The organism is Maribacter polysiphoniae (genome assembly GCF_003148665.1).
Lineage (GTDB): Bacteria > Bacteroidota > Bacteroidia > Flavobacteriales > Flavobacteriaceae > Maribacter_A > Maribacter_A polysiphoniae.
In genome coordinates, this window is sequence record NZ_QGGQ01000009.1 from 1 (window position 1) to 57,671 (window position 57,671).

36 protein-coding genes and 1 pseudogene (1 of these 37 running past the window's edge) are annotated in these 57,671 nt (G+C 40.1%); 17 read left to right on the top strand and 20 right to left on the bottom strand.

The window, feature by feature from the left end:
- Window positions 1-143 precede the first annotated feature (143 nt).
- Window positions 144-437 (bottom strand): annotated as a pseudogene (locus LX92_RS16145) (transposase); the annotation flags it as partial.
- 146 nt (window positions 438-583) lie between these two features.
- On the opposite strand from LX92_RS16145, the gene LX92_RS16150 reads away from it, so the two are divergent.
- The 3 genes from LX92_RS16150 to LX92_RS16160 are packed head-to-tail and all read left to right on the top strand — an operon-like array spanning window position 584 to window position 3,634.
- Window positions 584-1,759, top strand: coding sequence for a GNAT family N-acetyltransferase (locus LX92_RS16150; RefSeq protein ID WP_109652902.1), 1,176 nt, complete (start codon window positions 584-586; stop codon window positions 1,757-1,759).
- Between the two features lie 5 nt (window positions 1,760-1,764).
- Window positions 1,765-2,922 carry a GNAT family N-acetyltransferase gene (locus LX92_RS16155; protein WP_109652904.1) on the top strand — a complete coding sequence of 386 codons (1,158 nt, stop codon included), beginning with the start codon at window positions 1,765-1,767 and terminating at the stop codon, window positions 2,920-2,922.
- 58 nt (window positions 2,923-2,980) lie between these two features.
- Window positions 2,981-3,634, top strand: coding sequence for a hypothetical protein (locus LX92_RS16160; protein WP_109652906.1), 654 nt, complete (start codon window positions 2,981-2,983; stop codon window positions 3,632-3,634).
- Here LX92_RS16160 and LX92_RS16165 read toward each other — a convergent pair.
- The 10 genes from LX92_RS16165 to LX92_RS16210 form a co-directional block, all read right to left on the bottom strand.
- Window positions 3,597-4,739 carry an ATP-grasp domain-containing protein gene (locus tag LX92_RS16165; protein ID WP_109652908.1) on the bottom strand — a complete coding sequence of 381 codons (1,143 nt, stop codon included), beginning with the start codon at window positions 4,737-4,739 and terminating at the stop codon, window positions 3,597-3,599. The two genes, LX92_RS16160 and LX92_RS16165, sit on opposite strands and share 38 nt — an antisense overlap.
- 180 nt (window positions 4,740-4,919) lie before the next feature.
- The gene (locus LX92_RS16170; RefSeq protein WP_109652910.1) at window positions 4,920-6,089 is read right to left on the bottom strand and encodes an OmpA family protein; all 1,170 of its coding nucleotides are present in this window, start codon (window positions 6,087-6,089) and stop codon (window positions 4,920-4,922) included.
- Window positions 6,090-6,215: 126 nt separating this feature from the next.
- Complete coding sequence (locus LX92_RS16175) at window positions 6,216-6,614, bottom strand: hypothetical protein (RefSeq protein ID WP_146197854.1); 399 nt, start codon at window positions 6,612-6,614, stop codon at window positions 6,216-6,218.
- 67 nt (window positions 6,615-6,681) lie between these two features.
- Entirely contained in the window at window positions 6,682-7,830 is a 1,149-nt protein-coding gene (gene bshA, locus LX92_RS16180; RefSeq protein WP_109652914.1) for an N-acetyl-alpha-D-glucosaminyl L-malate synthase BshA, read from the bottom strand.
- A gap of 162 nt (window positions 7,831-7,992) precedes the next feature.
- The gene (locus tag LX92_RS16185; RefSeq protein ID WP_109652916.1) at window positions 7,993-10,905 is read right to left on the bottom strand and encodes a glycoside hydrolase family 3 N-terminal domain-containing protein; all 2,913 of its coding nucleotides are present in this window, start codon (window positions 10,903-10,905) and stop codon (window positions 7,993-7,995) included.
- A gap of 106 nt (window positions 10,906-11,011) precedes the next feature.
- Window positions 11,012-11,494, bottom strand: coding sequence for an ABC transporter ATPase (locus tag LX92_RS16190; protein WP_109652918.1), 483 nt, complete (start codon window positions 11,492-11,494; stop codon window positions 11,012-11,014).
- Window positions 11,495-11,533: 39 nt separating this feature from the next.
- Window positions 11,534-12,325 (bottom strand): (Fe-S)-binding protein, encoded by a 792-nt coding sequence (locus LX92_RS16195; RefSeq protein WP_109652920.1) that lies wholly within the window; start codon window positions 12,323-12,325, stop codon window positions 11,534-11,536.
- A 19-nt stretch (window positions 12,326-12,344) separates the two neighbouring features.
- The gene (locus LX92_RS16200; RefSeq protein WP_109652922.1) at window positions 12,345-13,670 is read right to left on the bottom strand and encodes a (Fe-S)-binding protein; all 1,326 of its coding nucleotides are present in this window, start codon (window positions 13,668-13,670) and stop codon (window positions 12,345-12,347) included.
- Complete coding sequence (locus LX92_RS16205; protein WP_109652924.1) at window positions 13,671-14,639, bottom strand: MlaD family protein; 969 nt, start codon at window positions 14,637-14,639, stop codon at window positions 13,671-13,673.
- A gap of 147 nt (window positions 14,640-14,786) precedes the next feature.
- Complete coding sequence (locus tag LX92_RS16210; protein WP_109652926.1) at window positions 14,787-16,097, bottom strand: N-acetylmuramoyl-L-alanine amidase family protein; 1,311 nt, start codon at window positions 16,095-16,097, stop codon at window positions 14,787-14,789.
- Window positions 16,098-16,228: 131 nt separating this feature from the next.
- Between LX92_RS16210 and LX92_RS16215 the strand changes: the two genes are divergently transcribed.
- Together LX92_RS16215 and LX92_RS16220 are read left to right on the top strand one after the other, a co-directional pair.
- Window positions 16,229-18,925, top strand: coding sequence for a putative LPS assembly protein LptD (locus LX92_RS16215; protein WP_109652928.1), 2,697 nt, complete (start codon window positions 16,229-16,231; stop codon window positions 18,923-18,925).
- Between the two features lie 111 nt (window positions 18,926-19,036).
- Window positions 19,037-19,417, top strand: a complete 381-nt coding sequence (locus tag LX92_RS16220; RefSeq protein WP_109652930.1) for a RidA family protein — start codon at window positions 19,037-19,039, stop codon at window positions 19,415-19,417.
- Between the two features lie 4 nt (window positions 19,418-19,421).
- Here LX92_RS16220 and LX92_RS16225 read toward each other — a convergent pair whose 3' ends face one another.
- The 4 genes from LX92_RS16225 to LX92_RS16240 form a co-directional block, all read right to left on the bottom strand.
- Complete coding sequence (locus LX92_RS16225; RefSeq protein WP_109652931.1) at window positions 19,422-20,273, bottom strand: N-acetylglucosamine kinase; 852 nt, start codon at window positions 20,271-20,273, stop codon at window positions 19,422-19,424.
- A gap of 80 nt (window positions 20,274-20,353) precedes the next feature.
- Window positions 20,354-21,355: a type I glyceraldehyde-3-phosphate dehydrogenase gene (gene gap / locus LX92_RS16230; RefSeq protein WP_109652933.1), complete on the bottom strand. Its 1,002-nt coding sequence runs from the start codon at window positions 21,353-21,355 to the stop codon at window positions 20,354-20,356.
- A gap of 22 nt (window positions 21,356-21,377) precedes the next feature.
- Window positions 21,378-22,361, bottom strand: coding sequence for a 6-phosphofructokinase (gene pfkA / locus LX92_RS16235; RefSeq protein ID WP_109652935.1), 984 nt, complete (start codon window positions 22,359-22,361; stop codon window positions 21,378-21,380).
- 158 nt (window positions 22,362-22,519) lie between these two features.
- Window positions 22,520-26,905: a translocation/assembly module TamB domain-containing protein gene (locus LX92_RS16240; RefSeq protein ID WP_109652937.1), complete on the bottom strand. Its 4,386-nt coding sequence runs from the start codon at window positions 26,903-26,905 to the stop codon at window positions 22,520-22,522.
- A gap of 90 nt (window positions 26,906-26,995) precedes the next feature.
- Between LX92_RS16240 and tsaD the strand changes: the two genes are divergently transcribed.
- The 9 genes from tsaD to LX92_RS16285 all read left to right on the top strand — a co-directional run bounded on the left by tsaD (window position 26,996) and on the right by LX92_RS16285 (window position 41,060).
- Window positions 26,996-28,060: a tRNA (adenosine(37)-N6)-threonylcarbamoyltransferase complex transferase subunit TsaD gene (tsaD, locus tag LX92_RS16245; protein ID WP_109652939.1), complete on the top strand. Its 1,065-nt coding sequence runs from the start codon at window positions 26,996-26,998 to the stop codon at window positions 28,058-28,060.
- Window positions 28,061-28,067: 7 nt separating this feature from the next.
- Complete coding sequence (locus LX92_RS16250) at window positions 28,068-28,418, top strand: TfoX/Sxy family protein (RefSeq protein ID WP_109652941.1); 351 nt, start codon at window positions 28,068-28,070, stop codon at window positions 28,416-28,418.
- A gap of 15 nt (window positions 28,419-28,433) precedes the next feature.
- A complete protein-coding gene (locus tag LX92_RS16255; RefSeq protein WP_109652944.1) occupies window positions 28,434-29,141 on the top strand; it encodes a 16S rRNA (uracil(1498)-N(3))-methyltransferase in 708 nt (235 codons plus the stop codon).
- Window positions 29,142-29,164: 23 nt separating this feature from the next.
- Window positions 29,165-29,815, top strand: coding sequence for a DUF4159 domain-containing protein (locus LX92_RS16260; RefSeq protein WP_109652946.1), 651 nt, complete (start codon window positions 29,165-29,167; stop codon window positions 29,813-29,815).
- 3 nt (window positions 29,816-29,818) lie between these two features.
- On the top strand, window positions 29,819-30,907 hold the full coding sequence (locus LX92_RS16265) for an AI-2E family transporter (protein ID WP_109652948.1): 1,089 nt from the start codon (window positions 29,819-29,821) through the stop codon (window positions 30,905-30,907).
- Window positions 30,908-30,980: 73 nt separating this feature from the next.
- Entirely contained in the window at window positions 30,981-32,096 is a 1,116-nt protein-coding gene (locus LX92_RS16270) for a THUMP-like domain-containing protein (RefSeq protein WP_317047073.1), read from the top strand.
- A gap of 369 nt (window positions 32,097-32,465) precedes the next feature.
- Window positions 32,466-35,669, top strand: a complete 3,204-nt coding sequence (locus LX92_RS16275; protein ID WP_223308430.1) for a SusC/RagA family TonB-linked outer membrane protein — start codon at window positions 32,466-32,468, stop codon at window positions 35,667-35,669.
- Between the two features lie 4 nt (window positions 35,670-35,673).
- Window positions 35,674-37,446: a RagB/SusD family nutrient uptake outer membrane protein gene (locus LX92_RS16280; protein ID WP_109652952.1), complete on the top strand. Its 1,773-nt coding sequence runs from the start codon at window positions 35,674-35,676 to the stop codon at window positions 37,444-37,446.
- Window positions 37,447-37,730: 284 nt separating this feature from the next.
- Window positions 37,731-41,060, top strand: coding sequence for a VCBS repeat-containing protein (locus LX92_RS16285; RefSeq protein ID WP_109652954.1), 3,330 nt, complete (start codon window positions 37,731-37,733; stop codon window positions 41,058-41,060).
- A gap of 75 nt (window positions 41,061-41,135) precedes the next feature.
- Here the strand turns inward: LX92_RS16285 and LX92_RS16290 are convergent, their stop codons facing one another.
- The 3 genes from LX92_RS16290 to LX92_RS16300 all read right to left on the bottom strand — a co-directional run bounded on the left by LX92_RS16290 (window position 41,136) and on the right by LX92_RS16300 (window position 53,211).
- Window positions 41,136-42,644, bottom strand: coding sequence for a sulfatase family protein (locus LX92_RS16290; RefSeq protein ID WP_109652957.1), 1,509 nt, complete (start codon window positions 42,642-42,644; stop codon window positions 41,136-41,138).
- A 5-nt stretch (window positions 42,645-42,649) separates the two neighbouring features.
- A complete protein-coding gene (locus LX92_RS16295; RefSeq protein ID WP_109652959.1) occupies window positions 42,650-44,377 on the bottom strand; it encodes a glycoside hydrolase family 9 protein in 1,728 nt (575 codons plus the stop codon).
- Window positions 44,378-44,661: 284 nt separating this feature from the next.
- Window positions 44,662-53,211, bottom strand: a complete 8,550-nt coding sequence (locus LX92_RS16300) for a T9SS type B sorting domain-containing protein (RefSeq protein ID WP_109652961.1) — start codon at window positions 53,209-53,211, stop codon at window positions 44,662-44,664.
- A 141-nt stretch (window positions 53,212-53,352) separates the two neighbouring features.
- Here LX92_RS16300 and LX92_RS16305 point away from each other — a divergent pair, with 141 nt between their 5' ends.
- Together LX92_RS16305 and LX92_RS16310 are read left to right on the top strand one after the other, a co-directional pair.
- Window positions 53,353-54,474 carry a PQQ-dependent sugar dehydrogenase gene (locus LX92_RS16305; RefSeq protein ID WP_109652963.1) on the top strand — a complete coding sequence of 374 codons (1,122 nt, stop codon included), beginning with the start codon at window positions 53,353-53,355 and terminating at the stop codon, window positions 54,472-54,474.
- An 8-nt stretch (window positions 54,475-54,482) separates the two neighbouring features.
- Window positions 54,483-54,884: a c-type cytochrome gene (locus tag LX92_RS16310; RefSeq protein WP_109652965.1), complete on the top strand. Its 402-nt coding sequence runs from the start codon at window positions 54,483-54,485 to the stop codon at window positions 54,882-54,884.
- Window positions 54,885-54,889: 5 nt separating this feature from the next.
- Here LX92_RS16310 and murQ read toward each other — a convergent pair whose 3' ends face one another.
- Window positions 54,890-55,702: an N-acetylmuramic acid 6-phosphate etherase gene (gene murQ, locus LX92_RS16315; RefSeq protein ID WP_109652967.1), complete on the bottom strand. Its 813-nt coding sequence runs from the start codon at window positions 55,700-55,702 to the stop codon at window positions 54,890-54,892.
- A 5-nt stretch (window positions 55,703-55,707) separates the two neighbouring features.
- Window positions 55,708-56,457: a DeoR/GlpR family DNA-binding transcription regulator gene (locus LX92_RS16320; protein ID WP_109652969.1), complete on the bottom strand. Its 750-nt coding sequence runs from the start codon at window positions 56,455-56,457 to the stop codon at window positions 55,708-55,710.
- A gap of 181 nt (window positions 56,458-56,638) precedes the next feature.
- Between LX92_RS16320 and nagB the strand changes: the two genes are divergently transcribed.
- Window positions 56,639-57,671: the 5' portion of a glucosamine-6-phosphate deaminase gene (gene nagB, locus LX92_RS16325; protein ID WP_109652971.1), read on the top strand. It continues 896 nt past the right edge of the window; only the first 1,033 of its 1,929 coding nucleotides appear in the window; it begins with the start codon at window positions 56,639-56,641; its stop codon lies off the right edge, out of view.

Here is a 57,671-nt window from a genome sequence, read left to right on the forward strand (position 1 = left end):
CCTTGTGGCGGCTATCTCGTTCATACGCATCCGAAGAAGCTCATCGTTCCTCCCCTGCGTTTTATAATAGAACACACTTTTGTGCAACAGCACCAAGCTGGTACAACGGTTTATGGAGATATTGTACTCCATGCGTATGTTGCAGACCATCTCCCGTTTTCGAGCTGGCCTCAGAACTTTTTTTTCAGTACATCCTGTAGGATCTGTTTGTCAAGGCTAAGGTCGGCAACGAGTTTTTTCAATTGCGAGTTCTCCTCTTCGAGGTTCTTCAAGCGACGTAGTTCCGAGACCCCGAGACCTCCATATTTCTTCTTCCAATTGTAAAAAGTGGCCTCGCTGACCCCCATCTTGCGGCAGACCTCGGAGACCCTAGTCCCCGTCTCGGCCTGTTTGATCGCGAACACAATCTGAGATTCACTGAATTTTGAACGTTTCATAAGCAAATAATCTATTTAAAGTTAAACATTTATTCGCCCTATTTTCTCTAATTTTATTCTGTCCAGTTTATCGGGAGGAGGTCACAAGGATTAATAATATATGGTGATTTGATTTTGGTATATTTAATATAATTAACATTTGATTGATGAAAATAAAAAAATACGTATTTGCTTATGACTTCTATGACACTAGAAGTATTTATCCCTTCTACAAAAATATCATTAATAAGACCAATGGGAAAAGCTATATAAATAATGAAACTTATGAATTTGATGATTTAGCAAGGACATTGCATGTTGTCAATTATATAAATCCATACTATACAATAATAATTAAAAGGAAAACTTCACTACGAGCCCTTAAATTCAAACAAACTAATGGCTTTATGGCCCAATTAAGAGACTTTACTTCTATTGAGCAATATATTTCAGCCAATATGGGCAGCAAAAGCAGGACAAAAATTCGCGGCTATTTAAGAAAATTGGAATCTTGTTTTAACATTAGTTATAAAATGCATTATGGGAAAATATCAAGAAAAGAATATGATTTTCTATTTGTTATCTTTAAGAGGTTCTTAGTTAGAAGGTTTAATCAACGGGGCGATAATCACGAAGCTTTTTCAAGGTGGGATTTCATCCAAAAAACCACATATAAAATGATATTGGATAAAACAGCTTCCCTCTTTGTGATTTACAATGAAGACCAACCTATTGACATATGCTTAAATTACCACCACCAAAATGTCATTGATAATGCAATCAGATCATATGATATTGACTATTCCAAATTTAGATTAGGCTACATCGACATATATAAGCAACTGGAATGGTGCTTTGAAAATGAAGTGGAAATATTTGACTTATCCATAGGGGATTTTGATTATAAACGCAAGTGGTGCAATGTCGTTTATGAATTTGAAAACCATATCTTATATGATGAGACCAATTATCTAAAAATGATATCCGCTCATTTACTTCTTACATTTTACCTCTTAAAAGGTTATCTAAAAGATAGAAATGTACATCTATTCTATCAAAAAATAAGAAACTTACTTAAGGCAAAAGAAAAGCCTGGAGTAAATCCTGATAATGGGTCAACTGATTTGGAACTATTGGAAAACCTCCCCCAAATAGAAAATATAACCCCAATCGATTTTTTGGATGAAAAATATATCAATTTGAGAAAACCCATCCACGATTTTCAATATAGTTACTCTGAACATTCAAAAAACCTAAGCGTATATAAAGTGAACAATCAAGACACCATATTCTACGTTAAGGGTTTAAATAAAGTTATGAAAATCAGTATAAAAAGCACTTAGTATAAATGCAAAAAGAAAATAATTTTCTCTTAAATTTATTTGAAAAAGAACATGGTATTCCTGAATATTATGAATCCATTAGTTTTATAAATAATGGGGGGGTTCTATACAAAACTGACGCAAAAGGTTATCATTACCCAAATAGTAATGCGTTATATCATATCACCTTTTTTCCGGACTATCTTGCCGGTAAATTTAAAAATGAATCCGAATTAAATATTAAAAAGTTCAATCTTGTAAAAGGTTATTGTATTGATTTAACCGACTTTCAAGATGTGGACAGCTATCTAAAGCACCAATTCAAAAAAAACGCAAAAACCATTCGAAGATTTGTAAATAGACTGGAATCCTGTTTTAATATCGAGTACAAGTTTTTTTATGGTCAAATTCCCAAAGAAGAATATAACCATCTGCTTGCAACACTTCGAAAAATGATTCTCCAGCGTTTTGAACAGCGCAATGAGGAAAGTAAAATTATTTCGAAATGGGATAGGACCGTAGCCCTTACTTACCCACTCCTATTGAAAAAAAGAGCTTCTATATTCGTTATATATGATAATGGAAATCCTATTGAAATTGCAATAAATTATCATTTTAACCAAATATTATTCAGCTATATATCTTCCTATGATATCGACTACTCAAAATTTGGGCTAGGACATGTTGAAATTTACAAGCAATTGGAGTGGTGTCTTGAAAACAATTTCAACAAGTTTGAAATGGGATGGGGCGATTTGGATTACAAACGCAGGTGGAGCAATCTTATCTATAATTTTGAACAATATTTGTTTTATCAAAAAATGTCGTTCATTGCTAAATGCAAATTTAAAATCAAAGAATTGACAATTAACATAAAGCTATATTTGATTTCAAAAAATGTGCATATTTATGTTAGGAAACTTAAAAAACAGATTTCCCGAAAAGGTAAATCCAATGATATCGATTATGAGATAGTCCCAATCGAAAATCCAGAATTGGAAGTGCATTTCAATAAAATAGACCATCACCTGGAATCATATACATTTTTAAAAAAAATAATCAATGATTTCTTATATAGTTCCATAGAGCATGTGGCAAACGTAGAAGTTCACTACAACCAAGACAACAATACTTATATCATCAAAGTATTGCAGCATGCCCAAAAGGTGATTTTTAAAAAATAACATAGTTACCATCAAACTATCAATGAACAAAAAATTGAAGTAACTGAGATATTTACTTATGTCTAAAAAAAAATACATTCTACTGATAAGTACGGTATATACCATTTGTCTTGGTCTTATCGTATTAACGTTTATCGCAGGATACGTATATCATATTCCGTTTGAAAAAATAACTGGGGATCCGGCTAATTACTACAATGCACATCCGTTTACTGGAATTGTTTCCAATATCGGTGCATTAATGTGGTGTTCCACATCAAGTATATGCCTATTTGTTGGATTGCTTTTAAATAGAAAGGGTATAAAAAGAGAAGCAAGTTTTTTATTAAGTTCTTCAATATTCACATTTATTCTTTTAATTGATGATTTTTTTATGTTCCACGATTTTATTTTTTATTCATTTCAAGGTTTAACTATGGAGCCTATTATTTTTATAATATATGCGTTTCTTTTGATTCGTTATTGTATAAGTTATTTCAAAATAATAATTGAGAACAATTACTATATTTTTAGTGCAGCCATTATTTTCCTAGGACTTTCAGTGATTTTAGATTTATATTTTCCTAGTGAAGGATTGGAATATTTTGTTGAAGACAGCTTAAAGCTTATGGGTATAGCAAGTTGGATGTTGTATTTTACGACTACCTCTTATCACCTATTATCCGAAAAGACTTTTATTTCTTATAAAAAAAACGTGCCAAATAAGAATTGATATAAAGTAGTATTTTAGCTATAAATGGTATGGGGTCCAGTAATAAAAACTTTAAAGCAGTATTTTTCCAGAGATAACCTCCATTTAGAATTAAAAATGCATTCTGTTTAAGTCGTTTTAATAATCCTTTTATACTTAGAAATTCGATGTAATTATAGGTGGGCCTTTTAAATTTTTTATTAGTTGATATGAGATAATATAAATACGGAAAATTAATTCCAGCGGCTAATGATGCATCCAAAGATCCCCAATACCTTGTATTCACTTCAATTACTTTAAATTTACCATCATTTTGGTCAAATCTTAAATCAATGTGGGCAACTCCAGACCAATTTAGTGTCTTCATTAACTTTTTGACGACCGTATAAAGATTCTCTTCATATAAAAATTGTACTCCTATTGGAGGCGCAAATTTTTTGGCTCCATATAAAACCCCCTTCTGAATGGTAAATGCCCGAATATCCCCTTGATCACATAACACGCTACAGTCAATATCATATCCCCCTATGAACTCTTGAAAAATAAAATTATGTTCTCTTTTAATCTGCTTAAAATAATCCTGAAACTCTTCTTTTTGTTTAAATAACAATATTCCAGAACCACCATCGGTGACATTCAATGGCTTTACCAACAAAGGGAAATCCTTTTCTTTAACGGCCTGATAATTATCTTTATTTATATGGTAAATCATTGGACCAGAAATGTCATTCTCAACCAAATGCTTTGCCAACAATGCTTTATTATTGGCTATTTCAAAATCTTTTAAAACAGGTAGAACCACAAGTTTGTGATTCTCCTTGACATATTTCTTAAATTTTATCAGGGTTCGGATACCATCTTCAAAAATGGGCATTATCAAATCAATATCATGCTTTAACAGCTCAGCATTTATATTGGCAATCCATTCCAGTTCATTTTTGGCTTTTGGATAATAAGAATACTTATAGACATATCTTGAAAAACGAGAAGGACCACTTTTTTTATTAGACATAACATATAGCCTAACATCAGGAACCCTTGCGAAACAATCCTTAACATGATTTGTTAAAAGCTCATTTTCTCCATCGGGTATCAGAATCGATAAACAAGAACTAATATTTTGCATTAATTAATATATTTCTATAAGTTAGAAATAAAACACGAAGGTCAAAACAAATATTCAAACACTAATTATTTGTAATCAATAACGCAAATAAAATAATCTTTTAAAGGTTTACCCCATTTTTAAATACATCTCAGCCAAATTTAAGTAATTTCTTAGATAAACTATAAAACGCATAAACCATTAAAACTTAACCACCTCAAACGCCGACCTCCTATTCTGTCTGTGTTTTTCTTCAGAACAACGGATGGTACCATCACATTCATTGACCAATTGGGTTTCACCAAAGGCCTCCCCTACTAGTCTAGCCCCATCTATCCCTTTCTGTTCAACTAAATACGTTATGGTATGTTGCATTCTTTTTTCGGAGAGCCACATATTGTATTTTCCTGGACCCCTGGAATCGGTATGGGAGCCTATTTTCAAGGTCACGGTTGGATTCTCTTGTAGAATCAGGGCCAACTCATCCAATAACCTCTTATAGGGTTTGTTTAAATTGGAAGAATCAAAATTAAAATATACATTACCCAAGGCAGTGATAGCGTCTTTTATTCCTTGTTTACGTTGATTCTCGGCATCGAGTTCCGCTGCCAACCGAGCATTTTCCTTTTCTTGGGCCAATCTTTCAGCAAGGGCGGCCTCATCTTTGATCCGCTGTTCATTCGCCAAGGAATCAGCTATTCGTTGCCTTTCCTTTTCCGCGGCCTCGATCATCGCCAATTTCTCCTCCCCTTTTTTGGAAAGTCCTTTTTCTATTCCAAATTGGTAAACTATACCGGCGGAATGCTGTATTTGCTTAGTAGAACCTTCCTTAATGCCCCATTTACCCATAGTATTGAAGTTAAGGCCCCATCTGTCACTAAACCAAGTGTTAAAGCCAAAACCTGTGTTTGCCGTCATTCTCCCCACATTACCTATAGAAGTATAACCCGCCCCTACATGAACATAGGGATCAAACCAGCCTGTTTCCCCAATCAATTTATTTACATCATAACTGATTTTTCCATCAATAGCATAATAATCTCTGGATGCCGTATTTATTGCCCCATCAATGACCTTCCCAACCTTATACTTATTATAGGTACCTATTGCTTCCAGTCCAAGACCATTTTTAAAAAACCTACCGATACTGATCCTAGATGGATAAGGCACAGCATTCCAAGTTTCATCAATATCCAAGAATCTTTCCCCAAAAGGGGTAGCTGTATCGTCGACAATATTCAAGCCGAGCCCCAACACCCATGAGCTTTGGACAATACTGTCTTTTGAAGTTAATTGTAAACTATCTTGTGAAAATATCGGGGCACAGGCAAGCATTGAGCATGCCAACGCAAATAGCGTACTATTTTTCATAGGTGTAAATTTAGATTTAGGCTTTAAAACAGTAAAGGAACAATCAATGGAAAGTCTGTACAAATAAGTTGTTTGAACGGCACGGATTTTCGTTAGGTTGCATAAAACATGCGCTAAAATAGGATCTTAACGCTCTTTCTGAAACGTGATTTTCTTGGATGTCAATGGCATTTTATAGACCCTGAACGGACTGACAATTACTGAGGAAGTGGTTCTTCCTTTCTTTTTTTCAATCGACGACCGCACTATTAACTCATACTCATTTTCATCGGCAACCGCCAATGTAATTTGCCTACCAAGCGGTTGTTCCCCACTGCAATGGATCAACACCATTTCCTTGGTAAAGTCAACTTCAGGAACCGGCAACCCAGGTTTCCGCGTCTTATTGACTTGTATGAAGAACTTCTTTAAGGATTTACTGTCTTTAATGATCAAGGTTTCCGGACTACTTGACCCACTGTAGTTGTCATGTAATACCATCGTAAGTTTTCCCGCGCTTTCATTCAAGGCTACTCCTTTTTCCATAGCCGCCTTTTTCTGCCCATTACAAGAGAATATAATTGTAAAAATGAATATGGACAGATATCTCATCTTATTTTAAGGTTGCATCCAATCTCGTTTTATAGGCCTTTAAATATATGGCCTCGTATAAGGGAAGTACATTTAGGATATCAAACTTTTTAGCCACTCTTGCGGCATTGTCCTTGAATTTTTCCAAGGTCTCATCATCCTTTAAAATTTTCAATGCATTGCTGGCCATTTCATCCACATCGCCAACATCACTCAAATAACCTGTGACCCCGTGTATATTAACCTCTGGTATGCCTCCGGCATTACTTGATATCACGGGAACCCTATTGACCATTGCCTCTAAGGCAGCCAAACCAAAACTTTCCGCCTTGGATGGCAGTAGGAATAAATCTGAAAAGCAAAGAATCCGATCGATTTCATTACTATTGCCTAAAAAATGGACCTTATCGGTAATACCCAATTGTTCACATAGGAATTCTGCATTTTCCTTTTCAGGCCCTTCACCTACCATAACCAATTTAGCCGGGATTTCCTTTTGAATCTTATAGAAGATATGTATGACGTCTGGAATATGCTTTACCGGTCTAAAATTACTGATATGGGTAATGATACGTTCATCATCCTTCGCCATTGAAGAGCGCTGACACTCGGTATAGGACGGATTTTCATATTTGCTGATATCGATAAAATTCGGGACAACCTCGATTTCCTTGGTTATATCAAAGAACTCCAAGGTACGTTGCTTTAAATTTTCTGAAACTGATGTGACCACATCGGATTGGTTGATGCTGAAATTTACAGCAGTCTTATAAAAAGGATGTTTGCCCACTAATGTAATATCGGTCCCATGCAACGTGGTTATCATTGGGAGGTATATTCCCTCTTCCTCCAACATCTTCTTGGCCATATAACCGGCATAGGCATGCGGAATGGCATAATGCACATGTAACAGTTCTATCCCGAACAACTTCACCGTATCTACCAATTTACTTGATAAGGCCAATTCATAAGGCTGATAATGGAACAAAGGGTACTCTGGCACATGAACTTCATGAAAGTGTATTCGCTGGCTTAATAAATCCAATCGAACCGGTTGGCGATACGTGACAAAATGGACTTCATGACCCCGGTCGGCCAGGGCAATGCCCAATTCAGTCGCAACAACACCACTCCCACCAAACGTCGGGTAACATACTATAGCTATTTTCACTTGTTGAAAATTTTAATATTATAAGATGAAAAAGAAATCAGGAAAATAGTAAAGTACCTTAGTCGGTATTTCCTCATTATCCTTAATAAAAAACAATCCTTCTGGGATAAATACATATTGATTACCCTTTATATCGCAATTTTATTTTCACAAAACTACCTCTTAATTAATAATGGCATCGTAAATAGCCTGCTGAATCCTTGTTCTTAACGCAGATTTAACTAAAAGGGTATTCGATGATGTTGGGTACGTCCTGTTCGATAAAAACACGTAAACAATCTCCTCTTCAGGGTCTGCCCATGTATAGGTACCCGTGAAACCACTATGGCCAAAACTCTTACGGGAGACACATCCGCATGTAGGCCCACTTTCCTTTAACTGGGGTTTATCAAAACCGACCCCTCTTCTAACATTCTTATCACAAAAGTAACAGGTATTGAATTTCTTAATGGTCCTTGAATCCAGAAAACGTGTTCCTCCATATTCCCCACCTTGAAGGTACATTTGCATGATCTTGGCCACATCGTTTGCATTACTGAACAAACCTGCATGTCCTCCTACCCCACCTTGCATGGCGGCCCCCATGTCGTGTACATATCCTTGAACGGTTTGGTAACGGTAATACTTGTCTTCCTCTGTTGGTACGATTTTGTTTTTAGGGAATTTTTCAAGTGGATTATAACTTGTATGAATAGCCCCTAAAGGTTTATATAGAAAATCATCGGCCAGTTTATCCAATGGGGTTTTATATGTATCCTCAATATACTTTTTCATCACATAATAGGCTACATCACTGTAACGATACCGGTTCGATTTTAAATCTTGTCGACCTATGCGGTTATAGATAGAATCTTTGTAGGCATCGGTTAAATACAGGTTATCGGTTACCTTGATACTGAACCCCTCCGTAGGTTTATGGCGATAAAACTCTGAAGAGGGTTTCCTTTTTTCATCCAATGTACTTACATAAAAGGCTATCCATGCCGGTAATCGTCCATAGTGCGACAACGCCTTTAGAACGGTGACATTCTTAAGCGCTGATTCGGAATACTCGGGTATAAGGTCCTGGAAGGTATCGTTCAAGGCTATTTTACCACTTTCCTCCATCTTCATCAATACAGGTAAGGTCGCAAGGATCTTTGTCAATGAAGCCAAATCATAAATATAATCCGTCGTTATTTTCTTATCCGATGTATAGGTTGGTTTTCCAAACCCTTTATTGTACACGACTTTCCCTTTACGGGCGATTACTACTTGGGCCCCTGGGAACATTAACGAATCGAGTCCGTTTTTCATGAGCTTATCCACCTCGGCCAAACCTTTCGAACTTAGGCCTACCCGTTCGGGAATACTATAACCAAGTCGTTTTAACGAACTTACTTTAACCGTTGTATTCACAGGAAACCTGTCATGCACGGAAACCGGCAAGACCCCCTTACCCTCAATCGCGCCGAAGATAAGCTGTGCGGTTTTTTGTTGGGCAAGAACACTGTTTTGATAAGCGACCACTACCCCATCTATACTATTAAAGGAACTTACATCCATTAAGGCATAAGGTTTGGCAAACACGGCCAACACCAAGTTAGAGGTTCTTTGGTTGGCAATCTCTTGGAGCCAATCCAGTTCCTTTTTTGAAAACTTATAGGATTTCCATGGACTTTCATTGCTCTTATGAAGTCCTATGATCACAAGGTTGAATTCCTTTAATTTTTCTTTTAACGTCGTTATGTCCTTCCCGTTTACCTGGGTTACCTTGGCGTATTTATTCAGTTCATCAATAAATGGTTGGCTATCCGCATCACCGAATTTTACATAGGCTATCTTCTTGTTCTCCAACTTTTTTATTCCCAAGAGATAGAAGTTGTTCTTTACGACCGTTATTGCATTCTCTATGGCCTCTTCATAAATTAGGTCATTTTCCAAATCATTAAGATCTTCGTACAAATGATCAATGGCTATAGGTTTGTAGGAATTTAATCCGACTTTATATTTGGCCATCAATATCTTCTTGACGGAGCTAGACAGTCTTTCTTCCGTAATTCTTCCAGTGTCATAAGCCTCTAGCAACTTTTTCTTTGCCTTGGCCACCTCTGTAGGCATTAATAAAATGTCATTACCGGCCAAAAAAGCGGCCAATTCCACATCCCCATCCTTACCTTGGGTACTAACCCCTTTCATATTCAAGGCATCGGTAAAAACCAAACCATTGAAACCCAATTGTTCCTTTAGAATCCCTGAAATGATCTGTTCTGATAAGGAAGAGGGTAAATCTTCCTTGATCTCCAGGCTAGGTACGTTCAAATGGGCTACCATTACACTGCTAAGTCCAGCTTTGATCAATTTTTTATACGGATAGAGTTCCAAACTATCCAACCGTTCTTTGGAAAAGGGGATTAAAGGCAAGGCTTTATGTGAATCTGTTGCCGTATCCCCATGCCCTGGAAAATGTTTTCCACTGGAAAGAACCCCTGCACTTTCCATTCCTTGCATAAAGGCAATTCCCTTCCTGGCCACATTGTCGCGATCTTCACCAAATGAGCGATTACCGATTATGGGATTCAACGGGTTTGTGTTGATATCGATATCCGGGGCAAAATTGATATGAACCCCCAAACGTTTGGCGTGCATCCCTATTTGTCGACCGACTTTCGCTACGATTGAATTATCCTTAATGGCCCCTAAAGTCATATTCCAAGGAAAGGCGTAGGTGGAATCCAATCGCATGGCCAACCCCCACTCCGCATCCATTCCCACCATTAAAGGGATCTTTGATGCCGCTTGAAATGAATTTGTGAGTTTTGCTTGCCTAACGGGCCCACCGGTTGAAAAGATAACACCGCCTATATGATGTTCCTTTATAAGTGATTTAACCTTGGCAATACTTGCCTTGTCTTGGCTAGATGCCACACTCACCATGAACAATTGCCCAAATTTTTCATCAAGGCTCATGGCCTCGTATTTGCTATCGACCCATTTTTGCTGACCCACACTATCCTTTGCCACCAAAGGATTAAGTTGGGCATTTGCACAAAAAACAGTGAAAAATAAGAATAAGAAAATGCTATACGATCGCATATTGGACAGGTCTAAGGAAATAACTTAAAAGCAAAAATAATATTGCATTTCATCGATATTCTAAAAACAATGGAATATCGGTTACAAATACAATACCAAAAAAATTCTACATGAAACGGCTATGCCAGCTTTCAGAGGCAGGTACCTCCCAATGTTCCAAATATTCCCCTTTATTGGTCACTAAATTATTAAAGACGATAGTGTTTTTTGAAACTGCCTTTTGCTTCGCCATTTTCTTAAATTCATTTAAGGGCTTATAGGCAACGAATTCACCTTGTTTATAGGAAACATTCATTTTATCGAGTAACTCCACATTGTATTTCTTTTCCAATTGTTGGATGAAATGTACCGAAGCGTCAATGGAACAGCCCGAAGCTGATGTATTTGTCTGGTCCAAAGCCAAGATGATAAATCTTTTATACCGTATCTCGTAACCAGCCTTTAAATCACTACCGTGGGTTGTCCATTCCTCTATAAATGCCTCCATCGCTTGCCTGATTTCCTGTAGTTCCTGTTCCGAAAAGCTACGATTGGCCTGGAATATCCAAATTCTTGATGAATCTGGCAAAGCATTGAATTCTACTAACATAGTTTTTTTTTGATTTTGGGTATTGTGATATATATCTGATTAAAGATCTTCCGCGGTAGCGATGAGCTCCGCAATATCCATAACCTTAATATCATTTTCCTTTTCTTTGTTCTTTACACCATCGGTCATCATGGTATTGCAAAATGGACAGGCGGCAGCAATTATTTCCGGTTGGGTGTCCAAGGCTTGTTCTGTTCGTTCAATATTAATGTCCTTATCCCCTTTTTCCGGTTCCTTGAACATTTGCGCTCCACCTGCACCACAACATAATCCCCGTGATTTACAGTTTTTCATTTCGACCAATTCGGCATCCAGCTTCTTGATCAAATCCCTAGGAGCCTCATAAACACCATTTGCCCTTCCTAAATAACAGGGGTCATGAAAAGTGATTCGTTTCCCCTTGAAGGTACCTCCTTCCAAGGTAATCCGCCCATCATCCAACAGTTTCTTTAAAAACTCTGTATGGTGTACCACTTCATAATTGCCTCCCAATCCAGGATATTCGTTCTTTAGGGTGTTGAAACAATGTGGACAAGCGGTGACAACCTTGGTTATCCCATAGGCATTCATCACCTCTATATTCGTAACCGCCTGCATTTGGAACAAAAATTCATTCCCTGCCCTTTTTGCCGGGTCTCCGGTACAACTCTCCTCTGTTCCTAAAACCGCAAACGATACATTGGCCTTGTTCAATATTTTAACAAACGCCTTGGTAATCTTTTTTGCCCGATCGTCAAAACTTCCTGCACAGCCGACCCAAAATAAAACTTCAGGTTGCTTTCCTGCTGCAAAAAGCGCTGCCATTGTCGGTACTTTCAATTCACTTCCCATAGTAAGGATCAATTATTTTTTATGCTTCGTCTTTCCAGTTCAACCTATCCATTTGATTGAAAGGCCAAGGTGCTCCATTATTCTCAATATTCCCCATCATATTATTCAGGTCTGATGGTGCCGCGGATTGCTCCATCACCAAATACTGCCTCATATCCATAATAATCGATAGTGGATCAATGCTCACAGGACATGCTTCCGTACAGGCATTGCAAGAAGTACAGGCCCACAGTTCTTCCCGCGTGATATAATCATCCAACAACTGCTTACCATCATCAACAAAATTGCCCTTATTGGTATCAATATTCTTACCGACTTCCTCGAGCCTATCCCGGGTATCCATCATGATTTTTCTTGGTGAGAGTTTCTTCCCGGTAAGATTCGCAGGACATTCACTGGTACAACGGCCACATTCCGTACAGGTATAAGCGTTGAGTAACTGAATCCTGCTAAGGTCGGTAACATCCGAAGCCCCAAATTTACCCGGTTCCCCAGCATCCTCTGCGGGAGCGGCATAGGGATCCGCATCGGGATCCATCATCAATTTGACTTCCTGGGTAACAGCATCCAAATTGTTGAATTTTCCTTTTGGGCCAATCTTTCCAAAATACGTATTCGGGAATGCCAACAGAATATGTAAATGTTTCGAATAATAGAGGTAATTCAAGAAGAACAGGATGCCTACAATATGCAACCACCAAGCACTTCTTTCTATAATGATCAGTGTTTGTGCGGACATTCCATCGAATAAAGGAATTAAAAATTGACTTATAGGAAAGGAACCTGCCTGCACATAATGTGCCGCACCCATTTGTTGTAACTGAAAATCCGATGCATTCATGGTCAAAAAGAGACACATTAAGACCAGTTCTATATACAAGATCATATTACCATCGTTCTTGGGCCACCCTTTCATTTCCGGACTCATGAACCGCTTAATCCTTATAATATTCCTACGTATCCAGAAAATTATCACGGCTACGATAACCAAAAAGGCCAAAATCTCGAACGAGGCGATCAATACATTGTAAAAGACCCCAAGACCTGCAAATAACCTATGGGTGCCTAGGAGTCCATCCAAAACAATCTCGAGGACCTCAAGGTTGATCACAATAAAACCTACGTAAACGAGAATATGCAATATCCCAGGAATAGGCCTAACGACCATTTTGGTCTGTCCTAGGGCAATCTTGAACATATTCTTCCAACGTTGTGGTTTATTATCATTGACCACAACATCTTTTCCCAACTTAATATTCCTAATAAGTTTCTTTACATTCCGGGCAAAAAAAACAATCCCCACTAGAAGGATCAGGGCGAAAGCGATGTTAGTGATATATTCCATTTATGGCTGTTCTATTTTATCGGCAGGATCATTATCGGGCAATGTGTAATCTTTTTGTTTTTTCCCAAAAACAGAAACATTCACATATCGTTTAGGATTCAAACGGAAATCCTGCAATAATAAATCCAATTCCTTTGATGCATTATTCAGATTATTATACAGTGCCTCGTCTTTCATGAATTTCCCCATGGAACCATCCCCGTTTTCTATCTTGGCTAGAATCTTATCCAAATTGGAAACCGTGGATTCCAAACTGGCCATTGTTCGTCCCAAACCTGCATTGTTCAATGAATCGGAAAGTTTTGCGAAGTTGGAAGACAATTCCGTGAAATTGGTTAGGGAACTGTCCAATTTACCTTGGTTTTTTTCCAATAGATCATTTAAAATCTTGGCGCTTCCCTGCAAACTTCCCATAAGCTGGTTGAGACCCGCGATGGACTCCCTCAATTCATTCTTGGTCTTTGCATCCAAGATCTGGTTCACATTCATCAATAGCGTATCCGCATTGGTAAATGCCCCTTCAATCTTTTGTTGTAACGGAGTAAGTTTCTGCTGCACCAGTTCGGTCAAGCCTGGGCGCGTAGCGGTAACCAACGTATCGCCTGACTTTGCATCGCGAGCGCCGTCAAAAACGGGTCGTATCTGTATACCCTTACCCCCAATTATGCCCGTATCGTACAATTCAGCCTTACTGTTCTTGGAAAAGGTGAAATCATTGCTCACTGAGAATGTAACGAGTAAATCTCCCGAAGTATCCTTGAATTTAATATCATTTACAATGCCCACGTTATAACCGTTAATCGAGACCTGGGTGCCAGGTTGAAGACCTCCAACATGTTTATAAACAGCATAAAATGTCTTGCTATTATCAAACAAGGGTGTTGATTTTAAATAGCTGAAACCTAAAATAAAAAGTAGGATACCCCCCACTACGATTATTCCTGTTTTAATTTCCCTGGATAGTTTCAAATGGATTTATTTATTGTTGTTAAACGCCTATTTAAAATTATATGGATTTGATTCTTATACCTTTTCAGATGAAAAACACATAATAACCCAATTTCATTTTAAAAACAAGCTCTAACAAAATTAGAAATAAAATTGAGACTGCTGTTATTATTCCGAAACGTATTTAAGCGCTTCGGTAACCGGAATTCGTACACCATCCTTATATGCAACAATATAGGAACCGGAAAAACCCTTAATATCAGCATTTGATTTTAGCATTTTTGCCTCCGTAAAGGAATTGGCATTCCCATACATATAGCGAAAGAGATTCTTATAGGGTTCTCGGGTTACCCTTGCCAGCCCTTTAAAATTCTGGGGGACCAATTCGATATCCTTGGCACTGGCCATTATTTGCACCTTAAAGGATATCTGGGGTGTTTCCTGCTTCTTCACGGCAGTCACTACCTCCGTTACAGTCGACTCCTTTTCTCCCGAGACCTCTTGGGCCATGGTTCCCTTATCCGCTACAGGCGTTGATTTTTCGGCGGCTTCCAACACGGGTTGTGTTTTTGGCTGCTCTTCCTTCTTAGGAGCCGCCGCCAATTCATTTACGGGCTTTTCCTTTTTCACCGGTATCGACGCTTCCTCTTTGGGTGCCAATTCCTTTTCAATCTCTTTGTTTGGAACATACCCGATACCAGTATGCACATTTTTCTTGTAAATGAGAATCGCATCCGCTATAGCCTTTCCAACTTCGGCTTGACCTTTTTTCGAATTCAGGTAGGCCCCTTCCGATTTATTGGTAAGAAAACCTGTTTCTACCAAAACACTGGGCATAAACGTCTGATGCAATACAATGAAACCTGCTTGTTTTACTTTTCTATTCACACGTTTCAACTTCCCTGTGAAATTATCCTGGATCATTTTGGCCAAGGCAATACTCTGATCCAAAAACTCTTCCTGCATTATGGTCAACCCTATAATGGATTCCGGCGAGTTGATATCATAATCCGCATACCTATCGGCATAATTATCCTCAAGATAGATTACCGAGTTTTCTTTCTTTGCTATTTCAAAATTTTGCTTGTTGGCATGTAAGCCCAAAACAAATGTTCCCGCACCATGGGCGTCGGAAGAATGTGAATCACAATGCACTGAAACGAAAAGATCGGCATTGGCCTTATTGGCAATTTCCCCACGCACGAACAAATCGACAAATGTATCGTCCTTTCTTGTATAAATAACCCTGATATCGGGGTTGCTCTCCAAAATCCTACCCACATTCAAAACAATTTTCAACGCAATGTCCTTTTCCAGATACCCATTTCCCAAATTACCTGGATCATGCCCGCCATGACCCGCATCCAAAACCACTACAAACTTACCATCGTTCCTTTGTGGTCCATTATCATTGGCATATGCAGAATATAAAAAGGGCAATAGTAATAAAACGGCAAGAAAAAAACGGTTGAAATTCATATATGCAAGATGATTTGAGAATCTTAAATTGGTTAAATTTATTGTAATACCCTATAAGAGGAACAAAAAATATATGTAAGTTTGACTTCCAAAAATCAAGCCATACTGTTACAAAAATAGGATATAAAGCCTTGCAATCAAATAAACACTATTCACTTTTCCTATTCCTACTTATAATCGGTGGTGTTTTTGGTCATGCCCAAGAAGGAAAAATAGTGCCATTACCCATTAAAGCTGAGCAGGATACGATTATCGCCCCCTTACTTACCGAGGCCGAACTCTTAAAGAATTCCAAGAATGATTCCACGGCTGTTGATACCGTAAAAACAAAACCTCCGCTTTTATTGGACGTCATTAAGTACAAGGCAACGGATTATGTGAGACTAAATCAAAAGGAACAGAAGGTCTATCTCTATAATGAGGCTGAAATCCAATATCAGGACACAGAACTACGGGCCGGTATCATTGTCATGGATTATGTAAAGAATGAAGTATATGCCGGTCGTATAAAGGATTCGCTTGGCAATTATTCACAACTCCCTTATTTTAAACAGGGACAGAATGAGGTGATTCCAGACTCCATACGCTTTAATTTCGATACCCAAAAAGCCATTATTTGGAATTCGAGGACAGAACAACAGGCTGGTCTAGGACAATTGGGTAGTGACGCCATGAAGGTTTATGCCGATGTTACCAAGAAAGAAAATGACTCGGTCTATTTTTTGAGTGAAGCGAAGATCACCACATCGACAGACACCATAAACCCTGATTATTACATTAGGATCCGTAAGGCGAAGTTTGTACCTAAGAAGAAGGTTATCGCGGGATACAGCAACCTCTATATTGCCGATGTACCAACGCCAATTGCCATGCCCTTTGCCTATTTTCCCTTGACCGTTGGAAGGGCCGCAGGGGTTATGATGCCCACCTTTGGAAATCAAGCCGACAGGGGGTATTTCCTTCAGGACTTGGGTTACTATGTGCCTATTGGTGAATATGCCGATATATTGGTTACTGGGGATTTTTACACCAACGGTAGTTGGGGTTTCAAAACCCAATCCATCTATTCCAAACGCTATAAATACAGTGGAAACATAAACTTCAGGTTTGAAAATTTGGTTACCAGCCAAAAAGGCTTTAGCGATTATAGCCTCACCAAAAACTGGAACATCCAAATTTCGCACTCCCAGGACACAAAAGCGAGTCCGAACTCCAGGTTTTCCGCTTCCGTGAATATGGGTAGTAGTGAATATTACAGAAATTCATTGCAACAACGTAATTTACCAAGTACCCAGAACAATACGCTATCTTCCTCGATTTCATATTCCAAGACCTTCCCGGCCTACCCCTCAGTGAATATGAGTTTAACGGCTACCCATAGTCAAAACACCAATACCAAGGCCATTGAATTGACCTTACCTACCTTACAGGCCAGTATGGAACGGATCTATCCATTTGCCAAAAGGGATGGTATCAAGAAAGGTATAATTCAAAACATCAACTTTCAGTACGATTTGAGTGCCGCGAACAAGATTTCGACCACTGATGACGATTTTCTGAAAAGCGAAATGTTCGATGGGGCAAAAATGGGGGCAAAACATACTATTCCCATCACCACGAACTTTAAGGTGGCCAAATTTTTCAGTGTTAGTGTCGGAGGTAGTTATGAGGATGTTTGGACCATGCAGACCTACGATAAAAGCTATGACAATGACCTTGAAGAGATTGTCACAGATACCGTCAGTGGATTTGACCGATTCAACAAATACAATTTCAGCGCCAGTGTTGGAACCACTTTATACGGGACCTTCAATTTTGGGGAGGATAAAAAAATTCAGGCCATACGACATGTCATGCGTCCTTCATTAAGTTATGGGTACGCCCCTTCCTTTGAGAAGTTTTATGATGAGTATATAGATGGGGATGGGGATGTGGTTCAATTTACACGATTCCAGAACACACTTTATGGATCACCCAGCTTAAGCAAATCGAACAGTCTAAGTTTCTCATTGGCCAACACCCTCGAGGCAAAAGTAAGGGACAAGGATTCGACCGCCACAGAACCAAAGAAGGTTCCGATCCTAAGTAATTTCAATATTTCAACGGGCTATAATTTTGAATCGGATTCCCTTAAATTGAGTCCATTAAGTGTAAATGGCGGTACCTCCATCCTCGACAGCAAAATGTCGATAAACTTTTCGGCAGGATTGGATCCTTATGCCATTGACAACAATGGAACACGGATAAACACCCTTAATGTAAAAAATGGTGGAAGTCTTTTTCGCTTAACACGGGCCAATTTCAACGTTGGATACTCCTTGGACAGCGAGATTTTCAACAAAGACAAGAAAAAGGAAAAGAAAGATGAGAACCCTTACGACTACGTTGCCCAAAGTGGAGGTCGTACGGATGATCTCTTTGGCCGTGCCGATAATTTTCAGGATAACCCAATGAACGAATCGAAAGAAGGCGAAGACGTGGAAAACCCCATATACGGCACTAAAATTCCATGGAATCTTAGACTTGCCTATTCCGCATCGTACTCCAATTCTGCACGACAAAATGAATTCAGTAGCCATTCATTGATGTTTTCCGGCGACATAGAACTCTCGCCCCGATGGAAGGTCGGTGGTTCCTCTGGTTATGACTTTAAAGGGAAAGGATTCACCCTGACGCAATTACGTTTTGAACGCGATTTAAAAAGTTTTGTGATGCGCTTTAACTGGACCCCTTTTGGCACCTATAAAAGATGGTACTTCTTTATTGGGATAAAAAGCTCGATACTCAAGGACCTTAAATGGGAGAACAGAAGCCAACGGTCTAGATAACAACGAAAGTTTAGCTATATAAAACCTTAATATTCCGTTATTTTAGTATCCCTAACACTAGAGACATAAAGCATCGTTATAAAATGCATTAATCCATAAACATTCCATCCAATGAAGAAAATAATAAACACCACAAACGCCCCCGCACCAATAGGCCCTTATAACCAAGCGGTTCTTTCTGGCAATACATTATATATATCCGGGCAGATACCCATAGATCCAAAGACCGGCAACCTCATTGAAGGCGATATAGCCAAAGAGACCAAACAGTGCATGGAAAACCTCAAAGCGATACTTCTTGAAGCCGGAATGACCTTTGAAAATGTGGTCAAGTCATCTATTTTTATCAGTGACATGAACCAATTCTCGGAAATAAACAATGTTTACGCCAATTATTTTGATGCAGCCACAGCCCCTGCAAGGGAAACTGTAGAAGTGGCCAATCTACCAAAATTCGTAAATGTGGAAATCTCTATGATCGCCGTTGTTTAAAACGCTATATATTCTGCTGATGGAAGTGCATTAAACCTTCAATCGGTTTTTGGCGGATTTCCCCAACTATCAAATCATTACGTTCCAATACCGTGGTAAGCTCTTCCATTAGATAAAATGCTACGCTTCCCACAAAATTGATTGGCACTTTTGTGGCCAATTCGAACTGCATGATATAGTTATTGACGAATTGCTGAAAGCCTTTATCGATTACGCCTTTGCAATATGGGTGCTCTTTATTTTCAATCAAGAATCTAGCGAACGTGGCCAAATAGGTATTTGGATTCGGCTGCTTGTAAAGGTTCTCTTTGATCACATCGGCCTCTAAATCGAATTCCTTGGAAAACTTCATCCCTAAGGACTGTGGCATTTTATGGAAATAATAGTCCCTGATCAATTTTCTGCCAAAGAAGTTACCACTACCATCATCCATCGGAATATACCCCAAAGAAGTCACTTTCTGAATGGCTTGGTTACCATCGTAATAACAGCAATTGGAACCCGTACCTAGAATACAGACAATTGCTTGATGACCTATTTTGGTAGTAGCATAAATGGCTGCATAAGTATCTTCCTTTATGCTGGCCTTGGCGTTCGGGAAAAAATCCGCAAAAATCTCCTTAAGGAAATTTTTCATTCTATCCGTACCACAACCGGCACCATAAAAATAAAGCCTAGTTACCTTTTCGCTATTCTTGGAAAGTTCAAAATTATTTGCTAGACGATCTTCAATGACTGGGCGTGTAAGAACTTCTGGGCTCAAACCTAGGGTTTGGGTCATAAACAATTGATTCCCTTTTTCGTCCAGTGCAATCCAATCGGATTTCGTAGCACCACTATCAACAATTAATATCATAGATCACCATTTAAAAAGAATCCTGAAAACTATTAAAAATCAATAATTTTCAGGATTACATATACTAATTAATTTAAAAATTATAGGCTGTGTACATATTGTACCATATCAACCATTTTATTGGAGAAACCTGCTTCGTTATCATACCAAGAGATAAGTTTAAAGAAACCAGGGTTCAATTCAATACAGGCCTCTGCATCAAAAATACTAGTCCTCGAATCCCCAACAAAATCCTGGGATACTACTGCCTCTTCAGTATATCCTAAAACACCTTTCAATTCTCCTTCCGAAGCAGCTTTGAATGCTTTTTTGATCTCGTCTAAAGATGTTTTCTTAGAAACCTTTACTGTTAAATCCACAACAGAAACATCTGCAGTAGGCACCCTAAAGGCCATACCTGTCAATTTACCTTCCAAAGCTGGAATTACCTTTGTTACCGCTTTAGCCGCACCGGTTGAAGCAGGGATAATGTTCAACATAGCACTTCTACCACCTCTCCAGTCTTTTCTAGAAGGACCATCAACGGTCATTTGCGTAGCAGTGGTAGCGTGTACTGTAGTCATTAAGGCTTCTTCAATACCGAAGTTATCATTCAATACTTTAGCCAAAGGAGCCAAACAGTTGGTAGTACAAGATGCATTTGAAACAATGGTATCAGATGCTTTCATCTCTTTATGGTTAACACCATAGACGAACATTGGCGCGTCTTTTGAAGGAGCTGAAATAACAACTTTTTTGGCACCACCATCAATGTGGTATTGGGCAGTTTCCAAAGTGGTGAAGATACCTGTACATTCGGCAACGATTTCCGCTCCAACAGCATCCCATTTAATAGATTTAGGATCTCTTTCCGCAGTAATACGAACCGTTTTACCGTTAACCTCCAAATGACCGTCTTTTACTTCGACTGTACCATCGAATTTACCATGAACAGAATCATACTTTAACAAATATGCTAAATGATCAACATCCAACAAATCATTGATGGCAACGACCTCTACATTATCGTTTTTCGCAGCGATGCGAAATACCAATCTTCCAATTCTACCGAATCCGTTTATACCTATTTTCAATTTTGACATCTTTTACTTATTTAAATTAAAATTATATTGACATTATATCTGAAACCCTTATGAGTTCTTTATCGATTTTAGTATGACCCTTTATGGCCTTGTGTATCGGGGTTAGTATAAGTTCATTGTCCTGAACACCTACCATAAGGTTGGTTTTGCCCTGTAACAGCGCCTCTACGGCCTTAACTCCCATTCTACTGGCCAATACACGATCATAACATGATGGGGAACCACCACGCTGCATATGTCCAAGAACAGATACCCTTACATCATAATCAGGGAAATTCTCCTCTACATATTCCTTTAGCTCAAAAATATTCTTCCCGGTTTTATCACCTTCGGCAACGATGACGATACTCGATGATTTTCCTGATTCCTTACTTCTTTTTAAGGATTCCAACAATCGCTCCCTTCCCAAATTCTCTTCTGGGATCAATATCTCCTCTGCACCAGCGCCTACACCGGCATTCAAAGCGATATGGCCCACATCACGGCCCATAACCTCTACAAAGAACAATCTATTGTGGGAACTTGCCGTATCACGAATTTTATCTATGGCCTCAACCACCGTGTTCAAGGCAGTATCAAAACCTAACGTGAATGTCGTTCCGAAGATATCGTTATCAATAGTGCCCGGAATTCCGATTATAGGGAAATGAAATTCCTGGTTGAAAATCATAGCTCCGGTAAAACTACCGTCACCGCCGATAACCACAAAAGCGTCGATACCTTCCTTGCGTAAATTATCGTATGCTTTTTGACGACCTTCCTTGGTCCTGAATTCCTTACAACGGGCAGATTTCAAGATGGTACCCCCCTTATTGATAATATTGTTGACGCTCCTTGCATCCATGGGTTTGAAATCACCCTCGATCATTCCTTGATATCCTCTGTAGATACCAACACATTCGACCTTTAAATAAGCACAGGTCCTAACAACGGAACGTATCGCTGCATTCATTCCTGGGGAATCTCCCCCTGAAGTAAAAACACCTATTTTTCCAATATTCGCCATATAGAAAATTAAGCCAACAAAATTAACAAACTTATTCCATAAAAAGAACTGATTTAACCCTTAATATCAACCGAAAAACACCCTCAATCGTTTTCGCTTAATAAATAACACCCCGGTGTTCCAAATAACACATTTCAGGTCTAAATTGTTACATTACATCAAGGCTTTCTGGTTTTCTCCTGAAACAGCAATAAACTATCCCTACCCATCACCTCAATCGGCATAGGTTGCTTTTCCCCTTCCCCCTCTTTGTTCTTCTTATTGTTGAACATTTTCCGCATAAGCTCTTTAAAACTATTGAAATCGACTTCATAGGATAAGCCTGCTCCTTGGGTGTACCCTTGACGTTCCCCCAACAATGCCTGTATTTCATTTTCCCTATTGAAGAACTTCGCACTCAAGGTGCCTTCCTCATTCAAGAGTAATTGCAATTCAAAATCCCCCGCCACAACTGTTTCGGTAGCCCCACCGACAGGAACACCGACCTTACCGTTCAAAAGGATCCGATCACTGATTTTTGTTGACACCGTAACCCCTATCCTATTCTCCGTTTCGATATCGGCACTTGTATCCTGGATCCCTTGCTCGTAGGAAAGTCCTAAATTGAACTTATCATTACCCCCACTAAGGACCTGGTTCAACAAGCCCGATGCCGACTGGATCAAGTTTCCCGTAACGGCTTGCGAATTAATTCCACTTTGATCATTCACGAAAGTACCTTGGGCCAATAAAAAAATAGCATTCTTTTCTTCCACTTGGGGATCTTGCAATCGATACTCCAATTCTGATTTCACGATTGAACTTGTGCCCGGGAACTCGATACTGAAGTCTATTTCCGGACTCTGGAGCTCATCGGTTAACTGTATGACCACATCTGTGGGTATTCTTCGGGTATAACCAGCATTATCCAACAAAGGTGCTGGATTCGCATTTAAGGAATATACAGCCTCCATATTCAAAGTTGCGGAGAGCGGATCTCGATCCCAAACGATGGTGCCCCCCGGTTTTACTTTAAACGTCTTGTTGACCACACCCCCAAACTTATAATTGAACTCCCCGGTCACCACAACGAAATCTCCGTACATTTCAAATTTATCCTTGGTATTGATCCGGATCAGCAGCAAACCTTCCCCAGTACCTTTTAAGGAACTTCCTGTTTTTTGATCGGTAACGATCTCAACCTCGGCATCTGGCGTTACATCCAGGTTGAATTCCATTTCCAACCCTTCTATTTCCTGCAGCACCCGCTCTTCCCGGTCGATTTCACGTTCGTTCTTTTCAATAAATTTTATAAAGGAATAATCCCCGACCGTAGCCACATCACTTAACGGGATCTTCAGGGAGGTGCCTTCTGCGGTTTTTCCATCCACATTAATGGTCAATGCCTTTGTTGATCCAAAAATACGCCCTGAACCATTTAAAAAGCCTGTACCATAATACAACACCTCTTCCTCAAACGGAGTATCCAAAATCAGGAAAGGGCCATTATTGGTATCCACATTCAAATCCAACGCCCAATCCTTAAAGAAACTATGTGTTATGGAACCGTCCAAGGTAGCCCTGGTATTGCGCGCCACGTCGGTAATCTTGATTTCCTCAAAATTAAAGGACTGATTGGACAGTCTAACACGGGAGTTTTGGGCAAAACCGTAATCAACGTTTAAATAAGGAATCGCGATACCGGCATTATCAAGCGTCAACAAACCACTAAAAACAGGATTGTCAATGTCGCCCGTCAATTTAGCACTGCCAAATAATTCCCCTCTGATATTTGTTATCACCCCTTCTCCCAACGGACTAAACGGTTCTAGATTGAACCCATTGAAATTGGCCATTAGGTTCGCTTGGGGCAATTCGGTTTTATTCAGGATATTCCCAATAACGCTTAACTTCTCAACCCCATTATCCGTTATTTGGGTATTGACCACAAAATCGGTAAGATCACGATTACCAACAATACCCATGGTCAAATCCCCCAAACGGAATCCGTTGACCGAAAAATCGGTTATGCCCAAATTCGAAGAAGGTAGGTACACGTCATCCTTTTGCAATACGTTCAAAGTACCATTGACCTCACCTTCCAATCTTAAACTGTCGATTGCTGGTGTAATCTTGTCCAAGGAAACAATCTTGAATTGCAACTCAAGATCCTTATAGGTAGAATCGGCCAATTGCCCCTTTAACCTGATTTGCTCATATTTACTATTGTTCATCACAATTTCCTCGATCACGATACTATCAAGGGTCTTATTGAAAATGACCTTGTTCTTGTTGTTCCCTTCCCTATTCAAGATCCAGGTATTATTCTTAAAACTGATATCGGATTTCTTTAAGCCTATCACCGATTTGTTCGCCTTGTTGAAAGTATGGTAAAAGTTCAGGTTATAACTATCATTATATTCACTACCCCCTTTAAATTCCGCCCTAAAGAAAAGCGTGTCCTTCAACGTGGTATTGATCAGATTGAAATCCTTTACATCGTAATAATTGGTCGATAAATCCCCTACGGAAATGAAGGTATTGAACAATGGGTTCTTGTTATCTATCTTAATATCTATATTGTCCGCTTCATTGCCAAAAGCCAAGATACTGGGCGATTTGAATGTTAATTTAAAATCCCCCTCGTCCGCAATTATGTTCCCCTTGATAAAGGTATTGGGGTCAAATTTGACATCAGGAAAAAAGACATCAACGATTTTATTGTATATCTTAAAATTAAAGGCCAGGGTCTGCCCCCCGGATATATCGAAAGGCTTATAGTTGGTATAGATACTCCCCAAGGAATTCTGCAGCAATTGCCCCAATTCCTTGACCCGGAAATTACCCCTTAAATAACCTGTTATGATATCCGGCGAGTTAATATCGATGGTACGGATAGAATCATTTTCAAAGGATGATGTAACCTTAAAATCGTCGAAATAATAGGTATCGTTCTTATTTTGGAAAATCGTTTTGGTAAAATTGACATCGCCCACGATATTGTCCAAGGAATTCCCTGTAATGTCAATATTTACTTTTCCCTTGAAAATAGAGACACTATCATTGATGAAATTCAGTTTTTTTAAATCGGCGTGTTCAACATTGGCGATGAAATTGAAATTGTTGCGATCTTCCCCAAAATCGGCCAATCCCTTAAAATTGAATTTGATATTGGGGTCATTGCTATAGATTGAACCATCAAAAAGTTGCTCTTTCAGAATACCGGAAACCTTCAGGTTCTTATAGTCATAGTTATTGAATTGTATGCTGTACACCTCCCCTATGACTTCGGTATTCAGCTTTTCCTGCACAAAACCTTTCCCCTCAACATTAAAATCGAGGGTGGTTTTCCCCAATTTATCATTATCCACAAAACTACCCAGGTCAAAATCGATCAAAGAGACAAACCCCTTATAGGCGGCATTATCGATATTATTGAAGTCGGTCAATTCCAAATCGGCATAACTACTACCTACGGCCGTATTCAAATTGACCTTGGTTTTTACCGAACTCTCTGTTACTGTGGCTTCACCCCTTACGGTAAACTGTCCGAGTTTACTAAACGTTGAGGACATCGACTTACTACTCATGAAGTTGGGCATCAAAGACCGCAATTCATAGTAGGTACTGGTTACGTTTTTCATTTGGGCCTTCATTACAAAAGGCTCTTTTTTGGTAAAGAGGTTCTTAAAGTTGAAATCACCCCGCACCCCAGTGTTTTCAGACAAAAGGAAGAGGTTATCGGCATTAAGGTCATTTAAGACCCCGTTGAAATCCCCTGAAAACGAAACTACTTTCCCTGCTCCAAATTGTTTATAAAGTAGGTTTATATCATCTAGGGACAGGTTAGAATCCTTAAAATCAGCTGTTAATCTTACCTTATTCAAAAAATCCTTGAAATCCTTCCGATCATAATCAAAAACAAGATTTCCGGTCAATTGGGATTTGGGCGTTTCAATACCCAAGGTATCAAAACGCATTTGCTGCTTGGTATATTTAAACTTGGTAGCGAGTTTTTTTACTTCAATGTTGCGTTTATCCTTAAAGGACATAGCCTTTATGTCCGTGGAGACCTCGGGCCCTAAGATCAAGAAATCCCCTGCCGAAATGTTCAACTGCCTAAAGTCCAACGTTTCCTCGTTCTCAAGGTTTTCATCTATCAACCTAAAATTACTATGGGCTATCTCAACACTGGATGATGAGAAAAAAAAGGGAGGTGTACCCGGTTTCCTGGGTTGTTTATCGTCGAGCTTGTCTATAAACACTTCCAGATTGGTCAGCGTACTGTCCTTGTAGGTTTTCAGTTTAAAATTGAGCTTATCAATGTCGATATGCCCAAACTCCAGCTTTCCCTTTGTTAAATTACGGGCACTTAAAACCGATGTCCCCAACTCATTGATGTAAAACAAAGTGTCTTTTTGATAATCCTCAATATAAATACCTTTGATGGCCACGTCCCACGAGATCAATGAAAGGCGAATCCCGTCGATATTGATATTTGTACCGTAGGTGTCATTTATTGAATTCGTGGCATATTTTGCAAAACGGGTTTGGACAAAAGGCATAGAAAGCACTATCGTGCCCAATACACTAATGAGCAACAATACCAGGAGTATTCTAACAAGTATTTTTCTCAGTTTTCTAATAGGGCTATAATGTTTTACCTTTGTACCTCAATTTTTATTCCAAACCTAGTGGAAAAAGAAACCATTTATATTCTTGCCATAGAATCATCATGTGACGACACCTCTGCGGCGGTTTTGTGCAATGACAAAGTCATTAGCAATGTTGTTTCAACTCAAAAAATCCATGAGGAATATGGGGGTGTTGTACCCGAACTTGCCTCCAGGGCGCACCAACAAAATATTGTACCTGTGGTGCACCAAGCTTTATTAAGGGCAAATATCGACAAAAAACAATTATCAGCCATAGCTTTTACACGCGGACCGGGACTTATGGGTTCTTTATTGGTGGGCACCTCTTTTGCCAAGTCTTTGGCACTTGGTCTAGACGTCCCCCTTATTGAGGTAAACCACATGCAAGCACACATTCTGGCCCACTTCATTGTAACGGAAAAAAACACAAAACCCGAGTTCCCTTTTTTAGCCATGACCATCAGCGGTGGCCATACACAAATTGTAAGGGTGAATGATTTCTTCGATATGGAAATCCTGGGGCAAACCTTGGATGATGCGGTTGGTGAGGCATTTGACAAAAGTGCCAAAATACTGGGGCTACCCTATCCCGGTGGACCACTGGTAGATAAATTCGCGCAGCTTGGCAATCCTAAAAAATTCCCATTCCCGAAACCTAAGGTAGATGGCCTGAACTTTAGTTTTAGCGGACTAAAAACAAGTATCCTTTATTTTATACAAAGGGAAACCAAGACCAACCCTAATTTTAAGGAGGAGAACCTTAATGATATATGTGCCTCCATACAATACACCATTATCAACATTTTAATGGACAAGCTTAAAAAAGCAGTAAAAGAAACCGGAATAAGGCACGTGGCCATTGGTGGGGGTGTATCTGCCAATTCAGGCATACGTTCCGCACTGAAAAATACAGAAAAGAAATACGGTTGGTCCACTTATATTCCTAAATTTGAGTATTGTACTGACAATGCTGCCATGATCGGCATCGTGGGCTATCATAAATACAAACAGAAGGCATTCGCCTCCCAGGATATAACGGCCAAGGCACGATATATCATTCAATGACAAGCCTATGGCCTATAATGAAGATTTGGAAAAAAGACTTGATTATGCATTTAAGTTGTTTCCTAAAGACATCGCCAAAGAAATCCTTAAAAAGAAAATGTTCGGAGGGTTGGCCTATCTGTTCAAGGGCAAAATGACTGTAGGCATCATTAAAGAAAATCTTATGGTGCGTATTGTTGCGGATAAAATTGATGAAATCATGAAGATGGAAGTGGTTCGCCCCATGGATTTTGCCAAAAGACCCATGAAAGAATTCGTTTATGTGTCTTCCAAGGGATACACCACCGAGGAGGAACTCCAAAATTGGATTGAATTGGGACTGGAACATGCTAGAAAAAAATTAAAGAACACTAAATAGAAACGACCGATAACTATGCAATTATTCTATAACCCAAAGCTGGATAGTAGCGTCTCCCAATTTGTTTTTACCCCGGAAGAGAGTCGACACATCGTAAAAGTACTACGCAAAAAAGAAAGCGATAATCTACTTATTACAAATGGGAAAGGATACATCTTCGAGGCCAAGATCATGGTAGCCGACACCAAAAAGTGTAAGGCACAGATCATTTCATCCACAAAAAAGCATCGAAAGATGTATTGGTTTCACTTAGTTGTCGCTCCTACAAAAAGCAATGATCGATTTGAATGGTTTTTAGAAAAAGCCACAGAGATAGGCGTAGACGAAATCACACCGGTTATCTGTGACAGGTCTGAGCGTAAGATCGTAAAACAGGAACGTATGGAAAAGGTCTTACAATCGGCCATGAAACAATCCATGCAAGCATATTTGCCCAAGCTGAACCCTATTACGACCTACTCGGAATTCGTGGAAAAGGAAAGGGAAGGACTCTTATTTATCGCCCACTGTGAAGAGGACGAAAAAATGGAGTTGAAAAGAAGGGTTGCCCCGGACAAGGATGTGACCATACTTATTGGCCCTGAGGGCGATTTCTCTGAAAAAGAGATAAACAAGGCCTACGAAAAGGGCTTCTTACCCGTTTCTTTGGGCCAGAACAGACTGCGTACTGAAACTGCCGCCATCGTGGCCTGCACTACAGTAAATTTGATAAACAACGGTTAAATCCATCTTCGTATATTTAGGGAATGGGATATTGGAAACTCATCTGCACACTATTTTTATTAGCCTACGCCTCCATGGTCAACGGTCAGGAAATCGCTATCTTAAAATACAATGGCGGGGGTGACTGGTACGCCAACCCCACGGCCTTGCCCAATTTAATACAATTTTGCAATGCCAATATCAACACTAAAATCAAGGAACAACCCGAAACGGTAGACGTTGGGAATATCAATATTTTCCAATATCCATTTTTGCATATGACAGGGCATGGCAACGTATTGTTTTCGCAAGAAGAAGCGGATAACCTAAGGACGTACTTGCTTTCTGGTGGATTCTTGCATATCGATGACAATTACGGCATGGAACCTTATTTACGTAAGGAAATCGCCAAGGTATTCCCAAATGAAACCTTGGAAGAACTAGGTGCTGACCACCCTATTTTTTCGCAACATTATAATTTTCCTGATGGCTTACCCAAAATACATGAACACGACGGTAAAAGACCCCAAGCCTTCGGAATAACATTTGAAGGGCGATTGGTCCTTCTGTTTACCTATGAATCCGATCTGGGTGATGGTTGGGAAGACCCATCGGTTCACAACGATCCGGAAGCGATACGAACAAAGGCCTTGCAAATGGGAGCCAATATTATATCTTATGCCTTTAAAAGTTAACCAATGACATCCAAAACAATTGCAGACGGCATTTTGAGAGCGATAGCCATTCTTGTCGGTATCTTCTTGGTCTTACTATTTTTGTACAAAATACAATCGGTATTGGCCTACATGGCCATAGCCTTGGTTGCGTCGCTTTTGGGAAGACCTATAGTATTGTTCCTGCGCAAAAGACTTAAGTTCAACAACACCTTGGCGGTCATTGTTACTATGTTGCTCCTTATTGGGATCATCGCTGGTATCATCGCCTTATTCATCCCCCTTCTAATCGCACAAGGACAAAACCTATCATTATTGGATATGGATGCCCTTCAGGCCAATGTAGAACATATATATCGCCAAGTAACCGAATATTTCGGATTGAGTTCGAACGAAATTGAACAGGGCCTAAAAGAATCTAAAATATTCACCAACTTGGATTTTGGCTTTATACCAAATTTCCTGAATTCATTTGTTGGTATTCTTGGTAGTTTTGGCATAGGTTTGTTCAGTGTACTTTTTATAGCTTTTTTCTTTTTAAAGGACAGTAAATTGTTTGAGGAAGGCCTTCTGATCTTTATACCGGAGAACAAGGAAAGCCGTCTAAAAAAATCTTTGGACACCATCAAGGATTTACTTTCAAGATACTTCGTTGGACTGGTTTTTCAAATCCTCATTTTGTTTGTAATCTACTCCATTGTCCTGTTTATTTTCGGCATTGAAAACGCCATCGTTATCGCCTTTCTTTGTGCCCTGTTGAACTTGATTCCTTACGTAGGTCCGATCATCGGTGGGGCCCTCATGTTGACCCTAACGATGACCAGTAATTTAGGGGCTGATTTCAGCACCGTAATCCTACCCAAAACCATCTACGTAATGATTGGTTTTATCATTGGTCAACTGGTGGATAATTTCTTCTCGCAACCCTATATTTTTTCCAATAGTGTGAAATCACACCCCTTAGAGATTTTCTTGGTCATCATCATAGGAGGCTTGCTATTTGGAATCACGGGAATGATCATTGCAGTACCGGGTTACACGGCAATCAAAGTGATTTTAAAGGAATTTTTAGCCGAAAACAAGATTGTGAAGTCATTGACCAAAAACTTATAGTATCACTTTGAATAAAAATATATTAAATACTGGTGTTCAATATTTTATAAACAACAATTTAGATGCTGACATCATGTCAGTTATCCTTAAAAAGAGTCCTTTCCGGAATATTTCATCCCAAGAATTGGCCGAACAGATACAAGCCAAGAAAAAGTGCGAAAAGAAACTTCCCCACTGGTTCAATACACCTCTTATTTATTACCCAAACAAGTTGAACATTGAACAATGTTCCTCTGAGACCACAGCCAAATATAAGGCAAGTATCCTTAGCGGAAAAACGCTTGTTGACCTAACCGGTGGTTTGGGTGTGGACACCTATTTTTTCAGCAAAGGAATAGACAAGATATTTCATTGCGAAATCAATCAAAATCTATCCGAGATTGCCGCACATAATCTTGAGATTTTAGGGGTTGAAAATACCGTTTTCATACCCAAGGATGGTTTGGGATTTTTAAACGAATCCAATCAAAATTTCGATTGGCTATATGTTGACCCTTCACGAAGATCGGAAAGCAAGGGAAAGGTTTTTATGCTATCGGATTGCTCCCCTAATATCGTTGAACACCTACCGTTACTCTTTCAAAAATCAAAGCATATTTTAATCAAGACCTCCCCTCTTTTGGATATTACGATTGGCTTAAACGAATTAGCACATGTGAAGGAGATTCATGTCGCGGCCCTAAAGAACGAGGTCAAGGAATTACTCTGGGTGTTGGAAAGGGAATACGAAGGCAAAATACATATAAAGACATTAAATATAACCCCAACTAAACCACAACGGTTTAGCTTTAATCTTCTTGAGGAAAAAGACACCCTACCCACCTATGAACTTCCCTTGGACTATTTATATGAGCCAAATGCCGCTTTGCTAAAAGCAGGTGCTTTCAAAATCACCTCAAAAGCATTTCGAGTCCACAAACTTCATGAACATTCCCATTTATTCACATCAAAGGATTTGTTGGAATTCCCTGGTAGGGTGTTCCGCATTGAGGAAGTCATTGGCTATTCCAAAAAGGAACTTAAACCTTTAATAGGCACCAAGGCGAACATCACGGTAAGAAACTTCCCGGAAAGTGTTGCCACTATCAGAAAAAAACACAAAATCAAAGACGGTGGTAAGGTCTATTTATTCTTTACGAGATTAAAAAACAACCAACTGGCTGTTATCAAAACCTCAAAGGTCTTTTGATAATTATGCTCCTAAATTGGAAACCAAGTCCGATTATCACATTAGCTTATCACAAATTGAACAAAAAATAGAAAAATCAATTTTTCGTTCCAATAGGGTGTTTTCAATAATTCAACCCACCCAAGTATCTCCAAACCCCTGCAAACACTACGAAAACGTTTGAGTAGGACAGCCTCAAAGATTGTTTATGTTAATTTTAACAAAATAAATAATATCACTATTTGACAAAATAAGACATGATATATTACTTACCTTCCTATAAATTTGTTAATATTAGCATAAATTTTTGCGTACTACGTAAAACTAGTGCTAAAAAATTGTGCTTTTTTCTACTTGAAATTTTATTTAAACTAACAAACAACAATGATTATGAATCAAAAACGAGATTACAAAACGTTAAAGCCCAAAGGAAGGTTTACTTCTTTCGGAATTGGGCTTTTATCGTTCATGATTTGTTTAAGTGCCCAAATGGCCTCGGCAAATTCTGAAACATCATTTTTAAAGGTTGATCTGGAAAGTTCTTTTCAATCAATTATTACTGGAACAGTCTCTGATGCGTCAGGCCCCTTACCTGGAGCCAGTGTTGTCGTCCAAGGCACTACCCAAGGTACCCAAACCGATTTTGATGGTAACTTTACCCTTGAAACGGATAGCGATGCCGTATTGGTCATCAGTTACATTGGTTATCATACACAGGAAATTGCTTTAGATGGCAATACCACTGTTAGTGTGGTTTTAACTGAAGACGCAAGTTTATTGGATGAGGTGGTTGTTGTAGGATATGGTACCCAAACCAGGGGTGACCTTACAGGTTCTGTCGCATCGGTAGATGTGTCTGAAGCTACAAAAACCCCTATGGTGAGTGCCGCAGAAGCATTACAAGGAAGAGTCTCCGGGGTTACGATTACCAATAATGGCAATCCAGGATCAAGTCCCGTGGTACGTATTAGAGGGTATGGTACTGGGAACAGTAATGACCCACTATATATCATTGATGGGGTTCAGACAGACGATGCTAATATTTTAAACTCGATAAACCCTGCCGATATCGACCAGATGAACGTACTTAAGGATGGTGCTGCTGCCATTTATGGAGCAAGGGCATCCAACGGGGTTGTAATCATCACCACAAAAAGTGGAGGTTATAATATGGATACTGCAAGGGTTTCCCTTGATATGTACACTGGTTTTTCATCTGCTACCAACTTACCCGAATTATTGGATACAGAACAGCATGGTGAAATGATTTGGCAAAGTATCAGGAATGATGGTGGTACACCATCCCACCCACAATATGGTGATGGGCCTAACCCTGTAACACCAGCGACGTTGCAAAGGGTTCCTGTGACCGCAACGGTTAAACCTAATGGTGGAACCGATTGGTTGGACGAAATCTATAGAACGGCAGTTACACAAAATGCTTCCATAACTTTGGAAAATGGTAATGAGCAATCCAAGTTTTTGTTTTCAGCTAGTTATTTAAATCGCGAAGGTATTCAAATTGCTACCGGATATAAAAGAGGTTCTACCAGAATAAACTCAGAATTTAAAATTGGGGATAGAATTAAAATAGGACAACATACCAACATTTCTTTCTCTAGAAAGAGTGGCGGTCAGTCTTGGTTAAATTTTGCCACAAGAATGTCTCCACTAGTTCCTGTTTATGATGACGATGGAGCTTACGCGGGTAACTATAGTAATGATACGGGACTTTCAAATCCCAACAACCCGGTTGCGGAAGCGAATAGGCAAGCTGATAATTTTGAAAAAACGTTTAGGGTATTTGGTGATATTTATGCAACGCTTGATATCATCGATGGACTGCAGTTCAAAACTTCCATAGGTGGATCAATCAAAGCATATAATGACAGACGTTTTAGGGCCTTGATTCCAGAATCTTCCGAACCAATTTCCACCAATACCCTTTATGAGCAAGATTACGACAATTACGAATGGGTATGGAACAATACGTTAAGTTATAATAAGTCTTTTGGTGAACACAATATTAATGCTTTAGTAGGTATTGAAGCATTGAATGTAAAGGGAAAAGGTAAAGAAATCTCAAGAACGGATTACTTCTTTGAAACCCCTGATTATTATTTATTGGAAAATGGTGGTGGTGCCGCGAATGTGGTATACGCCTATGACAATGCTTCGGCTTTGTTTTCCCTTTTTGGTACAGTGAACTACAACTATGCCGGTAAATATTTTTTAACCGCTACAGTTCGTCAAGATGAATCCTCTAGGTTTATAGGGGATAACAAAAGTGATGTATTTCCTTCGTTCAGTGGAGGTTGGGTCGTAAGTGAAGAAGACTTTTTCCCAGAAGGCGTTGTCAGCAGATTGAAACTGAAAGGATCTTGGGGACAATTGGGTAACCAAACACTACCGGTAGATAACCCTACGTATAATATCTCCGTATTGAGTGAGCAATATGCCAATTATGGGTTCCAAGGTAGTGGTGGTGTATCACAAGGGGCTATTCTTGAATCCGCAGGGAATGAAAATTTAAAATGGGAGACCAGTGAAACTACCAATTTTGGTATAGAACTTGGTTTCTTTGAAAACAAATTAAACCTTGAGGCCGAATATTTTGTGATGAATACAAAAGATTTGATCAACCCTGATAATAGTTTGTTCAGTACAACTTCCATAGCCTCCAATGCTCCTTACGTGAACCTCGGATCTATAGAGAACAAGGGTATTGATGCCACGCTAAGCTATGCGGATGAATTAGCTTCCGGTTTTAGATATGGTATTGACCTTAACTTCTCTAGTTATAAAAATGAAGTAACTGAATTGATCAGTACATTTCAAGTGGGCTATGAAGGATTTAGAAACACAGGTGCCGTTACAAGGACCCAGGAAGGACATCCTATTTCATCTTTTTACGGTAGAAAGGTTATAGGGATTTTTTCTTCAGAAGCTGAAGTTAATGCTAGTCCCGATCAAGGGTTTGAAAATGCTGCAGATGGTGTTGGTCGACTTATATATAGTGACATTAACGGTGATGGTACTATAGATGATGATGATAGGACCTTTATAGGTTCCCCTCACCCGGATTTCACCTACGGTGTAAATTTGACTGCTGGGTATAAGAACTTTGACTTATCCGCATTTTTCCAAGGTTCCCAAGGAAATGAAATCTTTAACAATGATAGGGTCTATACCGATTATCCTAGTTTTTTCAATGCCAACAGAAGTGTAAGGGTCTTGGATTCATGGACACCCGATAATCAAAACACCTCTATGCCGGCTCTTAGCCAAAGTATTACCAACAATGAAACTACAGCAACTTCATTTTTTGTAGAAGATGGTTCCTATATGCGATTGAAAAACCTACAGATCGGTTATTCATTTGATGACAAGGTTGCTAAGATGATGGGCATGGATAGTGTTCGGTTCTACCTACAAGGAACCAACTTATTTACGATAACCGATTATACGGGAGTCGATCCAGAATTACAGCCAAGATATGAAGATGGTCGTATCGACAACCTAACCATAGGGGTGTCTGATAATAATTATCCGTTAGCCTCAATCTATTCATTAGGTGTTAACTTAAAATTTTAAAAAAATGAAAAAGAAATTAATTTATACAATAACACTGACATGCATGTTGCTAGTTGCATGTAGTGACGATTTTACAGAGATTGCCCCAACAGGAGCACTTTCAGATGAAGCCCTACAAAATGCTGTGGGTATTGACCTTAAGTTGACTGCAGCCTACTCCGCTATGGACGGGGAACGTGTCAACGCATTGGGAGAGGGAGTTTCTAGAGGCGGCGACAACTGGTGGACCGATGTCGTATCTGATGATGCACATAGAGGAAGTACTGATGGTGACAATACCGAATTATTCCAACTTGAAACATTGGATTGGCAAACCGGTAATAGCTGGTTTTTGGGAAGATGGAGTGCACTCTTTGGAGGAGTAAACCAAGCCAATGCTGTATTGGCCTTAATAGACCAAGTACCAGATGGGGATTTTAGCCAACAAACAGGAGAGGCTTTATTCCTTAGGGGTTACTTCAATTTTGAACTACAGAAATTTTATGGTAACGTTCCGTTTATTTCACTCGAAAATGCAGTTAATTTAGAGTTTAACCAACCCAACCCAGGACCCATTTGGGCAGAAATTGAAGCTGATTTTCAAGCCGCGATTGACAATTTGGGATCTGAAAGAGTTACTGGAAGGGCCAATTCTTGGGTTGCCAAAGCATTTTTAGGAAAAGCTTATTTGTATCAAGAAAAATGGGATGAAGCTTTTGCCTTATTGAATGAAGTTGTAACCGAAGGTCCATATGCCTTAAACGATGAATATGTCAACAACTTTAACTTAGTTGGTGAAAATAGTTCAGAAGCTGTTTTTTCCATTGAATTTGTTGCTGATGACGGTCGTTCCTATAATGGTAACGGAGCGGGAACATTGAACTTTCCAGGTGGGGGACCATTAGGAACATGCTGTGGTTTTTACCAACCAACACAGGATTTGGTCAACGCGTATCAAACCGATGGTAGTGGACTTCCTTTATTGGATACGTTTGCCGATACCGATGTAACCAGTGATTATGGCATAGAGTCTTATGAACTTGATGCAGAAGGAACTATAATAGAGGATGCCGATGGTAACCCTGTAGCCACTCCTTTTGATCTTCATACGGGACCTTTAGACCCAAGATTGGATTATACGGTATCTAGAAGAGGTGTCGATTACAATGGTTTTGGAAACAATCCAGGGAAAGCTTGGATAAGGGCTACTTTTGCCGATGTCTCCGGGCCTTACTTACCTAAAAAGAACGTATACCAAGCTGATGAAGTTGATGCCAACCGAGGTACTGGTGGTTGGGGATCTGATTGGTCCGGTATCAATTACAACATTATGCGTTTTGCTGATGTATTATTGTTGGCTGCTGAAGCTGCCGTTGAAAAATCAAGCCCGGATTTACCTTTGGCTCTTGAATATGTCAACCGTGTAAGGAACAGAGCCAAAAACATGACGTATGTCCAAGCGCTGGATAATAACAATGTTGCCATTCCTGATACAGATGCGGCCAATTATCAAATTGAGCCTTACGCATCATTCCCTGATCAAGCTTTTGCTAGAAAAGCAGTTCGTTTTGAACGACGTTTGGAGCTTGGTATGGAAGGTCATCGTTTATTCGATTTAAGAAGATGGGGTGTGGCTGAAGAGGTAATCAACACCTATATTGCCAATGAAGCCGAAGACATCAATCAATCTGATTATGGAAGATTTGGAACCTATACCGATAAATATAATCTGTTTCCAATACCTTTAACTGCTATTGACCAAAGTGGAAACATTTTGGATCAAAATCCATTGTATTGATCTTATATAGATTATTCATTTAATTTTTAAAAGAAAAAGGCATTTCACGGAATGCCTTTTTTTTATTCCAATTTTTAATACATAAAGTATAAATCCATAGTAAAGTACCCTAATACAACATCAATAAACATTTAGTTCTTAATCGATCTCTTATCATCTTTTTTTGACAATCTATTTCATTTATTTTGACAATTGCCATATTTTTAATGATTACGACATCTTGATGTAGTAATTTACAATTCGATTCTTTTACGAATAAGGCAGCAACAACTATTCAACAAACAATGAAAAAAATTCACATTCTTACCCTTATCATATTCACGGTGATTTCTTGCCAAAAAAAAGAAAACACCCTGTTCTCAAAAGTTTCATCGGATCATTCCGGAATAACCTTCAACAATAAAATCGTCGAGACCGATAGCTTTAACATCCTGACCACTGAATACATATTCAATGGAGGTGGTGTAGCTGTTGGTGATTTCAATAATGACAATAAGCAAGACCTATTTTTCACAGGAAACCAAGTTGCGAACAAACTTTATCTGAACCAAGGGGATTTTAAATTCAAGGATGTTTCCAAGGAAAGTGGCATTGAAGCAACAAACCAGTGGAAAACCGGAGTGGCCCTCATTGATATCAACAGTGATGGTTTCTTGGACATCTATGTCTGTGCGGCCATGTTCCAAAGCTCTTCGGAAATGGCCAATTTACTTTTCGTAAACCAAGGCCTCGATGAAGACGGGATCCCTTCCTTTAAGGAAATGGCCAAAGCGTATGGGATAGCCGATACCGGTAACAGCATGAACGCAACATTTTTCGATTATGACAAGGATGGATTTTTAGATCTATATGTGCTCAACAACACTGATATCCATAAACTACCATCCAACTATAGGGTCAAAATTACAGATGGTTCCGCATTGAGCAACGATAGATTATATCATAATAATGGCAACAACACCTTTACCGATGTGACCCTTGAAGCAGGCATAACGATTGAAGGTTATGGCCTTGGACTCGCAATTGCCGATTTGAATTATGACAGCTGGCCCGATATTTATGTTAGTAATGACTACCTCACCAATGATGTTCTTTATCTCAATAACGGGGATGGTACCTTTTCAAACAAAATTGACGAACTTCTAAAACACCAAGGCAGATTCTCTATGGGTAATGATATTTCGGACTACAATAATGATGGTTTTTTGGACATTATGACCTTGGATATGTTGGGTGAAAATAATTATAGGCAAAAAACAACAATACGTAATACGAAATATAACGACTATGTTTTAAACGAGAAGTTCGGTTATGAGTACCAATACATGAGAAATATGCTGCAAACAGGTCAAGGTGTAGGGATTCCTTTCCAAGAAATAGGACTTATGGCGGGGATTTCGAAAACCGATTGGAGCTGGTCTCCCCTTTTTGTGGATATGGACAATGATGGCTATAGGGACTTATTGATTACCAATGGCTTTCCACGCGATATTACCGATCTTGACTTTGGTGAATTCGAATTCAATGTGCGTCGGTATCTAAAACCAATGCAAATCCTGGATTCTATCCCAAAAGTGAAAATTCCCAACTATGCCTATAAAAACAATCAAAACGGACTTTTTAAAGACGTAGGGGAAGAATGGGGCTTGAACATTCCTTCTTTTTCCAATGGAGCGGTATTCGCTGATTTGGATAATGATGGGGATATGGACTATGTTGTGAACAATATAAACGACGAAGCCTTTCTTTTTGAAAACACCCTGGATAAAAAGCTTGAGCAAGCCCATAACTTTTTAAAAGTAGACCTAAAAGGCCCTAAAACCAATACATCGGGTATTGGAGCAAAAATTGCCATTCGATTCCAAGACAATACCCTTCAATATTACGAGCACCATTTAAACAGGGGCTACATGTCCTCGGTCCAGGATATTGCACACTATGGTCTGGGATCCGCCGATAGTGTGAAATCCCTTGAAATCATTTGGCCCGATGGTAAATTTCAAAAATTAACCGATGTTAAGGGCAATCAAACCCTCACATTGGATTATATCGATGCGACAAAGGTGGATCCCAATGAAATTGCCTTTCCGTTCGTTCCTAAAAAAACAGATCCCATCTATAAAGATGTTACCGATAGCATTGGTATTGATTATATCCATCAAGAGAAAGACATGATCGATTTTAATGTGCAGCGCATCTTACCACATAAATTAACACAAAATGGGCCTTGTTTGGCAGCTGGTGATTTAAACGGGGATGGTACAGAGGATTTCATTGTCGGTAGTGCCTCAGGGTATTCCCCTGAAATCTTTTTACAGCAAAAAGACGGTTCCTTTACCAAGACCCAACTGTTTACCGAGACAAAGGATAAAAAATATGAGGAAGAGGGACTGGCCTTATTCGATTTAGAGAATGACGGGGATCTTGATCTTTACCTGGTTTCGGGAAGTAATGAATTCGAAAAGGGAAGTTACTTTTATACTGATCGGTTAATGGTCAATGATGGAAAAGGGAATTTTTCTTTCGCCATGGATAAAATGCCCGACATCAAGGCTAGTGGCTCCGTGGTAAAAGCCCATGATTATGACGGGGATGGTTACGTGGACCTTTTTGTAGGTGGTAGAACGCCATTTGCCGAGTTTCCAACCGCCGAAAAGAGCTTTCTTCTAAAGAATGTCAATGGCACCCTTAAGGATGTTACCGAAACCGTCTGCCCAACCTTAAATAATATTGGTATGATAACCGATGCGAGCTGGGCCGATATTGATCAAGACGGACTCAGTGATCTGATCTTGACCGGTGAGTTTATGCCCATCACTATCTTAAAGAATGGTACATCTTCCTTCCACAAATTAACAGCAACTGGTTTAGACAGCCTCAATGGTTGGTGGGAAAGCCTATTGGTCCATGATTTTGATGGGGATGGAGACCTTGATTTAGTCGCAGGTAATCTAGGTGCCAACAATTTCTATCAACCTACCAAAGAAAGGCCGGTTACATTGCTCGCTAAGGATTTTGATAATAATGGCACGGTAGACCCCGTAATGTTTGCCTATTTCAAGGACAACTTCAATGATGAAACCTATAGATCGTTCCCTACGAATTTTTGGGGTGACCTCTATGGTCAAAGTCCATTATTCAGGGCAAAATTCAATTCATATAAGGAATATGCCAGAACAACACAGGATGAATTATTAACTCCTGAAGAGTTGAACGATGCTATGAAGTTAACGGTCAACTATGACAAAAGCAGTTATTTCGAAAATATGGGTAATGGTACGTTTAAATGCCATCAATTGCCCCAAGCTGCCCAAATAGCCCCAATCAATAGAATGTTGGTAAATGATTTCAATAATGATTCTAAAAGCGATCTTTTACTTATAGGGAATAATTTCGGGAATGAGGTTTTTGTCGGTCGATTGGATGCCTTCAATGGAGGATTACTCAAAGGTGACGGTAAGGGTGGATTTGAAATGATCAATACCCAAGAATCAGGATTCTTGGTATCTGGTGATGCCAAAGACATGATTTCTATACAGAATGCGAATGGAACAAATCCATATATCGTTATATCGCAAAACCGGGGTAGGCTAAAAGTCTTTCAAAAAAATTGAGCATTGAAAAAATACTAAAAGAATCATCCATCGAGTTCATGAACTTATGCCCTATGGATGATTCTTTATTTTATATCAATATTCATTCTTGTGCTTATAATCCCCAAAACGATATTTTATCGTACGTTTAAGGGGTATATGCATCCCATTGGTCCTTCCCAACCAGTCGTAAATCGCCGTCGACATTTCCTTGGCTATTTCTTGTTTATCCGGGTCTGCAATCAGGTTGTACATCTCATCGGGATCATTTTGTAAGTCATACAACTCATTACGGTCCCAAATACCTTGGTATTTAATATACTTGTACCGATCAGTTCGCATTCCAAAAACCGTTGGGGTCATTGGGAAATCGTACTCCCAATAATATTCATAAAAAACCTCTTTGCGTGTAGGAGCATTGGTATCCCCCGTAAGAATGGGGATAAAAGAAACCCCTGGCATGTTCCCTGGTTTATTTATACCAGCTTCGGCCAATACTGTGGGTCCTATATCTATATTCTGAACCATCTGCTTTGGAGTAATTCCCCCTTCAAATAACTCGGGACATCGAACCAACAAAGGAACCTTTACCGATTCCTCATAAAAATGCCTTTTATCTATTAATCCGTGTTCCCCCCAGCTAAAACCATTGTCCCCCATGTAAATAACAAGGGTTGATTCATCCAGGCCTTCTTTTTTTAGGTAGTCCATAATAGTACCTATGCTTTCATCGACTCCCAATAAAGTCTCACAATAATCAACCACCATATCATAGATACCATCGTTTTCATGATACATATAATCAACCCCATGCCAGCTTACCCGTTGGTTAGCCACCCATTGGGGCCATTTTAGATCTCGGTACTTCCCGGTTTTGGTTTGATCATAGGTTGATGGCAATTCGATTCTTTTCCCCTTATACCGACCCTTATGTCTCCTAGCGGGTTTAAAAGCCGCATGTACGGCCTTATGCGACAAATACATAAAGAATGGTTTATTTCTATCGCGTTTATCCAACCAATCCACAGCATGTTCGGTTAGTAAGTCGGTGATATAGGTCGAATCTTTATAAGAGACCCGTGTGCCATTGATATTCAAAGTAGGATTGTAATACACCCCTTGCCCCCGAAAACTCTCCCAATGGGTAAAACCCGGTTGCGGTTCATCACCATGGTCTCCCATATGCCATTTTCCAAAAAAGGAGGTCTGGTAGCCGGCCTTTTCCAAATATTGTGGAAAATAGGTCAGATTGCCCGGATCGGGTGCCTGGTTATCCACTATGGTATGGGAATGTGAAAATTGTCCGGTCAAAATGGAAGCCCTACTCGGTGAACATAACGAAGTAGTAACAAAGGTGTTGGGCAAGTAAGCCCCTTCGGAGGCCAATTTATCCATATTTGGGGTTTCCAACCATGGAACTTTCCCCGTAAAACCCATATAGTCGTACCGATGATCATCGGTTAGGATGAATATGACATTCCTGGGCTTTTTTTTCACCTTTTTCACAGGGGAAACTATAGTATCCGACTCGTAATTGGCATTGACTCTATTCCCAACTATAACCAAACAGCATAAAACAAAAAGTAATGTTTTAAAAGATTTCATATCATTTATTTTGATTCCTGTTCCAAAAAGCCAAGGATGTACGTTAAAGGGGCATTCCAATTTAAGCATATTTCATTGCTTGCATAACTAGGTTCTTGATCGGCCCAACTTTTCATTGGCGGTGCATTATCTGGATAAACAACGCCATCATTTACATCCTGCTTTCCAAAATTAGCCCCCCCCGATAGTAACCCCGGTACCGGTTCTTCCACGCCATCGGCTGCACTTTGGCGATGATGTATATGCATTGGGTACTTATCCCCAAAACCAGTAACGAAACTATATCCTGTAGCATTATTTCCGAAAATATAATCAACGCATTGTTGTACCCCACTTAGATATTCCGTTTTTGGATCTAAACGATAGGCCTGGGCCATAATCATGGCCGCATTCAGAACATCGCTATTGGAACCCCATTGAAAATCATCGATGGGTTGAAAATAATCCAATTTCCCTGCCTTAGCGGTTAATTCATCTGCACTAGCGATAATACCATTTTTAAGGGTCTCAAATAAGGCTTCAGAAATCACATCCTTATTTTTCAACAAACTGAACATCCCTGTGAATCTCATGAACTTTCTCCAATTATCCCCTTTGGTAAACTTAAAATCCAAAGAGCCTTCATTTAATTTATCCAAGTATGGAGGCTCATTAGTGGATATATATAGTTCCGCATTGGCCCAAAACCATTCATCCTTAAAATCCTTGTCCCCATACTGTCCTGTTGCTATATCCTCGGGGTTTAAAAATTCTATTTCTGGATTTTCAACAGCCCAACTATAGGCCTTTTTTGCCGCTTCAAGACATTGGTCCGCATAACTTGGGTCAACCGCTTTGAACATCCTATACGCTTGTGCTGCGCAAGCTGCAAAGTCCAACGTAGCGGCAGTGCCTTTCCCTACAATATAACGTTGGCTAGTAGCCTCATTGGGCATTACCATCCCTTCAAAATTCTTAGTGGTCAACTTATGATACAATCCTCCATCATCATCCTGCATGGTAAGAAACCAATCCATTTCATATTTTAATTCATCCAATAAATCACTGGTGCCATTTCCACTTTCCGGTATATTGAGTCCTCCATCGGCCACACTATTGGGATATTGATCGAACAAGGTATAAAACAGTCCCAGTGAAAAACTACCGTTTACAATATATTTGTTATAGTCGCCTGCATCGTACCAGCCCTTTGTTGAAGAAATGTACCCCTGCGTTTTTCCGCTTGAAGGATGAAAAACCACACTATCATCGGGATGGCCCATGTCCCGTTTCCATTTTCCTGCGTATTTCTCTTCCAACGCCATTCCCGCCCTTTGGTAATACATGCCTTTTATTGAACCTAGGAAGGCATCCTGAAATACATTTTCCCCAATTGTAAACGGATAGGAATAACCTAGTCCTTCAATATATACTGAATAATCCCCAGGTGTATTGACACTGCTAAAATCAGCGATTTGGACTTCTTCCCCCGCCAATTCCCATTCTTTTACATTTGAGAGGTTGTTTGAAAAAACAATTTGTTTTGTTTCATTATTGACCAAGGAGAATTCCTTTAGGTCCGTGCCGTTTACAATTACGGCCTTCTTTGTGGCGAATGGATAATACCCTACTTGATTCAAACGTATCTGATCGGAATAATCCCCTGTATTCACCGGTAAATTTTCTTTACAACCAAATAATATAACAACTAGGAGCAACGGAATCCATGCAAATTGGAAAATATGATATCTCATTTCAAAACTATTTTAATATAGCTATGAAGTTACCACAAAACCTACAAGTGGTTTTCCAAAATATTATCACTTTAATATTGAAAAATTACACATTTCCCAAAATGGACCGTATTAACCGTTTTATCATGGATTATATTTAAAATAAGGTCTTCTGGCAACACATAAGTTCCCACTGGAATCCAACCGGATAGTGCCATAAGTCCTTCAACCCATTTCTCAATACAAAACAAAAATGCCGATTGTTTTAAATCGGCATTTTTAATTCAATAGTATGTTATTTGATTTTATCTATAAAGTGTGAAGTGACCTACATAGCGAATCTTGCTCTTGTCATTGGCATTGACGACATACCAATAATCACCTGTTGGTACCGGGCTGCCATCATAATTACCATCCCAATTGCTCACGGCATCCAGCTCGGCCACTACCCTACCATAGCGATCATAGATCTTAACCTCTATATTCGGGAAGAACTCACGGTTCTTGGGTGCCCAAACATCATTCTTATTGTCCCCATCGGGCGTAAAGAAATTAGGTATTTCCAATATACCGGTAAACTCGAATGGAACCGTTACCTCTGCAACACAACCATTTTGATCCACCACCCTTACGGTTACCGTCATACTCTCATTGGTCGTAAAGATATTATCGCTACCATAGGATTCCCCTTGGAAGAAATACTCATACCCTCCAAAGCCCCCTGTGGCCGTTGCTATCAATTCATTCGGACCTGTTTTAACAGCACTCAAGGTTAATGGTTCATAATTTTCAATGGTGAACTCCTCAAAACTGGTACAACCATTTTCATGATAAACAAATACCGTATGGTCGCCAGCAGGAAGATCCCCCCAAGTAGTCTGGGTATCTGCTTGGTTTATGTCATCGACATCCAACGAGAACAATAGATTAGGCAGCAGATTTCTTTCTTGCATTTCAATAGATACCGTACTATTGGGGAATATACCCTCACAACCATATTGTACAATAGCTTCAGCGGTTAAATCAACCCCAATCTCTATTGGAATAAGTGCATCGGTACCACACATGTTCGCATCTTGGACAAATACGATATACGTTTCGCCTCCTTCCAGACCATTGAAAGTTAAATCATCGTTGCGAACGAATACTTCACTTCCGTCCGAATCTGGACCTACCAACATGGTCTCGTAATAAGACACCATTGTTATGGGGTCTACAAAAGGTGTACCTCCGGATACCGTCAACTGGGCGGTACCATCGGCAAATCCGATACATGTTTCAGGGGTAGTGGCAACGTCATCAATACTTACAACTGCCGGTTCCGTTACGGTAAGGGTCTGCTTTTCGAAACATCCATTTTCATCCTGAATCAAGATTTCATAATCCCCTGCAGCCAATTCATCAAACGTATACATTCCAGGATTTGTTGGGTCACTAAAGAATTCATTGAAATTAGGTTCTATGGCAAACTGTATAAGACCAACGCCCCCACTAGTAACTTCAATCGTTATGCCACCATCCTCTTCTCCAAAACAACTAACCGGAATCGGGGTCGCATTGAACAATATGGGCTGTGGTCGTACAATTTCAAATGGCCCTGCAATATCACTACATGTGGCCCCACTGGTAACGGCAATATAATAATCGGTACCCGCATCCAAACCTTCGAAAGTCCCATGGTCTTGTGGTCCTCTAACAAGGGTTGCGGTCGCTGACGGACTAAAGGCGTCAACAGGGTCCCCTGCGTAAAGATAGAATTGGTTATCCCCTACACCACCGTTAATAAACGATTCGATCCTACCATCGAGCTCAGAAGCACAGGAAATGTCATCGGGCAGGTTAGGCAATAGTGTAATACCTGTAGCATCGGTCATTGTGATACCATTCGAGGTAACAGCCGGACACACATTCAAGGCATTTTTCTTTCTTACATCAAATTGATACGTAATCCCGGCAACACCAGGGAACAATTCCGAGGTCCCCGTCATATCGACAAATGTACCAATAGCCACACCATTTTCAATGGCCATGTACTCATAGGTAAATAATGGATCGGGATTCTCGATGGTCAAACGTATTTCACCCATACCTCCACATCCAGGTACCCTGGTTTGAACCAATCTCGGTTGCACCGCTGGAGGTGGATCCACGTAATAAGGATCAGTGACGAATAAACAATCAAAACTAGAAGACACTTCTATCGCATACCATCCTTCGCTGATAAAACCACCTGTGGCACCAATAAAGGTTGGGGTATTCTGCAAACCGCTGGCTGCGGAAATATCAGTATTGTCATTACTGTTTAAATATAATAAACGATAGTTGTAACCGGCTCCTGGATATCCTCCAGTGGCCCCTGCAATTGCACTTGTCGCATCCCCTGTAGATGGATCATATGCTTCAAGAACAGCATTGTTACCTCCAGGACATTGTAACGAAAGAGGTTCACGAATACCAGCATCAATCTGTGGCACAGGTGCCAAATTCAATTCAAATGTATCGGTACAACCTTCAACATCCCTGATTTCCACTTGGTAATCGCCATTCGGCAAGTTCTCAAATGTACTGTTGGTAGAGAATGGAGCAACTTCGGTGGCATACGTAGCACCGCCATCAGAACTGACCAATAGTCGATATTCGTAAGCAGAACCGTCCCATCCCCCTTGTCCATTCGCTTCTATCTTTCCGGTGTTATCATTACATCCTGTATTTCCAACTTCAATGGCATCTACCTGCAAAGCCCCATTTGGTGTTCTTATGGTAGCTGAATTACTATCGCTAGTACAGAACGGGATTTCATCCGAAATTACCTCAACAAAGAAATTACCCCCTGTTAAACCGGTAATAGTTTCAGGATTATTGGCCGTATTAAAACTACCAGTTGCCAACACCGTGGTTTTTCCAGGATCATTATTACTATATACATTATAGGTATAGGCACCTACATAATCAGTAACCTCTATGGATAATTCCCCATCATTACCTGGATTAAAACAACTTACCGCTTTAGCCTCACTGATTACGACTGTTGGACTAATTGGCTCAACAACAGTATGTACCGGCATGGGATACGTACATCCACCGATATTGTCAGTGACTTCAAAAATATAGTCTCCAGCAGCTGGTAGATACATGTCCACATAATCATTACCCACTGTATTGGTAACCGGGGTAACAGGTGCTACGGAAACCGCAGACACAGTGAAATCGGTCGTACCGGATACTTGGATACGTACCCGTTCATCATCCCTACAGTTTAAAACATCCACATCAATAATGGTTGAAGTGATATCATCAGGTGTATCCAATTGGGGCAGGTCAAAATAGGTTTGACAACCATTACCATCGACAGCATAAACTGTGATATTTTGGGGTGAACCATTATCAACGATTTCAAAAGTATTTGATGATTGATAATCCGAATATCCCGTAATACTATATTGATAACCACTACCTACCGTTCCCGGGTTAGAGGGGTCTACCGTTACTGTAATCGTTGTTGAACTATATCGGTTGGCTCCATTTTCACAAGCAAAGGGTGGAGCACTTGCCGTAATGGCAAATGCGGGTGGTTCGGTAATTACCAATTCCCCTGAATAAGCAACACAATTTCTTGCGGAAGTTACCTCAACCTCATAATTACCTGGCCCCAAATTCGGGAATGACCCTGAGTTATTACTTGTTATAGGGGTCCTGGTTACAAAATCGACCAATTGATATGTTATCGGACCATCGATGTCGGTACCAGCTTGCAACACAATATCGATACTACCATCATCATCCCCAAAACAAGTGACATCATGTGGTGTAGTAGGTAATATCACAGGAGTAACAGCTGCATCCAAATGTATATTTGAAATAGTGAAATCACAGAATTTTGTACCATCGTACATAATGTTATCCACTACATGAACAGAATAATCCCCTGGGAACAATCCCGTAAACACATTGGAAGTTTGTGTTGTTGTAACGGCATTGGAGTTATAGTCGGTACCGGTAAGCTCAAAGGTAAAATCACCACTACCGCCCGTAGTTTGTATGGTTATCTCCCCATCGGCATCGTTACAGGTAGTTGCGGTCGTAAAACTTCCTGAAGCCGACAAAAATTCGTAGACATGTGCCGTGGCCTGTGAGGTACATCCGTTGGCATCGACCACGCCTACAACATAATCACCAGGTGTGGAGACGATATAGGTCCATTCATAAACACTTCCATTCAATACACCATAATGTTCCTCTCCTCCTAAACTAAATAATGGCGTATCTATCGTATCCGGTACACTTACCGTTATATCGAAAGCCGTGGATGTAAAATCACATTGATTAACAACTGTTGTGGTGATAACCGGAGGAATATCAGTGGGAATAATACTCGCTATTGCAAAAGAGCTACATCCGCTACTGTCCATTACATAAACATCATAATCCCCTGCTGGCCCAAAGTAAGTCGTTTCCGTACCATAATCACCACCACTTGGAGCATTTCCAATAGGCATATAAGCAAAGGTATAAGGACCTCCGTCACCTCCCCTACCTTGAACGGTAATCGATCCGTCGGCATTACAGTTCGCCGGGGTAAGGTTTAGAATATCTATGGCCGGTAGGTTTTGCTCAATTGTTGCTACTGCTGCATCGGTACATTGATCTGTTAAGTTCGTAACTATAATCTGATAATCACCTTCAGGGGCGTAAACATTTCCTGTATGTGGGATTGCAGTAGTAGTAGCAGTCTCCAATGGAGTTAGTGAGCCATCTTGGTCGTTTAACAAATCGATTTGTAATACATCACCAATCGTAAATCCGATAATTGAATATAGAATTTCACCATCTGTACTTGGGTAACACCCTGCTGGATTAAAACTAGTGCTAACATCCAAAGGAGAAGGCCCCTCGACCGGAGGTATTTCTTCTAAATAAACACACCAGTTTGCAGGATCCGGATCCCCTTGGGTATCGGTCACCTCAACTGTATAGGTCACGCCATATTGTAAACCAGAAAATGTATGTCTTCTCAGCCCAGCGTTTGGAGAAACAGGAGGATTTGGATCATCAACCAAACGGATTAAGAAAGGACCTGTACCTCCAAAAATTTCAACAGTATTACTAAAACCAGTTATTGAACATACAGGTAGCACAACAGGATCAGGAACAACAGTTATATTTGGCTCCGTAATAGTTATTTGATCCTCATCCATACAACCATTGGCATCCAAAGTAATTACCCTGTATTCCCCAGGTATCAAAGCCGAATCGGTTATCGAGTAAGGTAAGGAGGATCGAGCAACATCATCTTCTCTCGTGATGAAATTACCAAAGCTATCCTCTATGATAAAACTGAAATTCTCTGTACCGTCAGTAACACTGTTTATGAGAATACCACCACTGACTGCACTTAGCGAGCAGGTAGCAGGTATTTCAGAAATATTGGCATTGGGTGTTGGCGTAGTACTGGTGTTAATTATAAAGGGTCCGGTATACAAACAACCTCTTTCATCCTCTATTTCAACGGTATATGTACCTGCAGAAAGATTGGAAAACGAAGTTTGATAACCATAATCCGTTCCGTTTATTTTAATTTTATAAGGTGGGACCCCACTGGTCGCATCCGGAGTAATTATCACCCTACCATTGTCGGTAGCACCACAACTTACATCAAAAACTTCAATTGTTGGTGGATCTAAAGAGGCCGGTGGTGCTAAATAAATAGGTGCTGATTCAGCAGAACAAGCACTATTGGTCACGTTTTCATCGAAAATGCGGAAAATATAATTTCCGTCTAAAGTAGTATCATGTAAAAAATTATTCGATGTAAATGTGGTCAACCCACTCCAAGTAGCCCCATTATCCGAACTTACCTGATATTGTTTGGTTCCCGGTCCCGAGAAATAACCACCATTAACCCGGACACGAATTTGTCCCGGCGAACCACCACATGGAATTTCAGTTTCAATACTTGTAGAAACCCGTAATTGTGGCTCAATGGTTATGGAAAGATCATCACTACAATTATTACCATCCACAACCTCTATCGTATAATTACCTGGAGTTAGCCCAGTAAATGTCGGACTACCTTGAAGCGTTCCTCCATTGATACGATATTGATGGCTTGCCAAAGGTGCCGTACCGGCCGTAGATGTTACCGTCACAGTAGCACCAACCCCAGGAACATAACAAAAGTCAGATGCAGCGGCATCAAGACTTACTGTTGGGGCATCCAAGGGAGTTAGGTCAAAATTAAAAGTCGTTGAACAACCTTCTGCATCCTCAACAGATAACGTATATGTTCCCGCTACGGAGAGGTTACCAAAGGTCCTACCCGATTTTGGTCCGACTTGTGGGCCCGATGGAGGTGTAAGTGTATATCGATAGTTACCCCAACCCCCTGTGGCGTTGGCTACAACCCGACCTAAATTACCATTGGCACAGGTCATATCGGTAACCACGCTTGTACTTAGATCAATCGGCGCAGCTTCCTGTATATCGAATGAAGCCGTATCGGTACATCCCGTATCCGCATCGGTTACCGTAATTGTATAGGTGCCAGCACCAGAAGGAGGTAATACTACTTCCAAATCGCTTTGTGGGCCTCCTGTAAATAAGCCTCCATTAATATCATAGGTATAATTATTGGCGAAACCATCGATTAAGAACGTACCAGAACCATCGGAGGCCCCATTACATACATTCAGATCTCCGCCCGATTTAACCCTTGCTCGTATAGAACTGATTTGGGCCGGTGTAAAGCCTTCCGTATACGTACAGCCATTAACATCGGTAATTTGAAATATATAGGAAGTATTGGTACTTAATCCTGTAATTACATCATTGGTGGCATCCCCATCAGTATCAAAACCGGGGGTAGGACTAAGAACAACATATTGCGCTATTCCGGCATTGGCAGTAGCCGTCAATTGCACATCCGAAGTTCCCAATGAACAATTGATATTACTCTGGACAAAATCGATATCCGTAGGTGGATCTACGTCCAATATGGTAATCGGTGTCAACTCCAATCGGCATCCGCCTCCATCCTTGATTATAGGGGTATACGTACCTGGGGCCAAATCGGAATACGATGTCGTCCCTGAAAAGTTCAATCCGTCGATACTAAAGACATAACCACTTCCTGAACCTCCGGTAAAGGGTCCCACAAAATCAATCTGTCCGCCATTGGTTCCTCCACTACCATCACAGGTGCGGTCCGAAATTTTGGTCGCTGAACCTGAAATAACACCAACACTTGACACTGTAACATTGGCCAAAGGCAAGGTACATTCGAATCCACCTTGTTGATAACGTACTTCTATTTGATCATATAATGTACCAGAAGTAGTGGCCGGAACTGAAATTTCCGGGGTTGTCTCCCAAGGATCTCCACTATTGACCCTATAACTAAGGTTATAACCACGGGCATCGGCAACATTAAAGATTATTTTTGCCCCTCCATTGGAGCATGTTCCGTCAATTCCTGTTGCCGTAACTACTGGAGGCAAAAGGTTTTCAACATTCGCCGAGGCGGAAATGGTACAACCATTACTATCGGTTATCAAAAAATCATAGGAACCAGGACTAGTAGCCGTATAGGTGGTAGTACCCGTATATGAAGGTTGTGGTGATCCACCATTGACCGTAAAGGTATAAGGGGCTGATCCCCCTGAAGTGTTTACTGTAACATCAACATCGGTAATTGTTGAGCATCCAAAACTACTATGCACCTCCGTTGAGGCATCCAATGGTGATAAGCCGTTACCGATTACTATAGGATCTCCACTGGTATCAAAGCTTTCCCTTGGTGGATCTATACCATTCAATGGGTCTCCTGTACATTGTTGTGTTTCGACCTGTACGGTATATGTACCAAATCCCACAGCTGAAAAAGTATAGGGATTATCAGATATAAAGGCCGTAAATTCCTGTGCAACACCACTGCTATCCAACAAAGTATATTTGTATGGACCGGGAACATTGTTGGCCGTAACTGTAATTGTACCTGTATCCCCACTACAAAGGGCATCGGTAAAAGTAACATCAATAGCAATATCCAACTGCTCTATGGTTATTGGCTCATAAGGGTACTCACAGGTATTGGGTGTGTTCTGTAATCTTGCCTTTACAATATACGTACCTGGCGCCAAATCATTGAAAATCGGACCTTGCCATGGGCCAAAACCACTACCGTTATCGATACTGAACTCATACGCACTTGAAAGATTCGTGATTTGGATTCTTCCGGGTACCCCACAGATATTATCTTGTTTTACATACGTCTGTGTAATCGTACTTTTCTTTACCTTGAAATAATAGTATGGCCCCGAACCATTGACCCGAACCCTAAATTCACCACCAGTAGTCGAAGATATTGTACTTGCATCAATAGTAAAATTCTGTGCGATACTGACTTGGGTATAACACGAATTACTCGTTTCTGGACAATTTTCATTGATATCTGCGCTACAAGATCCCCCCAACTTCTCCCAAGACACAGAACTGTATGGGGCTCCTGACAAGGAAACTACCCTATCATCGGAATCCCCACAAAGATTGAATCGTGCTATGGTACTACCGTCATTCGTACAGTTCACTTCAAGATCGGCACCTTGAATGATGGTCATGAACATGGGTAAGGGAGCCGAGGTACTTGCCTTATTTTGATGCTCCAATGGAGCTGGAGCATTATAAATTTCCGTGATTCTGGTCTTGGAACTGGAATCTTCAGTAGAGACCGCTTCTTCAAAGGCTTCAGAAATCCCGGCCAACACTTTGTAATCATAGTTGGCGATAGCCGATGTACAAACTGCAGATAACAGCAACAACAATAGCGCATATAGAATATGCCTTGGGCTTTTTGGGAACATAGGTTAAGTCAGTTTTGGCAAGAATATCCTTGAATTGGGGATTAAAGTATATTCTTTAGCGTATTTATTTAAACTTATATATTTCTATTTATCTTTAGGCCACAGTGGCTTTCATATAATATTTAATTTTAACGTCAAATTATGAAAAATAGTATAGTATATCTCTATTTATTCGTTGTAACGCTAAATTACTCATGCGCCCAGGATGCTGAAAATAAAGCGAATACACCCAGCGACATTCCTTTTTCCGAAGAACTTCTTATTGATGGACTCCAAATTCCATGGGCTATGGCATTTCTACCGGATAACAGTATGTTGATTACCGAAAAATCGGGAAGCCTAATCCATTTTAAGGATGGAATAAAAACAACTGTGGCCAATGTACCCCAAGTATATGCCAGAGGGCAGGGAGGATTAATGGATATTGTTCTACATCCCGATTACCAAAACAATGGTTGGATATATATGACTTATGCCTCTGAAGAAGGGGAAGAAAAAGGGGGACACACTGCCTTGATGCGCGCCAGATTGAAAGACAACTCGCTGTATGACAATGAATTACTATACAAAGCCAGCCCAAATACTACGAAAGGGCAACATTTTGGTTCCCGTATCGTATTTGATAATGATGGATACCTTTATTTCTCTATCGGGGAACGTGGTGCCCGGGATGAGAATCCGCAGGACATCACCCGGGACGGAGGAAAAATATACAGGTTAAAAGATGATGGAAGTATTCCTGAAGACAACCCATTTATTGGGAATGAAAATGCAAAAACAGCAATTTATAGTTACGGACATCGAAATCCCCAAGGATTAGTGAAACATCCAGAAACAGGAGCTATATGGGATCACGAACATGGTCCTCGGGGTGGTGATGAAATCAATATTATCAGGAAAGGGGCAAATTACGGTTGGCCTCTAATTACCTACGGTATAAATTATAGTGGGACCCCGATTACCGACAAAACCGAAATGGAAGGCATGGAACAGCCCATCCACTATTGGGTCCCTTCAATCGCACCTAGCGGAATGGCCTTTGTGACCTCTGACAAATACAAGGATTGGAAGGGTAGTCTATTGGTGGGTTCGTTATCTTTTCAATATTTGGAACGTTTGACCTTGGACGGTACAAAAGTCACGAATCGCGAAAAACTCTTGGAAAACATGGGTAGGGTCCGCGATGTGCGCCAAGGCCCTGACGGCTTGATATACGTTGCCATCGAAGGCAAAGGTATCTTTAAGCTAATCCCTAAGTCGTAACTGAAAAAATGAGAAAACCAATCCTAACCTTCTTAACCCTACTATTGGGTATGGCCCATATTGTAGGTCAGAATCCCGATTTACCGTCTAGCATTCAAAGGGGAAGTGAACTATATGCAGATTTCTGTGTCACCTGTCATTTGCCCAACGGGGAAGGGGTGCCTTTTGCTTTCCCTCCATTGGCCAAATCTGATTATTTAATAAAAAACAGGGCAGCAAGCATCAAAGGGATAAAATACGGCAATGAAGGTGAAATGATCGTAAACGGTATTACATATAACAGTGCAATGGCCCCAATGGGTTTGGACGACGAGGAGATTGCCGATGTCATGAATTTTATTTTGAACTCATGGGGCAACTCTTCAAACGATCCAGTAACCATTGAGGAAGTGCGTGCTATAACCGAATAATGACGTTATAATTTTTCTGCGTCAAGGGCTTTTTTCACGGAACCATGTTTTTTAAGTAACATCTCCGCTGCGTCATAATCAATACCCAAGCCTTCTACCAAATACCTCGTACCACGATCCACCAGTTTGGTATTGGTCAATTGCATATTTACCATTTTATTACCCTTGACACGCCCAATTTTAATCATCAGCGCCGTGGTAATCATATTCAAGACCAATTTTTGGGAGGTACCACTTTTCATTCGCGTACTGCCGGTAACGAACTCAGGTCCAACATTTATTTCGATAGGGATATCCGCAACAACAGCCAAAGGTGAGCCCGGGTTATTCGTAATCCCCGCGGTAAGCAAGCCATGTTTTTTTGCTGCATTTAAACCACCGATTACATAAGGTGTGGTCCCGGATGCCGCAATACCGACAATTACATCCTGTTTTGTAACATCATATTGTTTTAGGTCCAACCAAGCCTGATCTATGTCATCCTCTGCATTTTCAACAGCCTTTCTTATGGCAATATCCCCTCCGGCTATCAGTCCAATAACCCGATCATAGGGCATACCAAAAGTCGGGGGTATTTCCGAGGCATCCAAGATTCCCAGTCTTCCACTGGTTCCTGCCCCTATGTAAAACAAACGCCCCCCTTTGTCAAATCGTTCCGCCAATCCGTCGACCAGCTTTGTGACCTGCGGAATAACAGCTTCAACTGCGTATGCCACTTTTTTGTCCTCGTTGTTCATGTTTTCAAGTATCGAGGAGGTATCCATATCCTCTAAATGATCATAATTAGAGGGTGTTTCGGTAATTTTTTTGTATTCCATCAGTATCAAATAAGGTGTACTTGGTTATTTCTAAAAAGTTTTAATTGGTCATCATCCGGCGATAACTCGGTAATCATTGTATCGATTGCATTCATATCACAAGTTTTATATCGATGCCTCGAATTCAACTTTTGGGATATGCTCAAAAGTATTGTTTTTTTAGAGGCCTTAATCACTGCCTTTTTCAATTGCACCACATCCCAATCAAAATCGGTCAAACCCTCAATGGCATCAACATAACCCGTTCCTATAAAACCGTAATCAACCCTGATTTCCGATAAAGCATGGGTAGCGTTTGCCCCTATGGCAATCTGCGCATCTTTGGAAATCTTTCCCCCGATGAAGATGACATCGACATTGGGCTTGGTATTCAATTCCATGGCTACGGGTAAACTTAAGGTAAAACAGGTCAACTTCAATTTGGGTGGAATTATACGAGCCAACTCCATACAGGTAGTACCTCCATCAATAAAAATAACCCCTTCATCCTTAAGCAAGGATGCTGCTTTTTCCGCAATGGTTATTTTTTGGGAAAGTGCATAGATATTGCTATTTCTGGCACTATTGGTTGTGAATCCAAGGGAAATGGCCCCACCATGGACTTTCCGCAATTTATTCTCCTGATCTAATTCTTTGACATCCCTTCGTGCCGTATCTATAGAAACATCCAGCTTTTCGGCAATATCTGTAAGCAAGACCCGGTTATGCAATTCAACCTGGGACAATATTGCCTGATGACGCTCTTCTTTCAACATATTTTTGTACTTAATTCCGCAAAGATAAGAAAACTATTCGTTGCCGTTTTATACCGTTTTAACAAAGACTAATTGTATAAATAAATTTTTACAGCACAAAGTTGCAATAAAAACAGCAAAAAACGGCAATATAAAAAACAGATTCCCTATCTTTGTACTACAATCAATTTAAGAACAGCCCATGAGTACATTAATTGCAAAAACAGCACAAGACATCAGCCACAAACCTGTAGGTCAATTTGAAGAAACCCGTTTTGAGAAAATACACAATGTAATTTTCGAGGATTCAAATGTGGCATCCATACAAGTGGCGCAGGAAATAGCCGATTTAATTCGAAAAAAACAAGCTTTGGGGCAAAATTGCGTCCTAGGGCTTGCAACGGGATCTTCTCCGATTAAGGTTTACGAGGAACTTGTTCGCATGCACAAGGAAGAAGGGTTGAGCTTTTCCAATGTTATCACCTTTAACCTTGATGAATATCTACCTATGGAAAAGGGCAATATGCAGAGTTATTATTACTTTATGCATGAGCATTTGTTCAATCATGTTGATATTCCCGAAGAAAACATTAATATCCCCGATGGTAGTATTCCCCAAGAAGATGTAGTGGAATACTGTTTATCCTATGAAAAGAAGATAAAGGATAATGGCGGAATCGATTTTCAGTTATTGGGAATAGGCCGAACCGGACATATCGGATTCAATGAGCCGGGATCCCATTATAATTCAGGAACCCGAATCATTACATTGGACCATATAACCAGGGTTGATGCCGCACCGGCCTTTTTGGGTATCGACAATGTTCCACGAAAGGCCATAACAATGGGTATAGCCACTGTCAGGAGTGCAAAAAGAATCGTACTGCTTGGATGGGGTAACAACAAGGCCAAGATCATTAAAAAAACCATTGAGGGTGAAATTTCATCGCATGTACCAGCGACCTATCTTCAAAAGCACAACAATGTAACCTTTGTCCTTGATAAAGGTGCCGGTAGTGAACTAACAAGAAACAAAACACCATGGCTGGTCGGGTCGTGCGAGTGGACCGAAGAACTGACTTCCAAGGCCATCGTATGGTTATGTGCCAAAACAGGCAAATCCATTTTAAGGTTAACCGATAAGGATTATAATGACAATGGAATGTCGGATCTTTTATCCTTGGAAGACTCCTATGACCTGAACATTAAAATGTTCAATAAACTTCAACATACCA

What these genes read in the sequence shown, in the direction of transcription:
- LX92_RS16150 (WP_109652902.1), top strand. Translation starts at nt 584, where the DNA reads ATGAAAATAAAAAAATACGTATTTGCTTATGACTTCTATGACACTAGA.
- LX92_RS16155 (WP_109652904.1), top strand. Translation starts at nt 1,765, where the DNA reads ATGCAAAAAGAAAATAATTTTCTCTTAAATTTATTTGAAAAAGAACAT.
- LX92_RS16160 (WP_109652906.1), top strand. Translation starts at nt 2,981, where the DNA reads ATGTCTAAAAAAAAATACATTCTACTGATAAGTACGGTATATACCATT.
- LX92_RS16165 (WP_109652908.1), bottom strand. Translation starts at nt 4,739, where the DNA reads ATGCAAAATATTAGTTCTTGTTTATCGATTCTGATACCCGATGGAGAA.
- LX92_RS16170 (WP_109652910.1), bottom strand. Translation starts at nt 6,089, where the DNA reads ATGAAAAATAGTACGCTATTTGCGTTGGCATGCTCAATGCTTGCCTGT.
- LX92_RS16175 (WP_146197854.1), bottom strand. Translation starts at nt 6,614, where the DNA reads ATGGAAAAAGGAGTAGCCTTGAATGAAAGCGCGGGAAAACTTACGATG.
- LX92_RS16185 (WP_109652916.1), bottom strand. Translation starts at nt 10,905, where the DNA reads ATGCGATCGTATAGCATTTTCTTATTCTTATTTTTCACTGTTTTTTGT.
- LX92_RS16190 (WP_109652918.1), bottom strand. Translation starts at nt 11,494, where the DNA reads ATGTTAGTAGAATTCAATGCTTTGCCAGATTCATCAAGAATTTGGATA.
- LX92_RS16195 (WP_109652920.1), bottom strand. Translation starts at nt 12,325, where the DNA reads ATGGGAAGTGAATTGAAAGTACCGACAATGGCAGCGCTTTTTGCAGCA.
- LX92_RS16200 (WP_109652922.1), bottom strand. Translation starts at nt 13,670, where the DNA reads ATGGAATATATCACTAACATCGCTTTCGCCCTGATCCTTCTAGTGGGG.
- LX92_RS16210 (WP_109652926.1), bottom strand. Translation starts at nt 16,097, where the DNA reads ATGAATTTCAACCGTTTTTTTCTTGCCGTTTTATTACTATTGCCCTTT.
- LX92_RS16220 (WP_109652930.1), top strand. Translation starts at nt 19,037, where the DNA reads ATGAAGAAAATAATAAACACCACAAACGCCCCCGCACCAATAGGCCCT.
- LX92_RS16225 (WP_109652931.1), bottom strand. Translation starts at nt 20,273, where the DNA reads ATGATATTAATTGTTGATAGTGGTGCTACGAAATCCGATTGGATTGCA.
- gap (WP_109652933.1), bottom strand. Translation starts at nt 21,355, where the DNA reads ATGTCAAAATTGAAAATAGGTATAAACGGATTCGGTAGAATTGGAAGA.
- pfkA (WP_109652935.1), bottom strand. Translation starts at nt 22,361, where the DNA reads ATGGCGAATATTGGAAAAATAGGTGTTTTTACTTCAGGGGGAGATTCC.
- LX92_RS16240 (WP_109652937.1), bottom strand. Translation starts at nt 26,905, where the DNA reads ATGCCTTTTGTCCAAACCCGTTTTGCAAAATATGCCACGAATTCAATA.
- tsaD (WP_109652939.1), top strand. Translation starts at nt 26,996, where the DNA reads ATGTTTTACCTTTGTACCTCAATTTTTATTCCAAACCTAGTGGAAAAA.
- LX92_RS16250 (WP_109652941.1), top strand. Translation starts at nt 28,068, where the DNA reads ATGGCCTATAATGAAGATTTGGAAAAAAGACTTGATTATGCATTTAAG.
- LX92_RS16255 (WP_109652944.1), top strand. Translation starts at nt 28,434, where the DNA reads ATGCAATTATTCTATAACCCAAAGCTGGATAGTAGCGTCTCCCAATTT.
- LX92_RS16260 (WP_109652946.1), top strand. Translation starts at nt 29,165, where the DNA reads ATGGGATATTGGAAACTCATCTGCACACTATTTTTATTAGCCTACGCC.
- LX92_RS16265 (WP_109652948.1), top strand. Translation starts at nt 29,819, where the DNA reads ATGACATCCAAAACAATTGCAGACGGCATTTTGAGAGCGATAGCCATT.
- LX92_RS16270 (WP_317047073.1), top strand. Translation starts at nt 30,981, where the DNA reads ATGTCAGTTATCCTTAAAAAGAGTCCTTTCCGGAATATTTCATCCCAA.
- LX92_RS16275 (WP_223308430.1), top strand. Translation starts at nt 32,466, where the DNA reads ATGAATCAAAAACGAGATTACAAAACGTTAAAGCCCAAAGGAAGGTTT.
- LX92_RS16280 (WP_109652952.1), top strand. Translation starts at nt 35,674, where the DNA reads ATGAAAAAGAAATTAATTTATACAATAACACTGACATGCATGTTGCTA.
- LX92_RS16285 (WP_109652954.1), top strand. Translation starts at nt 37,731, where the DNA reads ATGAAAAAAATTCACATTCTTACCCTTATCATATTCACGGTGATTTCT.
- LX92_RS16290 (WP_109652957.1), bottom strand. Translation starts at nt 42,644, where the DNA reads ATGAAATCTTTTAAAACATTACTTTTTGTTTTATGCTGTTTGGTTATA.
- LX92_RS16295 (WP_109652959.1), bottom strand. Translation starts at nt 44,377, where the DNA reads ATGAGATATCATATTTTCCAATTTGCATGGATTCCGTTGCTCCTAGTT.
- LX92_RS16300 (WP_109652961.1), bottom strand. Translation starts at nt 53,211, where the DNA reads ATGTTCCCAAAAAGCCCAAGGCATATTCTATATGCGCTATTGTTGTTG.
- LX92_RS16305 (WP_109652963.1), top strand. Translation starts at nt 53,353, where the DNA reads ATGAAAAATAGTATAGTATATCTCTATTTATTCGTTGTAACGCTAAAT.
- LX92_RS16310 (WP_109652965.1), top strand. Translation starts at nt 54,483, where the DNA reads ATGAGAAAACCAATCCTAACCTTCTTAACCCTACTATTGGGTATGGCC.
- murQ (WP_109652967.1), bottom strand. Translation starts at nt 55,702, where the DNA reads ATGGAATACAAAAAAATTACCGAAACACCCTCTAATTATGATCATTTA.
- LX92_RS16320 (WP_109652969.1), bottom strand. Translation starts at nt 56,457, where the DNA reads ATGTTGAAAGAAGAGCGTCATCAGGCAATATTGTCCCAGGTTGAATTG.